Origin of the sequence: Nocardioides sp. (assembly GCF_030150155.1) — a bacterium.
In the GTDB taxonomy this organism is placed as follows: Bacteria; Actinomycetota; Actinomycetes; order Propionibacteriales; family Nocardioidaceae; genus Nocardioides.
In genome coordinates, this window is sequence record NZ_JASLGR010000044.1 from 1 (window position 1) to 56609 (window position 56609).

Annotated in this window: 51 protein-coding genes (1 of these 51 running past the window's edge); 15 read left to right on the forward strand and 36 right to left on the reverse strand. The window is 71.3% G+C overall.

Translation table 11 applies throughout. The features are described 5' to 3' along the window. Window positions 1-319 precede the first annotated feature (319 nt). The 6 genes from Q1V88_RS13655 to Q1V88_RS13680 all read right to left on the reverse strand — a co-directional run bounded on the left by Q1V88_RS13655 (window position 320) and on the right by Q1V88_RS13680 (window position 7354). Entirely contained in the window at window positions 320-1117 is a 798-nt protein-coding gene (locus Q1V88_RS13655; protein ID WP_300681830.1) for an SDR family NAD(P)-dependent oxidoreductase, read from the reverse strand. After that, entirely contained in the window at window positions 1110-2582 is a 1473-nt protein-coding gene (locus Q1V88_RS13660; protein WP_300681831.1) for an FAD-dependent oxidoreductase, read from the reverse strand. Before Q1V88_RS13660 ends, Q1V88_RS13655 begins: the two co-directional genes overlap by 8 nt. Before the next feature lie 9 nt (window positions 2583-2591). After that, window positions 2592-3527 (reverse strand): VOC family protein, encoded by a 936-nt coding sequence (locus Q1V88_RS13665; protein ID WP_300681833.1) that lies wholly within the window; start codon window positions 3525-3527, stop codon window positions 2592-2594. Window positions 3528-3535: 8 nt separating this feature from the next. Further along, complete coding sequence (locus Q1V88_RS13670) at window positions 3536-4720, reverse strand: acyl-CoA dehydrogenase family protein (protein ID WP_300681835.1); 1185 nt, start codon at window positions 4718-4720, stop codon at window positions 3536-3538. A gap of 70 nt (window positions 4721-4790) precedes the next feature. Further along, entirely contained in the window at window positions 4791-6455 is a 1665-nt protein-coding gene (locus tag Q1V88_RS13675; protein WP_300681837.1) for an FAD-binding protein, read from the reverse strand. Window positions 6456-6481: 26 nt separating this feature from the next. Beyond that, window positions 6482-7354, reverse strand: coding sequence for an alpha/beta fold hydrolase (locus Q1V88_RS13680; RefSeq protein ID WP_300681839.1), 873 nt, complete (start codon window positions 7352-7354; stop codon window positions 6482-6484). Between the two features lie 186 nt (window positions 7355-7540). Between Q1V88_RS13680 and Q1V88_RS13685 the strand changes: the two genes are divergently transcribed. Next, the gene (locus tag Q1V88_RS13685; protein WP_300681840.1) at window positions 7541-8116 is read left to right on the forward strand and encodes a flavin reductase family protein; all 576 of its coding nucleotides are present in this window, start codon (window positions 7541-7543) and stop codon (window positions 8114-8116) included. 68 nt (window positions 8117-8184) lie between these two features. Here the strand turns inward: Q1V88_RS13685 and Q1V88_RS13690 are convergent, their stop codons facing one another. Then, on the reverse strand, window positions 8185-8997 hold the full coding sequence (locus Q1V88_RS13690) for an IclR family transcriptional regulator (protein ID WP_300681841.1): 813 nt from the start codon (window positions 8995-8997) through the stop codon (window positions 8185-8187). A 241-nt stretch (window positions 8998-9238) separates the two neighbouring features. Here Q1V88_RS13690 and Q1V88_RS13695 point away from each other — a divergent pair, with 241 nt between their 5' ends. Genes Q1V88_RS13695 through Q1V88_RS13725 form a run of 7 tightly spaced genes read left to right on the forward strand, consistent with a single transcriptional unit; the run spans window position 9239 to window position 14112 of the window. Continuing rightward, window positions 9239-10414, forward strand: coding sequence for a Rieske 2Fe-2S domain-containing protein (locus tag Q1V88_RS13695; protein ID WP_300681843.1), 1176 nt, complete (start codon window positions 9239-9241; stop codon window positions 10412-10414). Then, window positions 10414-10725 carry a ferredoxin gene (locus tag Q1V88_RS13700; RefSeq protein ID WP_300681844.1) on the forward strand — a complete coding sequence of 104 codons (312 nt, stop codon included), beginning with the start codon at window positions 10414-10416 and terminating at the stop codon, window positions 10723-10725. The genes Q1V88_RS13695 and Q1V88_RS13700 overlap by 1 nt, the downstream gene beginning before the upstream one ends. Continuing rightward, window positions 10722-11519, forward strand: coding sequence for an SDR family NAD(P)-dependent oxidoreductase (locus Q1V88_RS13705; RefSeq protein ID WP_300681845.1), 798 nt, complete (start codon window positions 10722-10724; stop codon window positions 11517-11519). The genes Q1V88_RS13700 and Q1V88_RS13705 overlap by 4 nt, the downstream gene beginning before the upstream one ends. A 16-nt stretch (window positions 11520-11535) precedes the next feature. Further along, entirely contained in the window at window positions 11536-12402 is an 867-nt protein-coding gene (locus Q1V88_RS13710) for a TIGR03619 family F420-dependent LLM class oxidoreductase (protein WP_300681847.1), read from the forward strand. After that, complete coding sequence (locus Q1V88_RS13715; protein ID WP_300681848.1) at window positions 12399-12908, forward strand: nuclear transport factor 2 family protein; 510 nt, start codon at window positions 12399-12401, stop codon at window positions 12906-12908. Before Q1V88_RS13710 ends, Q1V88_RS13715 begins: the two co-directional genes overlap by 4 nt. Then, on the forward strand, window positions 12905-13687 hold the full coding sequence (locus Q1V88_RS13720; protein WP_300681850.1) for an SDR family oxidoreductase: 783 nt from the start codon (window positions 12905-12907) through the stop codon (window positions 13685-13687). Before Q1V88_RS13715 ends, Q1V88_RS13720 begins: the two co-directional genes overlap by 4 nt. Next, on the forward strand, window positions 13684-14112 hold the full coding sequence (locus tag Q1V88_RS13725; RefSeq protein ID WP_300681851.1) for a nuclear transport factor 2 family protein: 429 nt from the start codon (window positions 13684-13686) through the stop codon (window positions 14110-14112). Before Q1V88_RS13720 ends, Q1V88_RS13725 begins: the two co-directional genes overlap by 4 nt. An 85-nt stretch (window positions 14113-14197) precedes the next feature. Here Q1V88_RS13725 and Q1V88_RS13730 read toward each other — a convergent pair whose 3' ends face one another. Further along, window positions 14198-15871, reverse strand: a complete 1674-nt coding sequence (locus Q1V88_RS13730) for an AMP-binding protein (RefSeq protein ID WP_300681852.1) — start codon at window positions 15869-15871, stop codon at window positions 14198-14200. A gap of 12 nt (window positions 15872-15883) precedes the next feature. After that, window positions 15884-17017 carry a steroid 3-ketoacyl-CoA thiolase gene (locus Q1V88_RS13735; protein WP_300681853.1) on the reverse strand — a complete coding sequence of 378 codons (1134 nt, stop codon included), beginning with the start codon at window positions 17015-17017 and terminating at the stop codon, window positions 15884-15886. A gap of 127 nt (window positions 17018-17144) precedes the next feature. Here Q1V88_RS13735 and Q1V88_RS13740 point away from each other — a divergent pair, with 127 nt between their 5' ends. Then, window positions 17145-17639, forward strand: a complete 495-nt coding sequence (locus Q1V88_RS13740; RefSeq protein ID WP_300681854.1) for a nuclear transport factor 2 family protein — start codon at window positions 17145-17147, stop codon at window positions 17637-17639. Here the strand turns inward: Q1V88_RS13740 and Q1V88_RS13745 are convergent. Then, entirely contained in the window at window positions 17636-18106 is a 471-nt protein-coding gene (locus Q1V88_RS13745) for a MarR family transcriptional regulator (RefSeq protein WP_300681855.1), read from the reverse strand. The genes Q1V88_RS13740 and Q1V88_RS13745 overlap by 4 nt on opposite strands. Window positions 18107-18194: 88 nt before the next feature. Between Q1V88_RS13745 and Q1V88_RS13750 the strand changes: the two genes are divergently transcribed. Further along, entirely contained in the window at window positions 18195-19676 is a 1482-nt protein-coding gene (locus Q1V88_RS13750) for an MFS transporter (RefSeq protein ID WP_300681856.1), read from the forward strand. Between the two features lie 129 nt (window positions 19677-19805). On the opposite strand, the gene Q1V88_RS13755 is transcribed toward Q1V88_RS13750, so the two are convergent. The 11 genes from Q1V88_RS13755 to Q1V88_RS13805 form a co-directional block, all read right to left on the reverse strand. Then, window positions 19806-21464, reverse strand: a complete 1659-nt coding sequence (locus tag Q1V88_RS13755) for a class I adenylate-forming enzyme family protein (RefSeq protein ID WP_300681857.1) — start codon at window positions 21462-21464, stop codon at window positions 19806-19808. Next, window positions 21451-22107 carry a PaaI family thioesterase gene (locus tag Q1V88_RS13760; protein WP_300681858.1) on the reverse strand — a complete coding sequence of 219 codons (657 nt, stop codon included), beginning with the start codon at window positions 22105-22107 and terminating at the stop codon, window positions 21451-21453. The genes Q1V88_RS13755 and Q1V88_RS13760 overlap by 14 nt, the downstream gene beginning before the upstream one ends. Beyond that, a complete protein-coding gene (locus Q1V88_RS13765) occupies window positions 22104-22952 on the reverse strand; it encodes an enoyl-CoA hydratase-related protein (RefSeq protein WP_300681859.1) in 849 nt (282 codons plus the stop codon). The genes Q1V88_RS13760 and Q1V88_RS13765 overlap by 4 nt, the downstream gene beginning before the upstream one ends. Further along, window positions 22949-23773 carry a glucose 1-dehydrogenase gene (locus Q1V88_RS13770; RefSeq protein WP_300681860.1) on the reverse strand — a complete coding sequence of 275 codons (825 nt, stop codon included), beginning with the start codon at window positions 23771-23773 and terminating at the stop codon, window positions 22949-22951. Before Q1V88_RS13770 ends, Q1V88_RS13765 begins: the two co-directional genes overlap by 4 nt. 72 nt (window positions 23774-23845) lie before the next feature. Continuing rightward, window positions 23846-24643, reverse strand: coding sequence for a hypothetical protein (locus Q1V88_RS13775; protein WP_300681861.1), 798 nt, complete (start codon window positions 24641-24643; stop codon window positions 23846-23848). A gap of 143 nt (window positions 24644-24786) precedes the next feature. Beyond that, window positions 24787-25650 (reverse strand): SDR family NAD(P)-dependent oxidoreductase, encoded by an 864-nt coding sequence (locus Q1V88_RS13780; protein ID WP_300681862.1) that lies wholly within the window; start codon window positions 25648-25650, stop codon window positions 24787-24789. Next, a complete protein-coding gene (locus Q1V88_RS13785; RefSeq protein ID WP_300681863.1) occupies window positions 25647-27095 on the reverse strand; it encodes an MFS transporter in 1449 nt (482 codons plus the stop codon). The genes Q1V88_RS13780 and Q1V88_RS13785 overlap by 4 nt, the downstream gene beginning before the upstream one ends. Before the next feature lie 26 nt (window positions 27096-27121). Continuing rightward, window positions 27122-28669 carry an AMP-binding protein gene (locus Q1V88_RS13790; protein ID WP_300681864.1) on the reverse strand — a complete coding sequence of 516 codons (1548 nt, stop codon included), beginning with the start codon at window positions 28667-28669 and terminating at the stop codon, window positions 27122-27124. Between the two features lie 131 nt (window positions 28670-28800). Beyond that, on the reverse strand, window positions 28801-29520 hold the full coding sequence (locus Q1V88_RS13795) for an SDR family NAD(P)-dependent oxidoreductase (RefSeq protein WP_300681865.1): 720 nt from the start codon (window positions 29518-29520) through the stop codon (window positions 28801-28803). Beyond that, complete coding sequence (locus tag Q1V88_RS13800; protein ID WP_300681866.1) at window positions 29517-31145, reverse strand: NAD(P)/FAD-dependent oxidoreductase; 1629 nt, start codon at window positions 31143-31145, stop codon at window positions 29517-29519. Before Q1V88_RS13800 ends, Q1V88_RS13795 begins: the two co-directional genes overlap by 4 nt. Further along, window positions 31142-32158, reverse strand: a complete 1017-nt coding sequence (locus Q1V88_RS13805; protein WP_300681867.1) for an alpha/beta hydrolase — start codon at window positions 32156-32158, stop codon at window positions 31142-31144. The genes Q1V88_RS13800 and Q1V88_RS13805 overlap by 4 nt, the downstream gene beginning before the upstream one ends. Before the next feature lie 170 nt (window positions 32159-32328). Here Q1V88_RS13805 and Q1V88_RS13810 point away from each other — a divergent pair, with 170 nt between their 5' ends. Next, complete coding sequence (locus Q1V88_RS13810) at window positions 32329-32976, forward strand: helix-turn-helix transcriptional regulator (protein ID WP_300681868.1); 648 nt, start codon at window positions 32329-32331, stop codon at window positions 32974-32976. 248 nt (window positions 32977-33224) lie between these two features. Here Q1V88_RS13810 and Q1V88_RS13815 read toward each other — a convergent pair whose 3' ends face one another. The 5 genes from Q1V88_RS13815 to Q1V88_RS13835 are packed head-to-tail and all read right to left on the reverse strand — an operon-like array spanning window position 33225 to window position 38504. Continuing rightward, complete coding sequence (locus Q1V88_RS13815; RefSeq protein ID WP_300681869.1) at window positions 33225-34217, reverse strand: oligopeptide/dipeptide ABC transporter ATP-binding protein; 993 nt, start codon at window positions 34215-34217, stop codon at window positions 33225-33227. Then, window positions 34217-35302 (reverse strand): ABC transporter ATP-binding protein, encoded by a 1086-nt coding sequence (locus Q1V88_RS13820; RefSeq protein ID WP_300681870.1) that lies wholly within the window; start codon window positions 35300-35302, stop codon window positions 34217-34219. The genes Q1V88_RS13815 and Q1V88_RS13820 overlap by 1 nt, the downstream gene beginning before the upstream one ends. Window positions 35303-35309: 7 nt before the next feature. After that, window positions 35310-36398: an ABC transporter permease gene (locus Q1V88_RS13825; protein WP_300681871.1), complete on the reverse strand. Its 1089-nt coding sequence runs from the start codon at window positions 36396-36398 to the stop codon at window positions 35310-35312. Further along, complete coding sequence (locus tag Q1V88_RS13830) at window positions 36391-37347, reverse strand: ABC transporter permease (protein WP_300681872.1); 957 nt, start codon at window positions 37345-37347, stop codon at window positions 36391-36393. The genes Q1V88_RS13825 and Q1V88_RS13830 overlap by 8 nt, the downstream gene beginning before the upstream one ends. Further along, window positions 37347-38504: an alcohol dehydrogenase catalytic domain-containing protein gene (locus Q1V88_RS13835; protein ID WP_300681873.1), complete on the reverse strand. Its 1158-nt coding sequence runs from the start codon at window positions 38502-38504 to the stop codon at window positions 37347-37349. The genes Q1V88_RS13830 and Q1V88_RS13835 overlap by 1 nt, the downstream gene beginning before the upstream one ends. Before the next feature lie 107 nt (window positions 38505-38611). Between Q1V88_RS13835 and Q1V88_RS13840 the strand changes: the two genes are divergently transcribed. After that, the gene (locus tag Q1V88_RS13840) at window positions 38612-40036 is read left to right on the forward strand and encodes an aldehyde dehydrogenase family protein (RefSeq protein WP_300681874.1); all 1425 of its coding nucleotides are present in this window, start codon (window positions 38612-38614) and stop codon (window positions 40034-40036) included. 23 nt (window positions 40037-40059) lie between these two features. Continuing rightward, a complete protein-coding gene (locus Q1V88_RS13845) occupies window positions 40060-41664 on the forward strand; it encodes an NAD(P)/FAD-dependent oxidoreductase (RefSeq protein WP_300681875.1) in 1605 nt (534 codons plus the stop codon). A gap of 441 nt (window positions 41665-42105) precedes the next feature. On the opposite strand, the gene Q1V88_RS13850 is transcribed toward Q1V88_RS13845, so the two are convergent. From Q1V88_RS13850 to Q1V88_RS13895, 10 genes are all read right to left on the reverse strand, one after another. Continuing rightward, a complete protein-coding gene (locus Q1V88_RS13850; protein WP_300681876.1) occupies window positions 42106-43722 on the reverse strand; it encodes an ABC transporter substrate-binding protein in 1617 nt (538 codons plus the stop codon). Between the two features lie 94 nt (window positions 43723-43816). Continuing rightward, on the reverse strand, window positions 43817-45562 hold the full coding sequence (locus tag Q1V88_RS13855) for an amidohydrolase family protein (RefSeq protein ID WP_300681877.1): 1746 nt from the start codon (window positions 45560-45562) through the stop codon (window positions 43817-43819). Next, window positions 45555-46007, reverse strand: a complete 453-nt coding sequence (locus tag Q1V88_RS13860) for an OB-fold domain-containing protein (RefSeq protein ID WP_300681878.1) — start codon at window positions 46005-46007, stop codon at window positions 45555-45557. Before Q1V88_RS13860 ends, Q1V88_RS13855 begins: the two co-directional genes overlap by 8 nt. A gap of 5 nt (window positions 46008-46012) precedes the next feature. After that, entirely contained in the window at window positions 46013-47212 is a 1200-nt protein-coding gene (locus Q1V88_RS13865) for a thiolase family protein (RefSeq protein ID WP_300681879.1), read from the reverse strand. Then, window positions 47212-47661 (reverse strand): MaoC/PaaZ C-terminal domain-containing protein, encoded by a 450-nt coding sequence (locus tag Q1V88_RS13870; RefSeq protein ID WP_300681880.1) that lies wholly within the window; start codon window positions 47659-47661, stop codon window positions 47212-47214. The genes Q1V88_RS13865 and Q1V88_RS13870 overlap by 1 nt, the downstream gene beginning before the upstream one ends. Continuing rightward, window positions 47658-48182: a MaoC family dehydratase N-terminal domain-containing protein gene (locus Q1V88_RS13875; protein WP_300681881.1), complete on the reverse strand. Its 525-nt coding sequence runs from the start codon at window positions 48180-48182 to the stop codon at window positions 47658-47660. Before Q1V88_RS13875 ends, Q1V88_RS13870 begins: the two co-directional genes overlap by 4 nt. An 18-nt stretch (window positions 48183-48200) precedes the next feature. Continuing rightward, window positions 48201-49532: a CoA transferase gene (locus tag Q1V88_RS13880; protein ID WP_300681882.1), complete on the reverse strand. Its 1332-nt coding sequence runs from the start codon at window positions 49530-49532 to the stop codon at window positions 48201-48203. Beyond that, window positions 49529-50782, reverse strand: coding sequence for a CoA transferase (locus tag Q1V88_RS13885; protein ID WP_300681883.1), 1254 nt, complete (start codon window positions 50780-50782; stop codon window positions 49529-49531). Before Q1V88_RS13885 ends, Q1V88_RS13880 begins: the two co-directional genes overlap by 4 nt. Continuing rightward, window positions 50775-51911: an acyl-CoA dehydrogenase family protein gene (locus tag Q1V88_RS13890; RefSeq protein WP_300681884.1), complete on the reverse strand. Its 1137-nt coding sequence runs from the start codon at window positions 51909-51911 to the stop codon at window positions 50775-50777. Before Q1V88_RS13890 ends, Q1V88_RS13885 begins: the two co-directional genes overlap by 8 nt. 10 nt (window positions 51912-51921) lie before the next feature. Continuing rightward, a complete protein-coding gene (locus tag Q1V88_RS13895; RefSeq protein ID WP_300681885.1) occupies window positions 51922-53118 on the reverse strand; it encodes an acyl-CoA dehydrogenase family protein in 1197 nt (398 codons plus the stop codon). A 146-nt stretch (window positions 53119-53264) separates the two neighbouring features. On the opposite strand from Q1V88_RS13895, the gene Q1V88_RS13900 reads away from it, so the two are divergent. Together Q1V88_RS13900 and Q1V88_RS13905 are read left to right on the forward strand one after the other, a co-directional pair. Further along, entirely contained in the window at window positions 53265-54092 is an 828-nt protein-coding gene (locus tag Q1V88_RS13900; RefSeq protein ID WP_300681886.1) for an IclR family transcriptional regulator, read from the forward strand. A gap of 220 nt (window positions 54093-54312) precedes the next feature. Continuing rightward, window positions 54313-56609, forward strand: partial view of a sialidase family protein gene (locus tag Q1V88_RS13905; RefSeq protein WP_300681887.1) — the 5' portion only. Its footprint extends 109 nt past the window's final position; only the first 2297 of its 2406 coding nucleotides appear in the window; it begins with the start codon at window positions 54313-54315; its stop codon lies off the right edge, out of view.

Genomic DNA, 56609 nt, shown 5'->3' on the forward strand with positions numbered 1-56609 from the left:
ACCTGACTCATCAGCGGACACCTCCTCGGGGCGGCTCGCACACGTCACACACCCGACCAGGTGCGCGTCTCTTTCGTGCGCCGGCTTCGCCCCTACGGATCTCGGGGTGCCCTCACTGACGATCTACCCCGACTCTAGACAGACCCACCGACAAAAGCTGATCTGCCTCGGTGACTCGATGCCTCAGTGGCTCGGCGACTCCATACCTCAGTGACTCCGCGATTCCGCGATTCGGTGACTCCCAGCCGGAATGCCGAACGGGCGGTGGCGAACACGGTCTGCGTTCACCACCGCCCGTTGCAGCGGAATGCAAGGTCGATCAGAAGGCCGACGGCCCCCGCGTGATCGCGGTAGCGCCACCGTCCACGAACGTCACTTGAGCGGTGGTGTGGGTGGTCGAGGCGGCGAGGAAGAAGGTGACCACGCGAGCGATGTCGGCGGCCTCGGCGTAGCCGTGCAGTGGCATCGGCACGGCCCGGTCCATGATCGCCTTCATCTTCTCGTCCTTGAACAGCTCGACGGTCATCGGCGTCAGGATGACACCCGGCGCCACGACGTTGATCGCGATCCCGGCGTCGGCCCAGCCGGCCTCGACCGCCGTACGACGGGCCCACTGCGTGATCGCGAGCTTCGAGGACGGGTAGAGCGTCTCGGGGCGAGCGGCGCCATCGAGCACCGCGGCGATCTGCGCCTTCGCCTCGGCCTCGTCGCCGACCAGGAGCGCGTCGACCAGCGGCTGGTAGACGGGCTGGGTCGAGGAGATCGACCCGATCGCGACCACGCGCGGAGCCGCCGAGGCGGCCAGGGCGTCGTGCAGTCCGGTGACCAGGTCGGCGGTGCCGAAGTAGTTGACCAACGGGAGCAGCGGCGACACGCCCGACATGCCCGCGCAGGTCACGAGGCCGTCGACGACTCCCCCGGACAGCTCCAGGATCTGGGCGATCGCCGAGGCGCGCCCCTCGGCGGTGGAGAGGTCGGCGACGACCTCGGTGTCGGCGCGGTCGACGCCGATGACCCGGTCGCCCTCGGCCTCGACCATCGTGCGCAGCGCGGCGCCGAGGCCCGAAGCGGCTCCGGTGATGACGATGGTGCGCGATGCTGCAGTGCCCTCAGCCATGAACTGTCCCTTCACTCTCTGCTGCAGCCGAGCGCCCAGCGCGCCGGCCGAAGAACGTGCCGTCACCCAGGGACGTGCCACTGATGTAGCCGTCGCCGTGGATGCCGGAGGTGACGCGGCCGGCGGCGAAGAGCCCCGGGACGGGACTCCCGTCCCACCGGGTCACGGCACCGTCGGGGGTGGTCCGCAGACCGCCCAGGGTGAAGCCGGCGACACCGTCGCCGTTGCCGCCGCCCTCGCCGGTGCCGGGGAAGAACCCCTCGGCCACGTCGATCGCGGCGAACGGAGGCTCCAGCACCCGCAGCCAGGAGGGGTCCTTGTGGAACCGGTCCGCACCCGCCGCAGCGTCGCGGTTGTACGCCGCCACCGTGGCCTCCAGGGAGCCCGCGGGCATCCCCAGCTCGGCCTCGAGCTCGGCCAGGGTCTCCGCCCCGTGACGCGGCCGCACCCCCCACAGCTCGGGGCCGTCGACGTCCTCGAGGCCGGCCTCGTCGACGATCACCCAGAACGGGCCGCGACGGTGGTCGACCGCAGCGTGGGAGACGATCCCGGGGTAGGCGTCCTCGTTGACGAAGCGCTGGCCGTCGGCGTCGACGATCATGCCGCGGCACGCCAGGGCCGGCAGGTAGGTCAGGGCAGTCTCGTAGGCGCCCATCCGGCGGGTGGCGGCACCGACCTCCAGGGCCATCGTGATGCCCGAGCCGTCGTCGAGGCCGTCGGAGACCTTGCCGCGGCCGAGCAGCTGCGGGGCGTGGTCGGCCAGCATGGCGTCGTTGTCCACGAAGCCGCCGGTGGTGAGCACGACGCCACGGCGGGCGCGGTACTCCACGTCGGCACCGAAGCGCCGGGCACGCACGCCCACCACTCGCTCATCCTCGACGATCAGCGAGGACACCCGGGTGTCGGACACCGTCAGCACACCGGCGGCCTCACCGGCCGCGACCAGGGTGTCCATCAGGACCTTGCCGGCGTAGAACGGCGTCGGTCCGCGGTGGCCGCGCGGGGCCGGGCCGCCGCCGACGGTGGACTCGTTGAACGGCCAGGCGTTCTCGCCGAGCCACATCAGGCCGTCGGTGGTGTGCGGCATCCAGGTCGGGCCGTCGTAGAGCGACGGCGTGAACGGCATGCCGTGGGCGACCAGCCAGTCGAAGTGCTCGACCGACCCGTCGCAGTAGAGCCGGAGCTTCTCCTCGTCGGCGTGCGGGCCCAGGGCCGCCACCATGAAGGTGAACATCGCCTCGGGGGTGTCGGAGAAGCCGCAGGCGGCCTGGACCGAGGTCCCGCCGCCCAGGTAGAGCTCGCCGCCCGACAGGGCCGACGAGCCGCCAGGAGCGCCCGCGCGCTCCAGGACCACGACCGAGGCGCCGGCTTCGGCTGCCTCGATCGCGGCGGTGGCTCCGGCAGCGCCGTACCCGACGATCAGGACGTCACAGGTCACCGGCGCTGCCGGAGTCACCTCACTCATCGCGTGCGATCAGCCCTTCGGCGGGGTGAAGGCCGCCAGCGGCTCCGAACCGGACCAGTCGTGGCCCCAGTACGAGTCCGCGGTGATCTCCTCGGCGGTGTAGTGCGCCTCGTCGACCAGCATGCCCTCGGTGCCGTACTCGAGGTCCCAGCCGCCCGGAGCCCGGACGTAGAAGGAGACCATCTTGTCGTTGGTGTGACGACCCAGCGTGGAGGAGAGCGAGAAGCCGCGGCGGTTGACCTCGTCGAGGGCACGGCCGACGGCGTCGAGCGAGTCGACCTCCATCATCAGGTGGACCAGGCCGGGCTCGCCACCGTGCGGCGCCGGGCACACGGCCAGGCTGTGGTGACGCTGGTTGACGCCCATGAAGCGCACCCGGCGGACCGGCTGCCCCTCGACGACCGGACCCGAGACGCGGATCGCGCCACGGGGCAGGAAGCCGAGCACCTCGGTGTAGAACGCGTAGGTGTCGTCGAAGGCGATCGTCGGGAGGACGACGTGGCCCATCCCCTGGTCGCCGGTGACGAACGTCTGCGCCCACGTGGTGCGCACCGGCGAGTGGTCCAGGACCGGGCCGAAGAAGACCTCGACCGGGGTGCCGGCGGGGTCCTCGAAGGTCAGCGCGGCCTCGACGGAGCGCTCGGCGCACTCCACCGGGGTGAGCTCCTTGACGCCGAAGCCGGCGGCCTCGACGGCACGGCCGACCCGGGCCAGGGCGAACTGGTCACGGACCTCCCAGCCCACGGCCAGGACCTTGTCGGTCTCGCCGGGCAGGACGATCAGGCGGGCGGCCCGCTCGTCCATGCGCAGGTAGAGGCCATCGGCGACCGGGCCGGTGGTCTCGGCCAGGCCGAGCGCCTCGACGGTCAGCTCGCGCCAGCGCGGGACGTCGGTGGTCTGGACCCGGAGGTAGCCGAGTCCGCGGATGTCGGTGGTGGCAGTCATCAGAGTCCTCAGATCATCGAGAGCAGCGGGCCGGGAGGCGGGGTGACGCCGATCTCGGTCATCGCCGAGACGTGCAGCACCGGGCCGGGGACGTGGATCGCGTGGGCCAGGCCCATGTGACCGTCGCGCCAGAAGCGCTGGATCGGGTTGTCCATCCGCATGCCGTTGCCACCGGAGCGGGCCACGACCTCGTCCATCGCCCGGACGGCGCGCCAGGCGGCCGAGACCTGGGTCTGGCGGGACTGGGCGCGGTCGGCGAAGGTGATCTCGCGACCCTCGGCGGCGGCGTCGTAGAACCGGCTGACGTTGTCGAGCATCGCGACCCGGGCGGCCCGGATCTCGGCGGCTGCGGCACCGATCGTGGAGAGCACGTACGGGTCGTCGGTGGACTTCACACCGGTGACCTGGACGCGGCTGCGCTGGTAGTTCAGGTGAGCGGCCAGCGCACCCTCGGCGATACCGATCACGGCCGAGGTGATGCCCATCGGGAACGCGGTGGTGAACGGGATCAGGTACGTCGGGTTGGTGATCCCGGCGTTGGTGGTGTGGGTGCCGTCCATGAACCCGGAGAACGCCATCACGCGGTTCTCGGGGATGAAGGCGTCCTTGACGATGATGTCCTTGGAGCCGGTGCCGCGCAGGCCGACGACGTCCCAGGAGTCAGCGACGATCTCGTAGTCCGAGCGCGGCAGGATGACGTGGTAGTTCTGCGGCGGGTTGACCCGGTTGCCCTCGGCGTCGGCCATGAACGCGCCCAGGAAGATCCAGTCGCAGTGGTCGGTGCCCGAGGAGAACTGCCAGCGGCCGTTGAAGATGTAGCCGCCGTCGACGGGACGGAGCAGACCCATCGGCGCGTACGGCGACGCGATCCAGGTCTCGTTGTCCTTGCCCCAGATCTCCTCCTGGACGCTGGCGTCGCACATCGCCATCTCCCACGGGTGGACACCGACGATGCCGGCGACCCATCCGGTGGAGCCGTCGAGCGAGGCGACCCGCATGACGGTCTCGGCGAAGTCGCGCGGGTGGGCCTCGGCGCCGCCGTACTTGGCGGGCTGAAGCATCTTGATCACGCCGGTCTCACGCAGGAGCTTGGCGGCGGCGTCGTCGAGCCGGCCGAGCTTCTCGTTGGACTCAGCGTACGAAGCGATTTCCTCGGCACGCTCTTCGACGGCCGCGAGGGCGGGGTTGGTCATTGCGCCTCCCAGTAGAAGTGTTCTGTCACCGTGGCACCGCAGGTGCCGACGGGGTGGATCAGGTTCCCGGTCAACGGGAAGCGGCAGCGTCGTTGGCCGCGATGTAGCCGAAGACCATCGAGGGACCGATGGTCGCTCCGGGGCCGGCGTACTCGTTGGCCATCACCGACGCGCTCGCGTTGCCGGTGGCGTAGAGGCCCTCGATGATCGAGCCGTCCTCGCGCAGCACGCGGGACTTCTCGTCGCAGACCAGGCCGCCCTTGGTACCCAGGTCACCGATCTGGATGCGGATCGCGTAGTACGGACCCTTGTCGATCACGTCCAGGTTCGGGTTCTTCAGGGTCGGGTCGCCGTAGTAGCGGTCGTACGCCGACGCGCCACGGTTGAACTCCGGGTCGATCCCGTTGCGGGCGTAGCCGTTGAAGGTCGCAATGGTCTGCGCCAGAGCGGCACCGTCGATGCCGGCCGAGGCGGCCAGCTCCTCCAGGGTGTCGGCCTTGTGTACCATCCCGGCCTCGTAGAACGACTTCGGGAACGGGGCGCCGGGGAGGATCTGGGCGTACGGGTACCGCGAGCGGGCCCGGGCGTCCATGATGCACCAGGCGACGAGGTGCTTGCCCTCGAGCTGGTCGTGCACGAAGTTGACGTACGGCGAGGCCTCGTTGGTGAACCGCTTGCCGTCGGCCGAGACGATCACCTGGCTCGGGATGGCGCGCTCGGACACCAGCGGGATGGTGGCACCGCTGGGGTGCTCCACGCTCGGCATCCACCAGGCGTCGTCCATGAAGTCGACGGCCGCACCGAGGGTAAGACCGGCCTTGATCCCGTCGCCGGTGTTCTCCCGGGCACCGAGGCTGTGGTCGTCCTGACCACCGTCAGCGAGGTACTGCGAGCGCATCGCGGGGTCGTGGTCGAAGCCACCGCAGGCCAGCAGCACTCCAAGGCGACCGCGGATCCGCTGGGTGGCGCCGTCACGGGTGACCTCGATGCCGACGACGCGACCGTCCTCGACGACCAGAGCGGTCATCGGGGTCTGCAGCCACAGCGGGATGCCGGCATCCTTGAGCGCCATCCGCAGACGGGCCACCAGCGCCCGGCCACCGGTCGCCATGTGGCGCCGGATGACGGCGTTGGAGGAGACCCGCCAGGCGGCGACGAGCGACTTGTACCGTCCGCGCCAGGTCCGCTTGACCATGGCGAGGTCGTGGTAGTCCGCCGAGGTGATCCACAGACCCAGCGGGCCCTTCATGGAGTTGGGACGCTGGAACTTCTCGTCCTCCTTGAGCGCCTTGGTGTTGAACGGCTTGGGCTCCACCGAGCGGCCCAGCGGACGGCCACCGTCGTACTCGGGGTGGTAGTCGGCGTAGCCCTTGGTCCAGAAGGTCTTCCACCAGCGGCTCTTCTCCAGCAGCGCCATCGCGGCCGGGCCCTGGTCGACGTAGGCGTCGAGGCGCTCGGGGGTGACCTTGCCCTCGGTGAGGACGTCCATGTAGCGGCGGATCGACTCGCGGGTGTCGTTGTGCCCGCGGCGCTTGAGCTCGGGGTTGTTCGGCACCCAGATGCCGCCGCCGGAGATGCCGGTCGAGCCGCCGTACATCTTGGCCTTCTCGACGATCAGGGTGGACAGGCCGGCGTCGTGGGCGGCCAGCGCCGCGGTCATGCCGCCGCCGCCGGAGCCGACGATCAGGAAGTCGACCTCGTGGTCCCAGCCGGACTGGGGGGTGTTCTGTGTCATGTTGTCGCTCTCGCTCTGGACGGGGTTCAGTCTTCGCGGGTGAGGAAGGCGAGCACGGCGGCCTCCCAGGCCGCCTTCTGCTCGATCATCACCCAGTGACCGCAGTTGGGGAACACGTGCAGCTCGGCGTGCTCGACGGTGCGCATCGGGACCAGTGCCATGTCCATCGGGCTGACCCGGTCGTCACGACCCCAGGTGATCAGCATCCGGGCCTTGATCTGGTGGAGCATGGCCCAGTACGGCGGCTCGGGGGACGATGCGGCGGCCTTGCCCATCGCCTCCAGCGCGGCCCGGCTGTACATCCGGCGCGCGGCGGCCAGGGTGCTCGGCTCGGTGGCCTGCTCCCAGCGGGCCTGGATCAGCTCCTCGGTCACCATCGACTTGTCGTAGACCATCGAGTTGAGCCACTCGATCAGGCGCTCACGGCTGGGCGCCTCGGTGAACTCCATCAGCAGGTTGATGCCCTCGCCCGGCGACGGGCTGAAGAGCGCCTTGCCCATGCCACCGATGGTGACCAGGCGGCGGACCCGGTCGGGGTGGGACAGGGCGAAGCGGGTGCCGACGACGCCACCCATCGAGTTGCCGATGATGTCGACCTGGTCGAGGCCGAGGCCGTCGAGGAACGCCGGCACCGACGGCAGCGCGGCCATCATCGGGTGCTGGTCGGTCGGGTCGGAGACACCGAAGCCAGGGAACTCGAGCACCAGCACCCGGAAGTGCTGGGCGAACAGCGGCAGGTTGCCGGCGAAGTTGCGCCAGCCGGTGACGCCGGGGCCCGAGCCGTGCAGCAGCAGCAGCGGCGGCGCGTCGGGGTCGCCTGCCTCGTGGTAGCGCAGCACGCCCTTGTCGGTGGAGAGCTCCCGCAGGGTGCCCTCGTAGGTCAGATCGCCGGTCACCACGCGCTGCCAGCCGATCGGCGCACGCTCACTGTTGTCTTCCTCACCCCTGCACCGTAAGAACGTGTTCCCCTTCACCCGGTCGCACATCCCGATCACTGGGAGTCTGTGCCGACCACTCACGCCACCAGGTCCATTCACCGGGATCGTCCTCGCGTGTCGACGCCACCGGCGTCCTACCGTCGCGCCATGACCAGCCTCTCCTCGTCCGGCCCGGAGCCCGACGCCGACCTCGTGCCCGCACCGCCCAGCCCGGCCGACATGCGCCAGGCGATGGGCAGCTTCGCGAGCGGCGTCACCGTCGTGACCGGTCTGGGCGAGGAGCCGATGGGCTTCGCCTGCCAGTCGTTCGCGTCGGTCTCCCTGGAGCCGCCGCTGATCCTGTTCTGTGCCGACCACCGGGGTCGGGCGTGGCCGGGGATCCGCGAGACGGGGCGGTTCACGGTCAACGTGCTGGCCGAGGAGCAGACCGAGCTGTGCCAGCGCTTCGGCTCCAGCAAGGGCCGCAAGTTCGAGGGCCTGGACTGGCACCGCTCGCGGTGGGGTACGCCGTCGCTGCCCCAGGCGCTGGTGCGGGTGCACTGCGACGTGGAGACGGTCCACGTGGCCGGGGACCACGACGTGGTGATCGGTCGCGTGCTGGAGCTCGAGCTGGACCCGACGTACCACCGGCCGATGATCTTCTACCGGGGCCGCTTCGGTCTCGACGAGTCGGCCAGCACCGTGGCGCCCTACCTGTGGGGCTGGGGAGACCACTGGGGATGAGCCCGACCCTGGGAACGCCGCAGCCCCTCCTCCTCGTGATCGAGGAGAAGGGGCTGGCGGCGTTGGACTCAGACGGAGTGCAGGTCGCTCTTGCGACCGCGACGTCCACCCAGAGCCGGGTAGAGCTCCAGGGAGACCTGGCGGGCGGCGTCGAGGACCAGCGGGGCGACGCGCTCCAGCGGGGTGGCGGAGTCGCTGACCAGGGAGATCGCACCGATCGGGCCCTCGGGGGCGTGGATCGCGGCGGCGACGCAGGCGATCTCCTCGAAGCACTCGCCGCGCTCGACGGCGAGGCCGTGGCGACCACGGACCCGGTTGAGCTCGGCGTGCAGGCTGGCCAGGGAGCCGATCGTCTTGCCGGTGCGGGCGCGCACCGAGTCACCGACGCGCTCGTCGACCTCCTCGGCGGGCAGCCAGGCAAGCATCGCGCGGCCCAGGGCGGTGCAGTGCGCCGGGGCGAAGCCGCCGACCCGCGAGGGCACCGAGGTGGCGAACCGGGCGCCGATCTTGTCGAGGTAGCGGATCCGACCCTCGTCGAGCACGGCGAGGTGCACGGTCAGGCCGGTGCGCAGCATCAGGGTGTGCAGGTGCTGGGAGGCGGCGGCCCGCAGCTCGTTGGTGTCGTCGGCCACTCCCCCGAGGTACAGCGCCCGGCGACCGAGGCTGTAGCCGTAGTTGGAGTGCTCCAGCCAGTTGAGCTTGACCAGCTGATCGAGGATCCGGTGGGCGGTCGAGCGCGGCAGATGCGTGATCCGGGCGACGTCCTCCAGGGTCAGGCGCGACGAGCGACCCGGGAACGCATCGAGGATGAGCGTCATCCGCTCGACCATCGACGGCGGAAGCTCGCGGCGCTGCGGCGCTTCGACGTGGGCGACAGACATGGACCCCTCCAGGCAAAACTGAAATGAATTCTAGGTGGTGACAGAGACCACAGTAGCGAGCCGAGGGCGTTCACGGAAGGACCCAAAACTGAAATTCATTCTGCCGAGCGTGATGCACGCTCAGCGAGGCCTCTGGAGGCACTCGGCCCGCTTCCATTGAGCGGGACCTCGGCCGACCCCGAATCGCTCCGCGACCCAGACTCGCCGCATCGGCTACCAGCCACGACGAATGGAGCAAGAGATGAGCATCGCAGGGGACAACGACACCGAGGTCCGCCAGATCGAGGCCGAAGCTGCGCCGACCCGGTTCGCCCGCGGCTGGCACTGCCTGGGTCTGGTCAAGGACTTCGCCGACGGCAAGCCGCACCGGATCGACGCCTTCGGCGAGAAGCTCGTCGTCTTCGCCGGCGAGGACGGCAAGGTCAACGTGCTCGACGGCTACTGCCGCCACATGGGCGCCGACCTGTCCGAGGGCACGGTCAAGGGCAACGAGCTCGCCTGCCCGTTCCACGACTGGCGCTGGGGCGGCGACGGCCGCTGCAAGTCCATCCCCTACGCTCGCCGCGTCCCGCTGCGTGCCCGCACCGCCGCCTGGGAGACCCTGGTCCAGGACGGCATGCTGTTCATCTGGAACGACCCCGAGGGCAACCCGCCGCCGGCCGACGTCACGATCCCCCGGATCGAGGCGTACGGCGACCCGGAGTGGACCGACTGGATCTGGTACACCACCAAGATCGAGGGCGCCAACTGCCGCGAGATCGTCGACAACGTCGTGGACATGGCGCACTTCTTCTACGTGCACTACTCCTTCCCGACGCACTTCTCGAACATCTTCGAGGGCCACACCGCCACCCAGTTCATGAAGGGCGAGGGCCGCGAGGACATCCGCCCGAAGTCCAAGGGTGGCGAGCGCCGCAACCTCGGCTCCAGCTCCGTGGCCGCCTACCACGGCCCGTCGTTCATGATCGACGACCTGATCTACCACTACGACGACGAGGACGTCCCCAGCGTCCTGATCAACTGCCACTACCCGATCGACAACAACTCCTTCATGCTCCAGTACGGCGTGATCGTCAAGAAGCAGCCCGGCACCGACGACGCCACCGCCGAGGCGATGGCCCGCAAGCAGGGCGACTTCATCCGCCTGGGCTTCGAGCAGGACGTCGCGATCTGGAAGACCAAGGCCCGGATCGACAACCCGCTGCTGTGCGAGGAGGACGGCCCGGTCTACCAGCTGCGTCGCTGGTACGAGCAGTTCTACGTCGACGTCGCCGACGTCAAGCCGGAGATGGTCGAGCGCTTCGAGTTCGAGATCGACACCTCGCGGCCCAACGAGGCCTGGCGTCGCGAGGTCGAGGAGAACATCGCCCGCCGTGAGGCGGCCGCTGCGGCCGAGTCCACGAGCCAGCCGGTCTGATGTCGGTCCGTCCTGACAACCGGCTGGCCGACGGGCCGATGACGCCGCTCACGTGCTCCGCGTGTGGTGCGTGCGTCGAGGTCCGCAAGAGCAGCTGGGAGCAGTCTTCAGTGCAGTGGCACGACGACGCCGTCGAGCGGTGTCTGGAGCGGCGTGCCTCGACGCCCCGCCCCGGGCCCAACGGCGCCGCGTTCGCCGGGTGCCAGACGTTGAAGCAGGACATCCGGGAGGCCGCCGTACGCGGCACCCTGCCGATCCAGATCGACGAGGCACTGCCCACCAACCCCGAGAACGAGGAATCACACGCATGATCGACATCGACCGCCACGGACCCTGGGCCGTCATCGCCGGTGGCTCCGAGGGAGTCGGCGCCGCCTTCGCGACGCAGCTCGCCGAGGCGGGCCTCAACCTCGTCCTGCTGGCCCGCAAGCCGGGCCCGCTGGAGGAGACCGCCGAGGCCGCCCGTGCCCTCGGCGCCGAGGTCCGCACCCTGGCCGTCGACCTCACCGAGTCCGACGCGACCGCCAAGATCGCCGAGCTGACCTCCGACCTGGAGGTGGGGCTGCTGGTCTTCAACGCCGGCGCCAACACCTACGGCCACGAGTTCGTCACCGGTGACCTGGAGAAGTTCAACAAGGTGATCGCCCTCAACATCACCGCCCAGATGGAGCTGATCCAGCTCTTCGGCGGCCCGATGAAGGAGCGTCGCCGCGGCGGCCTGCTACTGATCGGCTCCCTGGCCGGCTTCATGGGCCAGGCGCAGATCTCGATCTACTCCGCCGTGAAGTCCTTCTGCCGCACCTTCGCCGAGGGCCTGTGGCTGGAGATGCGCGAGTACGACGTCGACGTGCTGGAGTTCGTCCTCGGCGTCACCCGCACGCCCGCGATGGCGCGTGCCGGTCTCGACATGGACATCCCCGGCCTCAACGTCTCCGAGCCCGCCGACGTCGCCCGCCAGGCACTCGCCGAGCTCGGCAACGGCCCGGTCCAGGTGGCCGCCGGCAACGAGAAGACCGTCGAGGTCCGCTCCGGGACCGACCGCTCCAAGCTCGTCCTCGGTGCCCACGAGGCGATGAAGCGGATGCTTCCGCCGGCCTCGGCCTGAGCAGGCTGACCCCGCGGTGAGGCAGCTGAAGCTGGGCCTGGTCAGTCCGATCGTGACCGCGAACCCGGGAGCGCACAGCCCCTGGGAGTCGCAGGCCGGGATCGAGGACCTGGCGCGGGTCGCCGAGGTCGCCGACCGGCTCGGCTTCGACCACCTCACCTGCAGCGAGCATGTCGCGGTCCCCGTGGACGTCGCCGCCGAGCGCGGCGGCGTCTACTGGGACCCGCTCGCCACCTTCGGCTACCTCGCCGCCCGGACCAACCGGATCCGACTGGCCACCCAGGTGCTGGTGCTGGGCTACCACCACCCGCTGGAGATCGCCAAGCGCTACGGCACCCTCGACCTGATCAGCGGCGGCCGCCTCGTCCTCGGCCTCGGTGTCGGCACCCTGGAGCGCGAGTTCGAGCTCCTCGGTGCCGAGTTCGCCGGCCGCGGGGCGATCGCCGACGACGCCCTGGCCGCGCTCCGTGCCGCCCTGGGCACCCCCACCCCGACGTACGCGGGGACGCACTTCCACTTCGACGACCTGGTCGTCGAGCCCCACGCCGTGCAGAGCCGGGTGCCGTTGTGGATCGGCGGCCGCACCGCCCGCTCGCTGCGCCGCGCCGTCACCCACGGTGACGGCTGGGTGCCGTTCGGCCTCCCCCTGGAGGCGCTGAGCTCGATGCTCGCCGGCGTCGAGATCCCCGCCGACTTCGAGGTACTGCTCTCCCCCGGCCGCTCGCTGGATCCCCTCGGCGAGCGCGACCGGACGCTTCGCCGACTGTCCCGGGTGCTCGAGGCGGGAGCGACGATGGTCAGCACCTCCGTCGCTGCCCAGAGCGCCGACCACTACTGCGAGCAGCTCGACGCGCTCGCCTCCCTCTCCCAGGAGATCGCATGAGTGAGACCACCAGCATCGACGCGCGCCTGGAGGCGCTCGAGGCCCTCGCGGCCCGGGTCGCCTTCCTCGAGGACGAGCGCGAGATCAGCCAGCTGATCGCCTCCTACGGACCGTTCGTCGACTCCGGCTCGGCCGACGAGGTGACGGCGATCTGGACCGCCGGCGGCGTGTACGACGTCGACGAGGGCCGCTTCGCCGGGGCTGCGGCCATCCACGCGATGGTCGAGTCCCGCGGCCACCAGGGCTGGATCAAGGGCGGCTGCGCCCACTTCCTCGGCCCGGTGAAGGTCACCGTCGACGGCGACGAGGCGGTCGCGATCTGCCACTCGCTGATGGTGGTCAACACCGAGAACGGCTTCGTGGTGCGCCGCGCCACCGCCAACCACTGGCAGCTGACCCGCACCCCGGAGGGCTGGCGGGCCACGATCCGCACCAGCCGGGTGCTCGACGGTCGGCCCGAGTCGCCGGCCCTGCTCGCCGCCGGTGCCCGCGGAGAGAAGCCGTGAGCGCCACCACCGGCCGGCTGGCCGGCCGCGTCGCGGTGATCACCGGTGCCGGCGACGGCATCGGCGCCGGGGTCGCGCGGGCGTACGCCGCCGAGGGCGCGCGCGTGGTCGTGGCCGAGTTCAACCCGCAGACCGGTCAGGCCGTGGCCGACGAGGTCGGCGGGGTCTTCGTGCACACCGACGTCTCGGACAAGGCCCAGGTCGAGGCGATGGTGGCGGCGGCCGTGTCGACGTACGGCAGCATCGACATCCTGGTCAACAACGCCTGGAGCGCCGCCACGATCTGCCGGGTCGAGGACAAGACCGACGCGATGATCGACGGCGCCCTGGAGATCGGGTTCAAGGGCCCGCTGTGGGCGATGCAGGCCGCTTTTCCGCACATGAAGGCGGCCGGCTGGGGGCGCGTGATCAACATGTGCTCCCTCAACGGCGTCAACGCCCACATGGGCTCCCTGGAGTACAACGCCACCAAGGAGGCGTTGCGCACCCTGACCCGGACGGCGGCCCGTGAGTGGGCGCCGACCGGGGTCGTGGTCAACGCGCTGTGCCCCGGCGCCAAGAGCGCCGCGTTCCGTCGGGTGATGGGCACCCACCCCGAGCTGGAGGCGGCCGCCGACGCGGCCAACCCGATGGGCCGGATCGGCGATCCTCAGGCCGACATCGGCCCGGTGGCGGTCTTCCTCGGCAGCGAGGATTGCCGCTACCTGACCGGCAACACGCTCTTCGTCGACGGTGGCGCGCACATCAACGGCGTCGCCTGGCAGCCGGAGCTCCCGTGAGCGCCTCGATCCCGGCCCTCGACGACCGCACCGCGATCGTCGAGGCCCTGGCCGTCTTCGCCGCCGCCACCGACGCCCGCGACTGGGAGACCGTCACCGGCCTCCTCTCCCCCGAGTGCCGGGGCTACAGCACCACCGGCCGCGAGGCGGTGGTGACCCAGATGCAGGCCCACCTCGGCGGCGTCGGCCCCACCCAGCACCTGCTCGGCAACCACCGGGTCACGGTCACTGGCGACACCGCCGTCTCGCTCACCTACGGCCGCGTCTACCACGTCGGCGCCGGTGAGATGGAGGGCTCGTTCTTCGAGTGCCTGGGCGACTACACCGACCACTGGGTCCGCACCGCGGACGGCTGGCAGATCAGCTACCGGAAGTTCGAGATCAGGATCGCGCTGGGCGACTGGAAGGTGCTGCGCCCCGCCTGATCTGTGCGCCACACAGACGACTGGCCACCAACGCCCGACTGGATCTCTCCAGCCGGCCGTGGTGGCCAGTCGTCGTCTCAGTGGGTCACACGGCGGCCGGGGCCACCGGCAGCAGCGCGGCGCGGTCGTGGGCGAGGAACTCGGCCTCGATCTCGGCCGTGGCCTCAGGGGTGAGCAGGGTGTACTCGGCCGTGCGGCCGACGCGGGCGTAGACCGGCTCGTCGGTGAGCCAGCCCGCAGCGCGCAGCGGCGCCTTGTTGACCTTGTTGCTGGCCGTGAGCGGGATCGCGGCGGTGATCCGGACGAACCGGGGCCACCACTTCGCGCCCATCTCCGGGGCCGTCGCCAGGAACTCACCGAACGCGGCCGGGTCGAATGACGCCCCCGGCTTGAGCTCGATCGCGGTCATCACCTGGTCGCCGGTGGCGGGGTCGGGCACCGCGAAGACGACGGCCGACAGGACACCGTCCATCCGCTGGATCAGGCGCTCGACCGGGGCGGCGGCGAAGTTCTCGCTGTCGACCCGCAGCCAGTCCGAGGACCGGCCGGCGAAGTAGAAGTAGCCGTCGGCGTCGCGGTAGCCCAGGTCACCGGACCAGAAGTCCTCGCCCCGGACCCGGTCGGCCATCGCGCCCGGGTTCTTCCAGTAGCCCTCGAAGGTATGCGCCAGCCCGACGCCGACGAACTGCCCGACGGCCTCGGGGTTGAGCAGCCGCCCGGCCTCGTCGAACCGGGCACGGGGGCACTCCTCCCCCGTCGCCTCGTCCAGGATCCGTACGTCGGCACCGTTGGCGGCCACGCCGAGGGAGCCGCTCGGGGCCTCGGGCACGGGCACCACCCGGAAGACGCCCTCGGACATGCCGTAGCCCTCCATCACCTCACACCCGTAGCGGGCGGTGAAGCGGGCCACGTCGGCCTCGGAGGCCTCGGTGCCGAAGGCGAGCTCCAGGGTGGAGTCGGCGTCACGCGGGTCCACCGGACGGCTGAGCACGTAGGACAGCGCCCGGCCGACGTAGTTCACGAAGGTGACGCCGTAGCGGTGGATGTCCTCGCCGAACCGGCTCGCGGAGAACTTCCGAGTCATCGCCACCGTCGAGCCGGCCGCCATCGCGGTGGCCAGGTTGAGCATCACGGCGTTGCCGTGGAAGAGCGGCATGCACAGGTAGGTGACCGAGTCGCGGCGCAGTCGGACCCGGCCGATCAGGGCCTCGGTGAGGCGGCCCAGACGGCCCTGGCCCACGATCACGGCCTTGGGCGCGCCGGTGGAACCGGAGCTGAACAACAGCAGCGCCAGGTCGTCCTCGCTGGGTGCGGTGGTGGGCAGCTCCGCGCCGGCGTACTGCGCCAGCGCCTCGGCGTACGCCGGGGTGTCGATGTTGAAGACCAGCTCGGGCGGGACGCCGTGGTCGCCGCCCTCGAGCAGGTGGGCGAGCTTGTCCTCGGTGATCAGGATGTCGACGTCGGCGTGCCGGATGTCGACGGCGAGCTCGGCGCCGCTGCGGCTGGAGTTGATCCCCACCATCACCGCACCGGCCAGCGCGCCGCCGGCGATCCAGAAGACGAAGTCGGGCACGTTCTCCAGCAGGACGCCGATGTGGCGCTGGCGGCCCTCGGGGGCAGGAACCCGAGCGTCGAGCAGCGCAGCGCGCACGCAGCCCTCGGAGACCACCTGGTCCCAGGTCCAGTCCTGGTCCTCGAACCGCAGGCCGATCGAGTGGTCCCCGGCGCGGGAACGGACGATGTCAGCGAAGGTCGTCATGGTCGGCCGTCCTCAGAGTCGCTCGATGATGGCAGCGGTCGCCTGGGCGCCACCGGCGCAGATGGCGACGACGCCGAAGGTCTGGTCGCGGCGCTCGAGCTCGTCGATCACCGAGGCGATCAGCCGGATCCCGGTCGAGCCGACCGGGTGGCCCAGGGCGATCGCGCCGCCGTTGACGTTGAGCTTGTCGTGGTCCACGCCGTGCACCCGGGCGAACGACATCGGCACCGACGCGAACGCCTCGTTGACCTCGAACAGGTCGATGTCGGCGATCGTCATGCCGGCCCGGTCCAGCACCCGCTGGGTGGCGCGGATCGGACCGTCGAGCAGGTACTGCGGCTCGGCACCGACCAGGGCCTGGGCGACGATCCGGGCGCGCGGGCGCAGGCCGTGCGCGGCGGCGTACTCGTCGGAGACCAGCAGGGCGGCGGTGGCGCCGTCGGAGATCTGGGAGGAGGTGCCGGCGGTGTGCAGGCCACCCTCGCGGATCGGGTTGAGTGCGGCGAGCTTCTCCAGGCTGGTCTCACGCAGGCCCTCGTCGCGGCTGACGACCTCGCCGTCGGCGCGGGTGACGGGGACGATCTGGCGGTCGAAGCGACCCTCGTCCCAGGCCAGACGCGCACGCTGCTGGGAGGCCAGGCCGAACGCGTCGAGCTCGGCGCGGGTGATCCCACGGCGGTCGGCGATCCGGTCGGCGGCCTCGTACTGGGCGGGCAGGTCCACGGTCCAGTTGTCGGGGCGCGGGCGGCCGACGTCACCGGCCAGGTTGGAGCCCAGCGGAACCCGCGACATCACCTCGATGCCGCACGCCATCCCGACGTCGAAGAGCCCGGCGGCGATCTGGGCACCGATCAGGTGCACCGACTGCTGGGCCGAGCCGCACTGGGCGTCCAGGGTCGTGGAGCCGGTCTCCTCGGCCAGGCCGGCGTGCAGCCAGGCGAAGCGGACGGTGTTGCCGGACTGCTCGCCGGCCTGCGTGACGCAGCCGCCGATGGTCTCGGTGACCTCGGCCGAGTCGACGCCGGTGCGGTCCAGGACGGCCCGCTGGATGCCGCTGAGCAGCTCGACGGCGTGGATCCCGCTGAGGGCGCCTCCGCGCTTTCCTGACGGGGTACGGGCGGCGTCGATGATGACGGGCGTAGGCATGGGTCCTCCTGGACAGCGGTGAAGTGCCTCGCCACGCTAAGAGCCGCGAGGCTCCGATCGTGACGGGATTCCCGTTGACCGGAACCGTCGCGGTCGAACGATCCGCACAGCGCCGTACGTTCCGGTCATGACAACCGACCAGGGCACCTCGTCCACCGCCCCCGCCCTGCTGAGCACCGCCGACCGGGCCGAGATCGCCGAGCTGGCACACCGCTACGCAGCCGCCGTCGACGAGCGCCGGATCCAGGACGTGGTCGCACTCTTCACCGAGGACTGCGCACTGATCTCGCCGGCGCCGCCGCAGCACATGGGTCCGACCACCGAGGTCCGCGGCCACGCCGGCGTGGCCGAGGCGATGGCGCAGCTGGGCGCCCTGCAGGCGACCGTGCACGCGATCACCGGCTCGGTGATCGACCCCGGCGCCGACGCCGACACCGCCGTCGGTCGGGTGAGCTGCTTCGCCCACCACGTGATGGAGGTGCGCGAGGAGCCGCTCGACGTGGTCTGGGCGGTGACCTACCGCGATCAGTACCGGCGCACCGAGGCGGGCTGGCGGTTCGTGCAGCGCTCGATGAGCGTGACGTTCCTGGAGCACCGCGCACTCAAGGCGGTGGCCGGTTAGCCGCGTTCGTCGTAACGCGGCCAGGGCTGGCCGACCCGGTCCTCGATCTCGGTGTTGAACCGGCGCATCAGGGTCACGAACCGCTCGACGTCGTCGGGGTCCCACTGGTCCATCAGGATCCGCAGGCCCCGGACGTTGAGCTGACGGTCGCACTCGAGGCGGTCGGCGCCGGCCTCGGTGATCTCGAACTTCCGGGCGATCCCGCCGTCGGGGTCGGGCACGCGCACCAGGTAGCCGGGCTTGACCAGGGCGGCGGTCTGCCGGTTGAGGGTGGAGACGTCGAGGCCGAGCATCTCGCTGAGCTCGCCGATCGTCATCGCGCCCTGGGTCTGGATCCGGGCGAGCAGGGTGTAGCCGCTGCGCTCGAGCTGGCGCTGGTCGTCCTTGCTCTGCCGTAGCGGGGTCAGGTGCCGTCCGAGCAGCATCGTCTCCAGCTCGAGCTCGTCGAAGCGATCAGTGTCGGCCACAGTGCCATCCTCCCCCACGGGCGCATCGTGCGCAGGATCACTCCCGGCACCTTTTGTGCATCATACATATTACATGTACGGTGCATACGTGAACGCCTCTCCTGTCTCCTCCCCTGAGGCGCCGATCTCCGGACGCAGCACGCGTCCCGACGCGATCGTCCTGGTCCTCGCTGTCGCCGGCATCACCGCCGCGCTGATGCAGACCCTGGTCGTGCCGATCATCGGCGAACTCCCCACGCTCCTGAACACGTCGAAGTCGAACGCCTCCTGGGTGATCACTGCGACCCTCCTCGCCGCCGCCGTCGCCACTCCCGTGAGCGGCCGCCTCGGCGACCTCTATGGCAAGCGCCAGGTCATGCTGGTCTGTGCCGTCCTCCTCGTCGTCGGTTCCGTGGTCTGCGCCACTGCCGGTGGCGTGGTCGCGATGATCGTCGGCCGCGCCCTGCAGGGCTCCGCGATGGGTCTGGTGCCGCTCGGCATCAGTGCCATGCGCGACCTGCTCCCGCCGGAGAAGCTCGGCAAGTCCGTCGCCCTGATGAGCGCCTCGATGGGCATCGGCGGCGCGCTCGGTCTGCCGATCTCGGCCGCGATCGCGGAGCACACCAACTGGCACGTGCTGTTCTGGTTCGCCACCGCGATGGCCGTCCTCGTGCTGGTCATGATCGCCACCCTGGTGCCGCCCACCAGAATCAGCGCCTCAGGCTCCTTCGACGTGCTCGGCGCCGTCGGCCTAGGTGCCGGCCTGATCTGCTTCCTGCTGGCGGTCTCGAAGGGTGCTGACTGGGGCTGGAGCAGCGCCGCGACCATCAGTCTCTTCGTCGCCGCGGTCGTCATCCTGCTCGCCTGGGGCGCCTTCGAGCTGCGCAGCGACAACCCGTTGGTCGACCTGCGCGTCACCGCACGCCCGGTCGTGCTGCTGACCAACGTCGCCTCGGTCGTGATCGGCTTCGCGATGTACTCCAACTCGCTGATCCTGCCCCAGCTGCTCCAGCTGCCGAGCGCCACCGGCTACGGCTTGGGCCAGTCGATGATGCAGATGGGTCTGTGGATGCTGCCCGGCGGCATCATGATGATGCTGATCTCCCCCGTCGGCGCGAAGGTCTCCGCCGCCCGCGGCCCGAAGATCACCCTCGCGCTCGGCTCCACCATCGTCGCCGTCGGCTACGCCGCCGCCGTGCTCGGGATGGGCTCGACCTGGACCCTGCTGATCGGCATCTGCGTGATCAACGCCGGTGTCGGTATGGCCTACGGCGCGATGCCGGCCCTGATCATGGGCTCGGTCCCGATCTCGGAGACCGCCTCGGCCAACAGCTTCAACACTCTGATGCGCTCGGTCGGTACGTCGGTCTCGGCCGCCGTGATCGGCGTCGTGCTCGCCCAGATGACGACCTCGTTCGGTGGGTACGAGCTGCCCAGCAAGTCCGGCTTCCAGGTCGGCCTGTGGATCGGTGCCATCGTCGCCCTGGTCGCCGCCGCGATCGCGATGACGATCCCGACCTCGGCCAGCAAGGCCGCCGAGTCGCACCTGGAGCACCCGGAGACCGCCGAGGGTGAACCCGCCGCTCTCTGAGGCACCCCTGCTCCACCAGGAGACACCCCGCGACTGCGGGAAACGGATCAGCCCCCGACCCTCGTACGAGGGTCGGGGGCTGATCCGTTTGTCAAAGAGTCAGGAGGACCCGGGAGGGCCCACGAGGGCTCAGGAGAAGGCGGGCAGCTCCATCCGGTTCACCTTGCCGGTCGCGTTGCGCGGCAGCGGGTCCGAGCTCAGGATCCAGCGGGTGGGCAGCTTGTAGCGCGCCAGCCGCGGGCGCAGGTAGTCGGTCAGCTCCTCCTCGCCCGCTGTCGCGCCCTCGCGCAGCACCACGATCGCCGCCACTGCCTGCCCGAAGTCGGCGTCGGGGACCCCGATCACGATGCACTCGTCCACGTCGGCGTGACCGGTGAGCTGGTGCTCAACCTCGGCCGGGTAGATGTTCTCCGCACCGCGCAGGATCAGGTCTGAGCGACGGCTCGCGATCCGCAGGTGACCCTCGGCGGTGAGCGAGCCGAGGTCGCCGGTGGCGAACCAGCCGTGGTCGTCGATCGACCCAGCCGTGGCCTCGGGGTTGTTCCAGTAGCCGCTCATCACCAGCGGTCCGCGCAGGCAGATCTCGCCCTCGACCCCGGCCGCGACGGCGTTGCCCTGCGGGTCACGGACCTCGATCTGCATCGTCGGCACGGCGCGGCCGACGGTCTCGGGGTCCTCGACCAGCTCGGCGGCCGAGGCCAGCGTGGCGGCGCTGGAGGACTCCGTCAGTCCGTACGTCGTCCCCAGCGAACGCCCCACGTGGGGCAGCACCACCCGGAGCCGCTCCTTGAGGGCTGCCGAGGACGGGGCGGAGTTGATCGAGAGGGTGCGCAGCGAGGAGATGTCGACGTCGTCCATCCCCTTGGTCTCGGCGCGCTCGACCAGGCGGGAGATCATCGTCGGGACAGCGCCCCAGTTCGTCACCCGCTCGCGCTCGACCAGGCGGAGCACCTCCTCGATGTCGAACTTGCCCAGGTGCACGACCGCGGTGTCCCCGATCGCGAGCCGGGTGACGCAGAGGTTGTGCAGGCCGGCGATGTGGAACAGCGGCGTCACCAGCAGGAAGCGGCGACCCGACTGCGGCATCCCCATCTCGGCGGCGACGGCGTCGTTGAGCAGGTGGAACCAGACCGCCGCGATCACGTTGCGATGGGTGTGGGTGGCGCCCTTGGGCCGCCCCGAGGTGCCGGAGGTGAAGAGCACGACCGCCGGGTCGTCCTCGTCGACGGGGACGTCGGGCAGGACGGCGCCGCGGTGGCGCTCGACCAGGGCGGGCAGGTCGGTGTCGATGTCGATCACCGGGGTGCCGGCCAGGGCGGCGGCCGAGCCCTCGAACGACTCCGCCAACGTACGCCGGGCAGCGTCGGCGACCACGACGGTCGGGCGGGTCAGCTCCAGGCCGTGCGCGATCTCGGCCGGCGCCCACATCGAGTTCATCCCGACCACGACGGCGCCGAGGCTGACCGTGGCCCAGAACGTGACCACCCAGTCCGGGCAGTTGGCGGCACAGATCGCCACCCGGTCGCCGGGGCCGACGCCGTACTCCTCCCGCAGGCCGGCTGCCAGGGCGGCGACCCGCTCCAGGTGCTCGGTGTAGGTGAAGCGCTGCGCGGCCGAGACCAGGTACTCGCCGTCGCCGAAGCGGGCCGAGGCCTGGAGCAGCTCGACCAGCCGGTGCTGGCGGTGCGCGAAGACGTCGACCTCGTGGCCGCTGACCAGCTCGGGATGGATCTCGAACGGCTGCCCCGGGGCGGTCAGTGCGGCGATGATCTCGTCACGCGTGGCCATCTGGTTCTCCTTCTGCGGTGGGTGCAACTGTTGCGGGGCTCGTGCCCGCGATGTCGATGAAGAGTCCGCGGGCCTCGACGCAGCGCTCGCCGTCGTACTCGATCCAGCCCTCGGCGGTGATCTTGCGGCCCGAGACCGTGACCAGGCGTGCGTGCAGGTCGACGGTGGTGCCGACCGGGACGCTACGCCGGAAGCGAGTGTCGAGGGAGCCGGTCAGGGCACGGTGCCCCTTCGCGGCGACCAGGGCGCTGAGCAGCGCGTCCATCACGGCCGCGCTGAAGCCGCCGTGCAGCCGGCCGGCCGGCCCCTCGTGGTGCGGCTCGACCCGCATCCGGCCGTGCAGGTCGCCCTCGACCCACCACAGCTCCAGCGGGATGCCGGCCGGGTTGAAACCGAACGACTCCCACGGTGCGTCGGCGGTCGCGGTGAGGAAGGTGCGGCGGTCGACGTCGGTGCGCAGCGGTCCCGGCCGGACGCTGCTCTCCAGCTCCGCGGTGAGCTCGCTCAGGGTGCGCTCGGCGTGCGCCAGCCGGTCGGGGGTGACGTCGGTGGTGGCCACGGCGCGCATCAGCCGGCGGGTGGCCGCGACCAGGCTGCGGGTGGCGGCGAGCCGGGTGAGCAGGGCCTCGGGCAGGGTCGTCATCGTCCCTCCACCCGACGGGCGGCGACCGCGTCGTCGGTGCGTCCGTCGCCGAAGCGGGTGTCGCGCTCGTCCAGGGCGGCACGCACCCGGCCGCCCGCGGCGGCCTCCATGAAGGCCCGGAACGCCGGGGTCTGGCCGGCCAGGGCGCTGACCTCGGTGCCGGCGCGGACCGCGGCGGGCATCCCGGCCGCGGCCATCGCCCGGTGCACGGTGCGCTTGTTCAGGGCGGTGATCTCGTCGGGGACCGCCGCGATCCGGGTGGCGATCCGCAGGGTCTGCGCAGCCAGGTCGGCGGCGGCGAAGGCCCGGTTGGCGAACCCGGCCTCGACCGCCTCGGCACCGACCATGACGTCGCCGGTGAGGACCTGCTCCATCGCGCGCCGCATCCCGAGCAGCCAGGCATGGTACTGCAGGTCCGGGACCCCGAAGCGCACCGCCGGGTAGCCGATCCGGGCGTCGTCGGCGACGTAGACCAGGTCGCAGGAGGCGGCCAGCTCCGACCCACCGGCCAGGCAGTGGCCGTGCACCTGGGCGATCACCGGGATCGCCAGGTCGCTGATCGAGAGCCAGCCCTCGACCACCTCCCGCTGGAACCGGCCCAGGCCGCTGCCCGGACTGGTGTACTTGAGGTCGTCGGTCCCGGGGTCGAGGTCGTAGCCGCCGCAGAAGTCGGGGCCGGCGCCGGCGATGATCACCACGCCGACCGCAGGGTCGGCGTCGGCCTCGGCCAGGGCGTCGAGCAGCGCCGTGCGCAGCGGTCCGCCGAGCGCGTTGCGCTTCTCGGGACGGTGCAGCGTGATCCGACGGACCCGCTCGGCGGGGTCCTCGATCAGGACGAGGCTCATCGGATGGTCAGCTGTCCACCGTCGACGTTCCAGCACTGACCGCTGACGTAGGAGGCCTGGTCGCTGGCCAGGAAGACCGCGACGTTGGCGATCTCGGTCGGGTCGCCGACCCGCTGCAGCGGGACCTGCGCCTGCACGTAGGCCTCCCACTGCTCGGGGGTGAGGTCGTCCAGGCGCGAGGTGGCGATCACGCCGGGGCAGATCGCGTTGACCCGGATCCCGGCCGGGCCGAGCTCCTTGGCCATCGAGGAGGTCAGGGACTGGATGCCGGCCTTGGAGGCGGAGTACGCCGCGGTGCCCGCCCCACTCAGCTTGCCCCCGATCGAGGAGACGTTGAGGATCGAGCCCGGCTTGGACTCGGCCAGGCAGTGCCGGGCGAAGGTGGTGCTCATCAGGAACGCGCCGCGCAGGTTGACGTCGATCACCCGGTCCCAGGCGGCGATGTCGAGGTCGACGGCCGGGACCCGGTCGCCGCCACGGCTGGCAGCGGCGTTGTTGACCAGGACGTCGACCCGGCCGAACTCGGCCAGGGTCGCGGCGAAGAGCGCCTCGACGCCCTCCTCGGTGCCGACGTCGGCGACCAGCGGCAGGGCCCGGCGGCCCAGCGCCCGGATCTCCTCGGCCACCGAGGCGATGTCACCCCAGCCGGCCTCCCGCTCGTCGGCGGGGAACGTCTCGGGGTCGCGCCCGGTCCCGGTGATCACGACGTCGCATCCGGCCCGAGCCAGACCGACGGCGATCGCCCTGCCGATCGAGCGCATCCGTCCCGCGCCGGTGACGATCGCGACGGTGGACTCCAGGCCGGTCAGGGCGAAGGTCATCGGGCACCTCTGTGGTCGGACGTGGTGGGGTGGACGCCGCGACCGTAGCCGGGTGCCGGTGTGACCGAGCCCTCACTCCCGCTGACCGGCACCGGCCTGCGGGCTCTCGGCGTCGAACCAGTCCCACTCCCACGGCTGGATCGGGAGCAGCGGTGTGCGCAGCAGGGTGGTGGTGCCCGGGCTCGCGGGCGCCGAGACCCCGAGTACGTCGAACGGGTCCCCGTCGCAGTACTGCACCCGGATCCGCAGCCGGCCCTCGCCGGGATCGACGGCGAGCCCGGTGCCGTCGCCGACCGGCGTCGGGGTGACGGTGGTGCTGGTGAAGAGCCACTCCCCCGCGACTCCCGGCCCCAGGTCCTCGGCGCGGGTCTCGGGCATCGGGGCCTCGGGGTCCTCGGCCAGTGCGACGTCGAGGACGATGCCCCGGTGCGGGCGCAGCGGCAGTGCCCCGACCGAGACCAGGGCACGTGGTGCCACCACCCCGTGCTCCGGGCAGAACATGCCGGTCAGCCGTCGTACGGTCCAGTCCAGCTCGGGCCGACGACCGGCGAGCCGGGTGCTCTCGCCGAGCTCCTTCCATTCCTTCACGCCGGGCTCCACGCGGCCGCCGACGCCCTCGGCGAACCAGTACATCGCCACGTAGTGCGCCGCATCCAGGGTCGAGTCGGCCGGCAGGCCGAGTGCCGCGCTGGCCTCCCGGCAGGCCGGCGTGCGCACCCACCGCTCGCCGTGCAGGACGCTGCCCAGCGCACGGTTCTCCGGCAGGTGGTCGAGCTGGTGCCAGGCGTTGTAGTCCTGGTGCCGCCCCGGATCGGTCACCTCCGGGAAGGAGAAGAACGCCAACGGGGCTGTCGAGACGCCGGTGTGCACCTGCCGGACGCTAGTGCTGGGGCAGGAGCACACCGGCAGCGTTCCCAGCCATCGGGAGTTGGTGGGAAACCCGGATCTGGGCGGTGGCGAACCCGGATCTGGGCGGTGGCGAACCCGGATCTGGGCGGTGGGAAACCCGGATCTCAGCAGGTCGGGGGCGTGCTGGCCCACTCCATCGCCCGCACCGTGTGGCCCAGGTGCTCGGCCTGGCGCGGGCAGGAGACCAGGTGCAGCACCGCCTGCGCGGCGGCGTCGACCGGCGCGGTCGCGAACCCCTTGTCGGCGATCGCCTGGGTGCCGCCGCGGGCGGCGGCGGCCTCGGTGACGACGAAGCCCGGGTCGAGGTTGAAGGCCCGCACCCCGGCGTCGCGGTACTCGCCGTTGATCGCCCCGGCCACGCGCCCGAAGGCGGCCTTGGACGAGGAGTACGCCAGCCCCCAGCCGCCCTCACCCGGGGCGGCCAGCGGCTCGTTGACCACCGAGCCGGAGACCAGGTCGATCACGGTCGCCCCGCCGGTGGCGAGCATCGTGGGCAGCAGCCGCTGCAGGAGGACCACCTGGGAGACGTGGTTGGCCTCCAGGCTGCGCCGCAGCGTCTCGGGCTCCAGGTCGAGGAAGCGGGCGTGGGGCAGGTGCGCGATCGCGTTGCTCACCACCACGTCGACCCTGCCCCACTGCTCCAGGACGGTGTCGGCCGCGGCCCGCACCGAGTCGGTGTCGAGCAGGTCCATCACCACCGGCAGCGAGCGCACGCCGAGCGCACGGACCTCGGCGTCGGTGGTCGCCAGGCTGCCCGGTACGGCGATGGCGCGCTGCTCCTCGTGCTGGGTGCGCGGCGGCACCGCGCCCTCCCCCTCGGTCTGGGTGCGACCGGTGAAGGCGACGTCGTAGCCCGCCCCGGCCAGGGCCAGGGCGATCTGTCGGCCGATCCCACGGCTGGCGCCGGTGACGACGGCGACCGGGCGCTGCTCCGCGTCGCCCTGCGGGTGGGACTTCTGGGTGCTCATGCCATTCCTCCTGACTCGACCGCCACCTCCAGCGGCGGTTCACTCTCCTCGACGATCACGGGGTGCCGCGCGGCGTGCTTGCCCAGCAGCGTGCAGCAGACCACCGCGACCACGGCGATCCCGACGCCCAGCGCCCCGCCGACCTCGTAACCCAGCCGGGTCGAGTGGCCGGCCGCGTCGGCGAAGCCCTGCTGGACCGCCAACGCCAGCGCACTGCCCAAGGAGAAGCCGAGGAAGCGCATCACCATGTTGAGGCTCATCGAGCTGCCCGTCTCGGCGGCGGGCACGAAGCGCAGCATCAGCCACGGGATCGAGTTGAACGTCAGACCGCTGCCCAGCCCGGCGAGCACCATCATCACGATCACCATCGGGACCGAGGCCGGTGCCAGCCACAGCAGCAGGTTGGCCGAGCCGAAGAGTGCGCAGCCCAGCGGCAGCAGCCGGTCGGGGCCGATCACGGAGGCGAGGCGGAGCGCGGTGCGATTGCCGATCACTCCGGCGACGGCGTACGGCAGCATCATCGATCCGGCCAGGGCGACCGAGTGGTCGAGGCCGTAGCCGTGGCCCTCGGGGGTCTGGACCAGGACCATCACCAGGGCGAAGTCGAGGTACATGCTGGCACCGGCGAGCAGCGCCGCCATGTGCGCCGCGGCGACGCCCGGGTGGGTCGCCAGGGTGAGGTCGACCAGCGGGAAGGCGGCCCGACGCAGCCAGGCGATGCAGGCCACGACCAGCAGGATCGCCGCAGCCAGGACGGTGATCGTCGGCGCGGCGAGGTAGCCCCAGTGGTCGGCCTGGCTGATCGCGAGCAGCAACGCGAAGGTGCCACACCCCAGCAGCAGCGCCCCGAGCCAGTCCACCTGGCTGGGCGCCGGCTCGTCGCTCGGCGGCACCGTCACGATGGCGACCACCAGCGCCACCAGGGTCAGCCCCAGACCGAGCCAGAAGGCGCCCTTGACCCCGGCGACCTCCGCGGTGAAGGCGGTGACCGGGAAGCCGAGACCGGCAGCGATCACGCCCGCCACCGAGATCGCCGCGATCGCACCACGCCGACGCTCGGGCGGCAGCGCGTCGCGCGCGACAGCGAAGACCAGCGGGCTCAGCCCCAGGCCGATGCCCTGCAGCGCACGGCCGGCGATCAGCAGCGCGATGCCCAGCGGCAGCGCCGCGAGCAGACCACCGAAGGAGACCAGTGCCAGCACCCCGATGATCACCGGCTTGCGCCGCGCCCCGGCTCCGAGGCGACCCACGATCGGGGTGGCGACGGCACTGGTCAGCATCCCCGAGGTCAGCGCCCACTGCGCAGTGCGCAGCCCGACGTGCTCGGTGCTCGCGATCGACGGGATGATCGGTGCTCCCAGGGAGCCGATCACACCGGTCACCATCGCCAGGATGATGAGGCCCGGGACGACGAGCTTCTCGCGCTGCGCGGTGGTGCCTGGCACAGGGTCTCCGTTCTTCAGGGGGCTGGTCACTGCGGCGCGGCCCAGGTCACCGCGAGCTCGCGGAGCCTGCTGCGAGCCAGCTTGCCGGTGTTGGTTAGGGGCAGCTCGTCGACCAGGTGGTAGGCCTGGGGAGCCTTGAACGCCGAGAGGTGCTCGCGCGCGAACCGGTCCAGCTCGTCCACGTCGAGTCCGGTGCCGCGCCCGACCACGAACGCCACCAGGCACTGGCCGCGACGCCGGTCGGGGATGCCGGTGACGGCTACCTGGATCACGTCGGGGTGGGAGGCGAGCACCGTCTCCACGTCGCCGGGGTGCACGTTGAACCCCGAGACGATCAGCATGTCGCTGCTGCGACCCACGACGGTGATCCGGCCCTGGTCGTCGAGGAAGCCGAGGTCGCCGGTCTCGAACCAGCCCTCGTCGGCCTCGCGCAGCCGGGTGCCCTGGGGCAGGGCGATGTTGTAGCCGCGCACCGCCAGCCGACCGACCTCGCCGACCGGGATCGGGGCGGTCGGGGCGAGCGGGTCGTCGGCGCTGATCCGCATCTCGACGCCGGGCATCGGGCTCATCGGGGCACGCTCGGGGGCCGGCGTGGGGTGGCCCTGCACGGGGATCCGGCAGATCGCCACCGTGCCCGACGTCTCGGTCATCCCGTAGCCGATCACCAGTTCGGCGATCTGGAGTGCCTCGGCCACGCCGAGCAGCTCGCGTACGGCGACCAGCTGGCCGCCGGCGATCGCGATCCGCACGTGTGGCAGCGGCCCGGCGTCCTGGAGGTCGTGGTAGATCGTCGGCGGCCCCGCCAGCACGGTGACCTCCTCGGCCCCCACCACGGCGGCGAGCTGGTCGCGCTCGTACGCCGGCAGCAGCCGCAGCGACGCACCGGCGATCATCGCCACCAGCAGCAGGCCGTTGAACCCGAAGGAGTGCGCCAGCGGCACCGCGCCCAGGAACCTGTCGGTCTCGACGATCCCCATCACCTCGGTGACGTCGCCGTAGAGCCGGAGCAGCTGGCGGTGCGTCATCGGCACCGACTTCACCGCCCCGGTGGTGCCCGAGCTGGACAGCACCAGGGCCGGGGCGTCGGGGTCGATCAGCGGGAGCGTGGACGGCGTCGTGCACGTCGAAGGGGTCGAGGTCGCCGTTCCGGTCGAGGGGGTCGGGGCGGCCGAGGGCGTCGGGGCGGCCACGTCGGAGAGGCTCACCGCCGGGATCACGTCGGTGTCGGGCAGGTCGTCGTCGTGGATCAGCAGGATCGGATCGATCGCCTCCAGCACGTGCGCCCGCTCCAGGCGGGAGGCACCGTGGCCGATCGGGACCAGCGCAGCGCCGCTGAGCAGCACGCCGAAGGCCGCCACCACCCAGCGGGTGGAGTTGCGGCCCTGCAGCGCGACCCGGTCCCCCGGGCCGATCCCACGCTCGCCCAGCAGGGCCGCGACGGCCGTGGCACGGGTGCCGAGATCGGCGTACGTCACCGTCGCCTCGCCGTCGACCACGACCGGTCGCCCGGCGTGGCTGCGTGCCCGCTCCAGGCACAGGTCGGCCAGCGTGGTGGGCGTGCCGAGCTCTCGCATAGGCGGAGTCAAGCAGCCTCCTCAGATCGGTGAGCGTGATGTTCCCACTGGGCTGCACCACACCCGGAGGTGACGGGATCGGGGCCTGGGACGGCCCCGATCCCGCCCTCTGACCGAACAGGCGGGCCAGGTCAGGCGGTGGCGCCGCCGTCGACGACGAAGTCCGAGCCGGTGCAGTAGCTGGCCGCGTCACTGGCCAGGAACGCCACCAGGGCCGCGACCTCGTCGGAGGTCCCCCGACGCGGGATCGGCAGGTGGCTCAGGTCCATCGTGCTGCCCGAGATCATCGGGGTGTCGACCGAGCCCGGGCAGACGCAGTTGACCCGGATCCCGGCCGGTGCCAGCTCGCGTGCAGCCGACCGGGAGGCACCGCGCAGGCCCCACTTCGAAGCCGAGTACGGCAGCGCGCCGCCGTGGCCGCGTACCCCCGAGATCGAGGCGACGTTGACGATCGAGCCGCCCGCCGGCATCACCGGGGCGACGGCCTGCATCCCGAGGATCGGGCCGACCAGGTTGATGTCGAGCAGCCGGCGCAGGTCGTCGGCGGGCCAGGTCAGCAGGTCACCCGTGCGGTAGACCCCGGCGTTGTTGACCAGGATGTCGATCCGGCCGTGCTCGGCCACGGTCGCCGCCACCACCCGCTCCCAGTCCTGGGCCGAGGAGATGTCGTGCTGGTGCACGCTCGTGCCCGGCACCCGGGCGGCCAGCTCCTCGAGCTCGTCGATCAGCAGGTCGGTGGCGACCACCCGGGCACCGAGCCGGGTGAGCAGCTCGACCTCGACGGCGCCCTGGCCGCGGGCCGCGCCGGTGACCAGCGCGACCTTCCCGCTCAGATCCATCAGCGCGCTCATGAGGCCATCACGAACCCGGCGTAGCCCAGGCTCTTCGTCTCCGCGCAGCGTTCGATGTAGGTGTGGAAGCCGGCGATGAACGGCATGAAGACCCGGGGCTTGCCCTCGATGTTGGCCCCGCGATACCAGGAGTCGGCCTTGACGAAGAGGGTCTTGTGCGCCGCCTCGTCGACGTACGCCGTCCACTGCCGTGCCGCGTCGGCACGGGCCTCCACCTGGGTGTGGCCCTCGGCCACCGCGTGGTCGATCAGATCGAGGATCCAGTCCACCTGCTGCTCGGCGGCGAGCACCATGTTGACCAGCACCGACGGGCTGCCGGGGCCGGTCACGATGAAGAGGTTCGGCAGGTCGGGCACCGCGACCCCCAGCAGGGTCTGCGGTCCTTGCGCCCAGGCCTCGGCGATGGACGTGCCGCGCGGGCCGCGCAGGTTCATCCGGGTCATCGCACCGGTCATCGCGTCGAAGCCGGTGGCCAGCACCAGGACGTCGAGCTCGACGGAGCGGGCCTCGGTCTTGATCCCCCACGGCATGATCCGCTCGATCGGCTCGCGGCGCAGGTTGACCAGGTCGACGTGGTCGTTGTTGAACGTCTCGAAGTAGCCCGAGTCGGTGCAGATCCGCTTGGTCCCGATCGGGTGGTCGGTGGGCAGCAGGTCGTCGGCGACGGTCGGGTCGACGACGATCGCGCGGACCTTCTCCTCGACGAACTCACGGGCCAGGTCGTTGACCCGCTGGTCGATGGTCTGGCCGGTGAAGGTCTTGCCGAACAGCACGCCACCCTCCTTCCAGCGTGCCTCGAAGGCGCTCCGGCGCTCGTCCTCGTCGATGTCCCAGATCGACCTCGGGTAGGCCTCGTGTGGGGTCCCGGCGGCGCCGGCGAAGGACTTCGCCCGACGCTCGCGGTAGGTCCGGCGCGCCTCGGTCTGCTCGTCCTCGGTGAGCGGCCGGTTGAACGCCGGCACCGAGTAGTTGGGCGTGCGCTGGAAGACCGTCAGGGCCGCAGCGTCGGCGGCCAGCAGCGGGACAGACTGGATCGCCGAGGAGCCGGTGCCGATCACACCGACACGCTTGCCGGTGACGTCGTACCCCTCCTCGGGCCACGACGAGGTCATCACGATGTCGCCCTCGAAGTCGTCCATCCCGGGGATCGGCGGCCGGTTCGGCGCCGAGAGGCTGCCGGTGGCGCAGATCAGCCAGCGGCCACGCAGCACGGTGCCGTTCTCGGTGGTGACGGTCCACAGTGCCGTCTCCTCGTCGAAGCTGCCGCCGTCGACGCGCTCGTTGAACCGGATGTGGCGGCGCAGGTCGTAGCGGTCGGCGACGTGCTCGACGTAGCGCAGGATCTCGGGCTGGGTGGCGTAGCGCTCGCTCCAGACCCACTCCTGCTCCAGCTCGGGGTCGAAGGAGTAGCTGTAGTCGATGCTCTCCACGTCACAGCGCGCGCCCGGGTAACGGTTCCAGTACCAGGTGCCGCCCGGTCCGGGGGCCGCCTCCAGGCCGACCGTCACGTAGCCGCGCTGGCGGGCGCGGTGGACGGCGTACAGCCCGGCGAATCCGGCGCCGATCACGATGACGTCGACCGGATCGCGGCTCACGTCCGGCTCGACGGGGGTGGGGTCACTCATGCATTGCTCCTCGGAGGTACGTCGGTCGGGGCGCCGATCAGGGCGCCGATGTCGCTCCACAACAGGTCACGGGCGGCGGCCGCGGGGCCGAGTGCTCCGATCGTGATGAAGCCGTGGAAGAGCTCGGGGTAGTGCCGGTGCCGGGTGCTGACACCGGCCTCGCGCAGGGCGGTGACGTAGGTGCGGGCCTCGTCGCACAGCGGGTCGCGGCCGGCGGTGACCACGATCGCGGGCGGCAGGCCACTCAGGTCCTCGGCCAGCGGCGGGGCGACCAGCTGGACCGGATAGGCCAGCCCCTGGGGGAAGGTCGCGCTGGCCTGCGCACCGAGGTAGGAGCGCCAGTACCACTCCATCGCCGCCTGGGTGTTGAAGTGCTCGACGCCGTAGTCGCGGTAGCTCGCGGTGGTGAAGTCCGGGGCCAGGCACGGGTAGAGCAGCACCTGGGCGGCCAGGGCCGGACCGCGGCGGTCACGGGCCATCAGGGCCACCACGGCGGCCAGGTTGCCGCCCGCGGAGTCACCGGCGGTGAGCAGTCGTGCGGGGTCGATGCCGAGCTCGCCCGTGTGCTCAGCGAGCCAGGTGAGGGCGGCGTAGGAGTCCTCCGCCGCGGCCGGGGCCTCGTGCTCGGGGGCGAGCCGGTAGTCGACGGAGACCACCACCGCGTCGAGGTGGCGGGCGACCCGGCGGCAGAAGCCGTCGTGGCTGTCGATGCTGCACAGCACGAAGCCGCCGCCGTGGAGGAAGAGGACGCCGGGGCGGGTGGTGCCTGCGGTTGTCTCGGAGTTGTTGGAGGTCGCTGCGGAGCGCGGGCGGTAGATCCGGACCCGGATCGGGCCGGCGGGGCCGGGGATCTCGCGGTCCTCCGCGTCGGCGTCGTCGAGGTTGTCGATCGGCTGGGCCCGGGCGGCGACCAGCGCTCGCGCCTCGGCTCCGCTGAGCTCCTGCACCGGCGGGAATCCCCCGTCGAGCAGGGCCAGCCAGGTCTCCACCTCGCCGGCCACGGACTCGTGCACCACTCGCCTCATCGCGCCTCCCATTCGTTCCTTTTGAACTATTCCTAACCGAAATAGTCCGAGGGGGCAAGAGGGTGTGTGCGAGAGGTCACATAGGTTCTAGAAGATTTCGAGTCGATATGCTTCGAATCGAAACCCTGTTCGTGGTTACGGACGAGTAGGATTCCGTCATGGCCAGCGAACCCAGCCCCCTGCCGAAGCTCCGACCGACCAGTTGGGCCGTGCTGGGCCTGCTCTCCTTCGGGGAGGAGCTGTCGGGCTACGACCTCAAGAAGTGGGCCGACTGGAGCCTGCGGTTCTTCTACTGGGCGCCGTCCTACAGCCAGATCTACGGCGAGCTGCGCAAGCTCGAGGAGCTGGGCTTCGCCACCTCGCGGGTGGTCAGCGAGGACGACGTACGCGGGAAGCGGCTGTACACGATCACCGACGCCGGCCAGGAGGCCGTGGCCCGCTGGGCCGCCGAGGCGCCGGTCGAGCAGCCGGTGCTCAAGCACGGCGTCATGCTGCGGATGTGGCTGGGCCACGCCAGCGACCCCGACCAGCTCCGCGCGATGCTGACCGAGCACCGCGACATGTCGGAGAAGATGCGCATCCGCGCCGCCGCCGACGCCGCCGGCTCCTCGCACGAGCCCGGCTGGGCCTACCCGGAGATGGTGCTCAACTGGTCGGAGCGCTACTACGCCGACGAGCGCGACCGCGCCGACGCGATGCTGGCCGACCTGGACGCCGTCCAGGCCAAGCAGAAGAAGTCCACGGCCGCCAAGCGCAGCACCACCGCGAAGCGGTCCTCCACGGACCTGCGCCAGCACCGCGCCTGACTTCCGGGTTCACCCCCGCCGAGATCCGGGTTCGCAACGCGCGAGATCCGGGTTACCCACGCGCGAGATCCGGGTTCACCACCGCCGAAATCCGGGTTACTCACCGCCGAGATTCGGGTTACTCACCGCCGAGATCCGGGTTCGCCACCGCGCCAGAACTGGTGCGGTGGCGAACCCGGATCTGAGCCGTGGCGAACCCGGAAGTCGAGCGTGGTGAACCCGGAAGTCGAGCGTGGTGAACCCGGAAGTCAGGCGTGGTGGCAGGCCACGAAGTGACCCGACCCGACGCCGTCCTCGCGGACCACCTCACGCAGCTGTGGCTCGGTGGTGGCGCACTTCTCGGTGGCGAGCGGGCAGCGAGTGCGGAACCGGCAGCCCGAGGGCGGGTTGAGCGGCGAGGGCAGCTCGGCCGTGGTGGCGGTGACCTTGTCGGCGCCACCGGCCAGGTGGGCCTCGGGCACCGAGGCGAGCAGCAGCTGGCTGTACGGGTGCCGGGCCTGGGTGGCCAGGTCACCCGAGGGCACGATCTCGCAGACCTTGCCCAGGTACATCACCATGATCCGGTCGCTGATGTTCTTCACCACCGCCAGGTCGTGGGCGATGAAGACCATCGAGAGCCGGTAGCGCTTCTTCGTCTCCTCCAGCAGGTTGAGGATCTGTGCCTGCACCGAGACGTCGAGGCTGGAAACCGGCTCGTCGCAGATCAGCAGCTCGGGGTCGAGCATCAGCGCCCGCGCGATGCACAGCCGCTGGCACTGACCGCCCGAGAGCTCGTGCGGACGCCGGTCCCAAACCGACTCCGGGTCCAGGCCGACGGCCGAGAGCACCTCACGGATCTGGTCGTCGGTGACCTGCTCGCCCCGGATCCGCGGCCCCTCGGCGACCAGGTCCTTGACCCGACGGCGCGGGTTCAGGGACGAGACCGGGTCCTGGAAGATCATCTGCATCCCGGCCCGCTTGGTGCGCAGCTCCCGCTTGGAGATGCCGGTCAGCTCGACCCCGCGCAGCTGCACCGACCCGCCGGTCGGCGGCGGCAGCTGCATCAGGGCGCGGCCAGCACTGGATTTGCCGCAGCCCGACTCCCCCAGGATCCCCAGGGTCTCCCCGTCGATCACGTCGAAGCTGATCCCCGACACCGCGTGCACGGTGCCGCCGCCCTTGGCGGGGAACTCCACCGTGAGCCCCTCGACGCTGAGCACCTGGTCCTCGCCGCGCAGGTGCAGCGTCCCCGTTCCTGCCATCAGAGCACTCCCGTCCGGTGAGTCGTTGAAGCCGGTACGCCGGCCGAGCTGAGGTTCACCGGGTGGTGGCAGGCGAACCGGTGTGCGGGGTCCCCCGGCACAGGGTCGAGCGCGGGCATCACGTCGAGGCAGTCGGCGGCGGCGTACCGGCACCGGGCAGCGAAGCGACACCCTGCGGGTGGGCGCAGCATGTTCGGCGGGGCGCCGTCGATGGCGTCGAGCCGCAGGTGCGGCGCCAGCTCCAGCCGCGGGATCGCGGCCAGCAGCGCCTCGGCGTAGGGGTGGTGCGGAGCCGCGAAGAGCGAGGCCGCCGGAGAGGTCTCGACCACCCGGCCGGCGTACATCACGGCGACACGATCGGCCCGGCCCGCGACCACGCCCAGGTTGTGGCTGATCAGGATGATCGCCATCCCGAGCTCGGCCTGGAGCCGGTCGAGGAGGTCGAGGATCTGGCGCTGGACGGTGACGTCGAGCGCCGTGGTCGGCTCGTCGGCGATCAGGAGGTCGGGCTCGTTGGCCAGCGCCATCGCGATCACGACGCGCTGGCGCATGCCGCCCGACATCTCGTGCGGGTACTGGTCGATGCGTCGCTTCGGGTCGGGGATGCCGACCTGAGCGAGCAGCTCCAGCGCCCGCTCGCGGGCCTCGGCACGCCCCAGACCGCGGTGCTTGCGGACCGTCTCGGTGAGGTGCGTGCCGATCTTCTTGACCGGGTTGAGGGCCGTCATCGGGTCCTGGAAGACCATCCCGATCCGGCTCCCCCACAGCTCCCGCATCTGGGCGGGCTTGAGGCTGTGCAGGTCGATCCCGTCGAACTCGACGGTGCCTCCGATGGTGGTCACCGGGCCGTTGGTGTGCAGCCCCATGATGGTGCGGCCCAGCACCGACTTGCCCGAGCCGGACTCGCCGACGATGCCGAGCATCTCGCCCTTGGCCAGGGTCAGGGAGACCCCGTCGACGGCGTGCAGGTCACCGCGGCCGGTGTGGATGGTGGTGCGCAGGTCGTTGACGACGAGCAGCGGGCGGGAGCCGCCGGCCGCGGACGCCGGGTTCTTCCCGGTCGAGGGGGTGAGTGGTGTGGTCATCAGAGCCTCACAGCTTCGCGGCACGGGAGTCGAAGCGCTTGCGCGCCTTCTCGCCGAGCAGGTTGAAGGAGAACACCGTGGCGAAGAGCACCGCTCCGGGCACCAGCACGATGTGGGGGTAGTTCTTGAACGCGTCACCCTCGCCCTCGGAGATCATGTTGCCCCACGACGGGCTGGGCGCCTGGATGCCCAGACCGAGGAAGCTCAGCGACGCCTCGGCGACGATCAGCACCGAGACCATGACCATCGCGTACGACGCCAGCGGAAGCACCACGTTGGGCACGATCTCGCGCAGCATCACCCGGCCGCTGGAGGCCCCCATCGACTTGGCGGCGAGGACGAACTCGCGCTGGGCGAAGGTCAGGGTGCTGGCCCGTGCCATCCGGATCATGCTCGGCAGGGCGAGCAGGGACAGTGCCATCGCGATGTTCGGCAGGGTCGGCTTGAGCACGGTGGCCAGCGCGATCATCAGGATCAGCGGCGGGACCGCGAGCAGCGAGTTGGTGAAGATGCCGGTGATGGTGTCCACGGCGCGGCGGAAGTAGCCGGCCAGGACGCCGATCACGCCGCCGACGACGAGGCCGATCAGCACCGCGCCGATCGAGACGACCAGCGAGGCGCGGGCACCGTAGATCACCCGGGCGAGCAGGTCGAGGCCGAAGTTGTTGGTCCCCAGCGGGTGGGAGCTGAACAGGTCCGGCGGGGCGTTGGGCGGCGACGTCATCGCCTTGGTGAGGTCTTGGGACTCCCCCAACGGCAGCAGCGGCGCGAAGATCGCGGCGAGCACGAGGACGACGAGCCAGGTGCCGCAGATCCACGACATCAGGTCGAAGTCGCGGCCGAACCGGACCCGGCCCAGCTCGGCGCCACCGGTGTAGGCCACGCCGAGGCCGATCAGGACGATCAGCAGCTGCAGCCAGCCGCTCCCGGGGTGGATGCTGACGCCGACGATCGCGACGACCAGGCCCACGACGAGCAGGATCAGGCCACGGCCGCGTGAGGCGGGCTTGCGGGCGAGGTTGCCCCCGGCCGCGGCGGCCGGGACCTCGATCTCGGATGCGGCGGCCGCCATCGGCCGCTCGACGGTGTCAGACATGTGCCCTCCGGGTGCGCGGGTCGAGGTAGCCGTAGGAGAGGTCGATGACGGTGTTGACCGCCACGTAGATGACCGCGATGACGAGCACCGCGCCCTGGACCATGACGAAGTTGCCGGTGCTGGCAGCACCGATGACGAGCGAGCCCATGCCCGGCAGCGCGAACAGGTACTCGACGATGATGGTGGAGCCGATCAGGCGGCCCAGGCTGATCCCCATCAGGGTGACCAGCGAGAACGACGAGGGTCGCAGGGCGTCGCTGAACAGGATGTGGACGGTGCCCATCCCCTTCGCCTTCGCGGCCAGGATGTAGTCCTCGTTGAGGGTGGTGATCAGGTCGTTGCGCAGCACCCGGGTGAACATCGCGGTCTCGGCCAGCGCGATCGTGAGCGCCGGCAGGAACGCGTGATAGAGGTTCTGCCCGATCCCGTCGGAGAGTCGACCCCACTGGGCCCGCGGGAACCAGCCGAGCTGGTTGGCGAAGACCATGATGATCAGCAGGCCGGCCAGGAAGCTGGGCACCGACAGGATGCCGAAGGTGCCGGCGCTGATCGCCCGGTCGAGGCGGCCACCGGCGCGGTACGCCGAGATCATCGCCAGCGGGATCGAGATCAGCAGCGCCATCGCCATGCCGAGCACGGCGAGCTCGACGCTGACCGGCAGCGCCCCCTTGATCCGGTCCGCCACATCGACGTACGGCGGCGTGATCGAGGTGCCGAGGTTGCCGGTGACGGCGTTGCCCAGCCAGTGCAGGTAGCGGGTGAAGAGCGGGTCGTTGAGCCCGAGGTCGGCGCGCACAGCGGCGTACTCGGCGGGGCTGCGGCCCTCGCCGAGCACCGAGACCGCGGGGTCGCCGGGCATCAGCGAGACCAGCATGAAGGTGCCGAAGCTGACGATCAGGAGCACCGCGATGAGCTCGCCGACCCGCTTGCCGATCGTGCGCCAGGCCATCACGCCGCCCCGCCGTTCTCGTCGGTGGCGGCGGTGGTGGCGGCGTCGAAGACGACGACGGCACGGGCCAGCGCCCCGGCCCGCATCGCCTCGAACCCGGCGGCGGTCTCCTCCAGCGTCAGCCGGTCCGAGATCAGCGCGTCCAGCTCGAGGCGGCCCTGGGTGTAGAGGTCGGCCAGCATCGGGATGTCCTCGGTGAACCGGTTGGCTCCCATCAGGAGGCCCTGGACGCCCTTGGCCTGGGTGACCAGCGGCAGCCCGGGCAGGGCCAGCTCCTCGCCCACCGGCGGGATGCCGACCACCCAGGCGGTACGCCCGGGAGCGATCATCGCGACGGCCTGGGCGACGGTGGTCGAGCGGCCGACGACGTCGAAGGCGTGGTCGACCGGGCCGACCAGGGCGGTGACGGCGGCGACCGGGTCACCGGCGCTCGCGTCGACCACGTCGGTGGCGCCAAAGGTACGGGCCAGGTCGAGCTTGGCCGGGGCAACGTCGACCGCGACGATCCGGGCGGCACCGGCCAGGCGCGCTCCCTGGACCACGTTGAGGCCGACTCCCCCGACCCCGATCACGGCGACCGTCTCGCCGGGACGGACCTGGGCACCGTTGATCGCGGAGCCGACCCCGGTGATCACGGCGCAGCCGAGCAGGCCGGCCCGGTCGGCGGGTACGTCGGCGGCGACCTCGACCACCGAGGTGCGGTGCAGCACGGTGGCCTCGGCGAGTCCGCCGAGCCCGGCGACCTGGCCGACGGGGGTGCCGTCGGCGCGGCGCAGGCGTGGACGCGGGCGCTCGGCCCGACCCAGGTCGTGACGGCGTACGCAGATCCACGGACGCCCCGCCCGGCAGGCGGCGCAGGTGCCGCAGAACATCGACAGACAGGCCACCACCCGGGCGCCGACGGCGAGGTCGGTGACGGCCGAGCCGACCGCCTCGACGACGCCGGCGATCTCGTGGCCGAGGACTGTCGGCATCGTGGTCGGCAGGGTGCCGTCCAGCATGTGCAGGTCGCTGTGGCACAGCCCGCAGGCGAGCACCCGCACCCGGACCTCATCGGGCTCGAGCCGGGTATCGAGCTCGAGCTCCTCGATCGCCAGTCCCCCAGGTGCGTCGGTCAGAACGGCCGCCCGCACCACGATCGTCTCTTCGGTCGTCATTCGCTCTCCTCATTCACGGATGATGCTTGCCGAGCATATAGCGTTTAGGCATACTCCGAACAAACATATTTCACGATGCGGCACTCGATCCGCAGCAGAAGCGAGGCATGAGCATGGAATCGAAGGACCTGATCGACGTCGGCGGCACCTGGACCACCCCGCACGGGACCGAGCGGCTGACGCTGGTCGACCCGCGCTCGGGTGAGGAGTTCGCCGAGGTGGTCCTGGCCGACGAGACCGACATCGACACCGCCGTCGCCGCCGCCCGCCGGGCCTTCGACTCCGGCCCGGCCTGGCCGCTCGCCGACCGGCTGGCCACCCTGCGCCGGCTCGCCGACCTGATCGAGGAGCGCACCGAGCTCTTCGCCGAGACCATGTCGGCCGAGATGGGCGCCCCGGCCGCCTTCGCCCGGATGGTCCACGTCGGCGGCTCCCTGGGCACGCTGCGCACCACCATCGCCCTGGCCGAGGCGTACCCGTTCCGCGAGCCGCTCGGCCCCTCCACCATCGTCTCCGAGCCGGTCGGCGTGGTCGGGGCGATCACGCCGTGGAACTTCCCGCTGCACCAGGCCCTGACCAAGATCGGGTCGGCGGTCGCGGCCGGGTGCCCGGTCGTACTCAAGCCCGCCGAGAACACCCCGTTGACGGCGTACCTGCTCGCCGAGGCCGCCATCGACGCCGGGTTCCCGACGGGCTGGCTCAGCGTGCTGGCCGGTCGTGGTCCCGTCGCCGGCGCCGCGCTGGCGGCCCACCCCGACATCGACATGGTCTCCTTCACCGGCTCCACCGGCGTCGGCAAGGCGATCGCCGGGGCCGCCGCAGCGAACCTGACCCGCTACTCCCTCGAGCTCGGCGGCAAGTCGCCCGCGGTGATCCTCGACGACCTCGACGACGCCGGCTTCGCCAACGCGGTGCGCTCGGGGCTCGGGTTCTGCCTGTTCAACTCCGGCCAGACCTGCGCCGCCTGGACCCGCCTGGTCGTGCCCGAGGCGCGCTACGACGACACGGTGGCGCTGGTGCGCGAGATCGCCGCCGACTACGTGCCCGGGGAGAACCTCGGGCCGCTGGTCTCGGCGTTGCAGTGGGACCGCGTCAGCGCCCACCTCCAGCGGGCCGTCGAGGACGGCGCCGAGGTGGTCTACGGCGACCCGCACGTGGCGCGTCCCGAGCGCGGCTTCCACCTCGCCCCGGTGATCTTCGGCCGGGTCACCCCGCAGATGCGGCTGGGCCAGGACGAGGTCTTCGGGCCGGTGCTGGCCATCCAGACCCACACCGGCGACGACGACGCCGTGGCGATCGCGAACAGCACGGCGTACGGCCTGTCCGGAGCGGTCTTCGCCGCCGACGAGGAGCGCGCGATCGCCGTCGCCGACCGGATCCGCTCCGGGGTGGTCCACATCAACGGCCTCAACACCAACCAGTCGGCGCCCTTCGGCGGCTTCAAGTCCTCGGGCATCGGACGCGAGTACGGCCGCTGGGGCATCGAGGAGTTCCTCGAGGTCAAGTCGATCCAGCCGCCGGCGCGCGGCTGACCGCGGCGCCGGGAGGAGCGCTCATGCGTGAGGTGGATGCCATCGTCGTCGGCGCCGGGTTCTCCGGGCTCTACGCCGTCCATCGGCTGCACGGCCGCGGGCTCAGCGTGGCCGGGTTCGAGGCCGCCGAGGGTCCGGGCGGCACCTGGTACTGGAACCGCTATCCCGGCGCCCGCTGCGACATCGAGTCGCTCTACTACTCCTACTCGTGGGACGTGGACCTGCTCCACGAGTGGGAGTGGTCCGAGCGCTACGCCGCCCAGCCCGAGATCCTCGCCTACCTGGAGCACGTCGCCGACCGGCACGACCTGCGCCGCCACTTCCGGTTCGGCACCCGGGTGACCAGTGCCGTCTTCGACGAGGACGCCGAGCGCTGGGAGGTGGTCACCGACGCCGGCGAACGCGTCCGCGGCCGCCACCTGGTGCTCGGCGTCGGGCTGCTCTCGCAACGGGCCACGCCCGCGATCGAGGGACTCGACGACTTCGCCGGCGAGGTGCTGCACACCGGCGCCTGGCCGCACCACCCGGTCGACCTGACCGGACGCCGGGTCGGCGTGATCGGCACCGGCTCCTCGGGGATCCAGGCGATCCCCCACCTGGCCGAGCAGGCCGCCCACCTGACCGTCTTCCAGCGCACGCCGAGCTTCTCCATCCCCGCGCGCAACGGCGCTCCCGATCCCGAGGCGGTACGCCGTCGCCGCGAGCATGCCGCCGAGGTGACCGCCCAGGTGCGGAGCTCGTCGTACGGCATCCTGCTCGACGTGCCGACCCAGTCGGCCCTCGACGTCAGCGAGGCCGAGCGGACGGCGACCTACCACCGCCGCTGGGAGTCGGGCACGCTCACCGGGATCCTGCAGGCCTACACCGACCTGGTCCGCAACGCCGAGGCCAACGCGACCGCGTCGGACTTCATCCGCGACCGGATCGCCGAGATCGTCGAGGACCCCGACACCGCCGAGGACCTCAGCCCGCGGACCTACGCCTACGGCACGAAACGGCCGTGCCTGGACACCGGCTACTACGCGACGTACAACCGCGACGACGTCACCCTGGTCAACCTGCGCCGTACGCCGATCACCCGGATCACCCCGACCGGGGTGCGCACCGCCGGGCCCGACGGCGAGGTCACGCACGAGCTGGACACGCTGGTGCTGGCGACCGGGTTCGACGCCCAGACCGGCCCGCTGCTCGCACTCGACCCGGTCGGCCGCGACGGGCTGCGGCTCTCCGAGCACTGGGCGCACGGGCCGCGCAGCTTCCTCGGCCTGATGGTCGCGGGCTTCCCGAACCTCTACACGGTGTGCGGACCCGGTAGCCCCTCGGCGCTGTCCAACGCGGTCGTCTCGATCGAGCAGCACGTCGAGTGGGTCGACGACCTGATCGCCCACCTCGACGGCACCGCCATGAGCACCGCCGAGCCGACCAGCGAGGCCGAGGAGACCTGGAGCGCGCACGTCGCCGAGGTCGCCGGCCACACGCTCTACCCGCAGACCGACTCCTGGCTGATGGGCGCCAACGTGCCCGGCAAGCCGCGCGTCTTCCTGCCCTACATCGGGGGTGTGGGTGCCTACCGGGCCCGCTGCGACGCGATCGCGGCCGACGGGTATCCGGGTCTGCGCCTCACCTAGCCGAGATCCGGGTTCGCCACCGGCGAGATCCGGGTTCACCACCGGTGAGATCCGGGTTCACCACCGGCGAGATCCGGGTTCACCACCGGCGAGATCCGGGTTCACCACCGGGAGTCCGTTCGTGCGCCCTCGGGCCGCAACACGCCGATCCCGTCGGCGTGGCCCCCGGATCGGGCGCTGGAACGGGACGCGCGCACCACGACGTACGACCGCGTGTGAGCAATCCGGAACTCGCGCGTGGTGAACCCGGAACTCGCGCGCGGTGAACCCGGATCTCACCGGTGGTGAACCCGGATCTCGCGCGTGGTGAACCCGGAAGTCGGGGCATGACAGAGGGCCTCCCCGCCGAAGCGGGGAGGCCCTCCGTGATCACCGTTGTGTCACCACCGGTTCACTGTCAGCCCTTCCGGGCCTAGCCGACAGCCCTTGCGGGCCGGACTGTCAGCCCTTCCAGGCCTTGCCGAGCAGAACGATGGAGTTCATCCCGCCGACGACGCCGTGGACCTTGCTGTTCCAGGCGTTGTACTCGGCCACCGCACCCCAGTTGAGGTAGGAGACCTGCTCGTTGCTGAGCTGCTGGATCTGGTCCATGATCTTCTTCTGCTCAGCCGGGTCCGCGGCCGCCTTGAACTGCTCGAGGAGCTTGTCCATCTCCGGGCTCGTGGCCATGCCGAGGTTGGCCGGGCTCTTGGAGTCGGTGGTGGAGTACATCTTCGAGAACGGGTCGCCCTCGCGGAAGCTCAGACCCCAGCCGGAGAAGTCGTAGTCGTGGTTGACCGCGACCTTGGCGATGGTGTCGGCCACCGTACGGTCCAGGCTGAGCTCGACCTTGAAGCCGACGGCCTCCAGGTTCGCCTTGACCACGAGCGCGATCGCCCGCGAGACGGGGTCGGACTGGTCGCTGTAGGTGATCTTGCCGTCGTACCCGTCGGCCTTGGCCTCGTCGAGGAGCTTCTTGGCGGCGGTCGGGTCGTAGGCCAGACCCTCGGTCGCGCCGTGCCACTGCGAGTACGACGGGAAGATGGTCGATCCAGCCAGACCGTGCCCCTCGGTGGAGCGCTCGCGGATCAGGTCGGTGTTGATCGCCAGCGCCATCGCCTTGCGGACCCGGACGTCGTGACCGGGGTGGCCGTCCTCGGCGTTGATCACCGCGACGTTGCTGGCCGCGACCAGGTTCATGTACCCGCTGGTCTTGGCGTCGAGCAGCTTGTCGACCTTGTCGGGGTCACGCATGAACGCGATGTCGACGGCGCCGCTGGTGAGCGAGTCGGCCGAGGTCTGCTGGTCGGAGAGGAAGACCGAGCGGACCGAGGCCAGGTGCGGCTTGCCGTCCCAGTACGTCGGGTTGGCGTTGAGGATCATCTCCTCCTGCGGCTTCCACGACCCGAACGTGAACGGACCCGCGCCGACCGGCTTGAACGTACTGCCGGCGTCGGAGGCCTTGCCCACGATCATGCCCGGGCCGGTGCTGAGGATGCTCGGGAAGAGCACCCACGGGCCGTTGAGCTTGTAGACCACGGTGGAGTCGTCAGGGGTGGAGATCGAGGCGACGTTGGCCGCCCACAGTGCCTTCTCCGGGCCGGAGTTGGTGACGTAGCGCTCCTGGCTCCACTTCACCGCGGCGGCGTCGAGGGTGCTGCCGTCGCTGAACTTCACGCCCTTGCGCAGCTTCAGGGTCCACTCGGAGTGGTCGCCGTTGGGGGTGAGGGACTCGGCCATCTCGGGGACGAAGCCCTTGGTGGCGGCGTCGTAGCGCATCAGGGTGTCGTAGACCGCGGCCATCTCGGTGCCACCGGTGGAGCCGGCGGCGATCGTCTTGGTCGGGTCGAGCGAGGCGGGCTCGGAGAACCCGGAGAAGGTGATGGTGCCACCGTCGACGGCGGTGCCGCCGGCGTCGGTGCCGATCATCCCCTCCACATAGGAGCGGGCCCCGGTGCTGGACGTGGAGGCCTTCGCCCCCGCGCCGCTGTCACTGGAGGACCCACAACCTGCGGCCAGCGACATGGTCGCCATCACTGCCATCACGGCCACGGAGGCGCGCACGTTACGTCGTTTCATCCCTACTCCTCGGGTAGTACCGGGCAGACCCGGAGAACTTCCCGAAACATATCTAATCGGAATAGTCCTGTCGAGCATATGACGATTGCAACTGTCAGTGAGTGGGACCTGACGCCATCGGATCGGGCTGACCACCGCGCACCAGACGCCCGGGCAGCTCCCCGGTCGCCTGCCCGTCGACGTACGTCACGACCCCGCTCACCACCGTGAAGCGGTAGCCGTCGGCCCGTTGCAGCAGCCGTCGACCGCCGGCCGGCAGGTCGTGGTGCATCTCGGGCTTGTGCAGCCGCAGCCCGTCGAGGTCGATCACGTTAAGGTCGCCCTTGTACCCCGGCTTGAGCAGACCGCGGTCGAAGAGACCGACCGCCTCGGCCGTGGCCCGCGACTGGCGCGACACGATGAACTCCAGGCCGATCCGGCCCTCGGCACGGTCCCGCACCCAGTGCTGGAGCAGCGTGGTCGGGAACGAGCCGTCGCAGATCGTGCCGACATGCGCGCCACCGTCGGAGAGGCCGGGGATGGTGTACTCGTGCACCAGCATCTCCCGGGCACCGTCGAGGCGTCCGTTGACGTAGTTGGAGAACGGGATGTACAGCATCCCGCGCCCACCGTCGGCGATCAGCAGGTCGTAGACGAACTCCTCCGGCGTCACCCCGGCACGCGCTGCCCGCCGCTCGATGGTCTGCTCCGGGTCGGGCTCGTAGTCCGGCGGGTCGCCGAGCTCGAACATCCGGACGAAGTCGTCGAGCATGTTCCCGCCGATGATGTTCGGCGGCTTGACCACACCCAGCTCCAGGATCCGGCGACGCCGCTCGGGGTCGCGCATCGCCTCGGCCTGCTCGGCCAGCGGCAGGTCGGCGATCTCCAGCCACGCCGGGTTCCCGGCGAACGGGTTGAGGGTGCAGTCCAGGCCGAGCAGGATCCCGATCCCCCGCGCCGCTACCTGGGCCCGCATCCGCAGCCCCTCGGCGTTGGCCCGGTCCAGGAACGCCAGCGCCTTGCGGAACCGGTCGGGGGCCGACGGGCTCTGCCCCAGCGAGAACGACATCGGCCGCCCGGCCGCGCGCGCCATCGTGGCGATCAGCTCGAAGTCGGTGTCGATCGTGTCGTCGTCCCAATCGGTGACCAGCTGGAGCACCCCGGCTCCGGTCTCACCGATCGCCCGGGAGATCTCGGCGAGCTCAGCGATCCCGGCGGCGTACGACGGCGTCAGATCGCCCGCCCTGGTCTTGTGGTTCAGCGTGCGCGAGGTGGAGAACCCCAGCGCACCGGCCCGCACCGCCTCGGCGGCGAGCTTCGCCATCAGGGCGACCTCCTCGTCGGTGGCCTGGGCGTGGGCCGCCGCCCGCTCCCCCATCGCCCGCACCCGCAGCGCCGCGTGCGGCACCTGGGCGGCGAAGTCGAGGTCGTGGGCACGCCGCTCGAGGGCGTCGAGGTACTCCGGGAAGCTCTGCCAGTCCCAGGCCAGCCCCTCGGTGAGCGCGACACCGGGGATGTCCTCGACACCCTCCATCAGCGCGACCAGACGCTCGTGGTCACGCGGCACCGCCGGGGCGAAGCCGACCCCGCAGTTGCCCATCACCACGGTGGTGATGCCGTGCCACGAGGACGGCTGCAGGTACGAGTCCCAGGTCGCCTGCCCGTCGTAGTGCGTGTGCACATCGACGAAGCCGGGGGCGACGACGGCGCCGTCGGCCTCGATCTCACGGTGCCCGCGGCCGGTGACCCGGCCCACCTCGGTGACGACACCGTCGGTGATCGCCACGTCGGCGCTACGGCGGTCCTCGCCGGTGCCGTCGACCAGGACTCCTCCGCGGACGACAAGGTCATGCTCAGCCATCAGACTTCTCCACTCGGTAGCGCAACAGGGTGATCTCGGACTCGGGGACGTCGCAGAAGACAGGCACCACCCGGGCACCCACCCGCAGGTCGGCGACGTCAGTGTCGACCAGCTCGGTGCTGAACCGCGGGCCCTCGTCCCACTCGACGACGGCCAGCAGCTGCGGCACGGCGTCGGCCCACGGCGGCGCTGTCGGACGCTCGGCGACGGTGAAGGTGTAGAGCGTCCCGGCGCCGCTGATCTCGCGCCACTCCAGGTCGTCGGCGAGGGTGCCCGGCGCCAGGGTGCGGGGGTAGAAGACCCACTGCGAGGCCGAGGGCGAGAACTGGATCAGGATCCGATGCTCGGCCAGCGCGTCCCAGAACGGCCGCGAGACCGGGGTCGGCTCGGGCAGCGGCTTGGGCTCGATCGGCGCCGTGGTGCCGTCGTTGCTCGGCGTACCCATCGCACTCACTCCCCTGCCAGGAGCAGGGCGACCTGCTCGCTCATGATGCCGCCGTTGCCGGTGACGAAGGCCGTGTCGCACGCGGCCACCTGGGCCTGGCCGGCCCTGCCCATCACCTGCCGGGCGGCGTCGACGACATGGTGCATCCCGCCGGCCATCCCGGCCTGACCGAAGGAGAGCTGCCCACCGGCGGTGTTGACCGGGAAGTCGCCGCGGAAGGTGAGGTCGTGCTCGTGCAGCCAGCTCATCACCTCGCCCTTGGGACAGAAGCCGGCGTCCTCCAGGGTCATCGCGACGGTGACCGTGTAGCAGTCGTAGATCGAGGCCATGTCGACGTCTGCGCGGGTCAGCCCCGCCATCGAGAACGCGGTCTCGGCCGCCCGCGCGATCGGCGTGCGGACCAGGTCGTCGGCATACGTCGGGGTCTTGAACGCGACGTGCTCGCCGAACCCCTTCACCCACACAGGCCGATGCCGGGTACGCCGAGCCAGCTCGGGCCCCACGATCAGCACGCCCGCACCGCCCTGGACCCGCATCACCACCTCCAGCATGTGCAACGGGTCGGCGATCATCGGGCTGTCCAGGACGTCGGCGACCGTGATCGGCTTGCCGTGGAAGACGGCGCCGGGGTGGGCGCACGCGTTGGTGCGCTGGTCCACGGCGATCTTGGCCGTCGCGGTCGGGTCGTAGCCGAACTCGGCGGCGTAGCGCTGCGCGATCTGGGCGTAGGGGCCGTTCTGTCCGACGTTGCCGTACGGGATCTCGAACTCGGCCTGCGGCGAGCCGAAGGTGTTGCTCGAGGCACCGAACCAGCCCGGATCGGGCTGGGGGCGCCGGGTCGAGCGCGGCACCATCAGCGAGCCGGGCACCACGCAGAGCACCGCCTCGCAGATGCCGAGCTCGATCGCGGCGGCGGCGCGCCAGATCATCCCGGCAGCGGTGGCGCCGCCGAGGTCGACGCGCTCCCCGAAGTCGAGCGGCAGACCGAGGTACTCCGACAGGGTCGCCGGGGCGAACATCGCCGACTCCCCGATCCCGTGGGTGACCAGGCCGGTGACGGTCGAGGCGGGCAGCCCGGCGTCGTCCAGGGCCATCTTCGCCAGTAGCGCGTACTGGTCCAGGGTGAACAGCTCGGGCCGGGTCTGGCGACGCTCGGCCGGCAGCTCGGCGATCCCGACGATCGCGGCCTCGCCGCGCAGCCCCATCAGAGCGCTCCGGCCGGGCCACGGCGCGGCAGCACCACCACGGCGGTGCCCGGCATCAGCACGTCCCCACCGCGGGTGGCGGCCAGGTCCAGCTCGACGCGGGTCTCGGCCGGGTCGGTGGCGTCGATCGCGGTGACGGTGCCGGAGAAGGTCAGCTCCTGACCGGGGAAGGCCACCGCGCGGTTCTGCGCGGAGAAGGTGACCAGCCGGCCACCGGGGCCGATCCAGTCGGTGACGGCCCGGGCCAGCAGCGCGGCCTGGAGCGGCCCTTGGACCAGCACGTCGTCGTAACCCTCCTTCTCCCGTGCCCAGGTCTTGTCGTAGTGGATCCGGTGGGCGTTGTACGTCGCCGCGCTGAACAGGAACATCTGGGTCTCGTCCACGCTCACCCGCAGCGGGGTGACGACGTCGCCGACCTGCACGTCCTCGAGGTGCACCTGGCCGCTCATGGGCGCGCGATCATCGACGTCGAGGCGGTCGCGACGAGCTCGTCGCGCTGATTGGTGTACGTCGTGCGCCAGGTGACGAGCACGAACGGACCCGAGCGGCCCTGCTTGTCGACGATCGACTCGATCGTGCGGACCATCGTGATCGTGTCACCGTGGTAGCACGGCGCCAGGAACGTGGTGGACTCCCCGCCGGCCATCCGGCGCGGGGCGTCGGGGAAGGCGAGGTTGCCCGAGGCCGCACCCGAGGACCCATCGGCCCGCAGGTCGCCCATCGGGGTGACCCCGAGGATCGCGTACTGCACGTAGAGGGGCGGTGCGACCACATCGTCGTACCCGGCGGCGCGGGCGGCGTCGGTGTCGAACCAGAGCGGGTTGAGGTCGCCGACGGCTGCGGCCCAGCGCTGCCAGTCGCGGCGGTAGACGTCACCGGTCGCCGTCGCGGCGACGGTGCCGACCCGGGCGGCGACCTCGGGCGGGATCAGTGAGGGGGCCGCAGTCGTCGCACTGCTGGTGAGATTCATGGCACTCCTGGTTCAGGGTCAGGCGATCTGGTGGTCGGTGACCAGGCCGCGGGCAACCAGGTCGTCGTAGGTGGCCTCGTCGTAGCCGAGCACCTCGCGGTAGACGTAGGCGTTGTCCTGGCCGAAGCCGGGCACCGGACGCCCGAAGGCCAGCTCGAAGTCGTCGCTGCGCCAGGGCTGGCCCGGGTAGAGATGCGTGCCGATCGCGGGGTGGTGGCGCTCGCGGAACCAGCCGCGCTCGACCAGGTGCGGGTCGGTGAGCAGTCGCGGCTCCGACATCACCTCACCGGCCGGCACGCCGGCCCCCTGGAGCAGGTCGACGGCGTCGGCCGGCTCCCGGTCGGCACACCAGGCGGTGAGTGCCTCCCGGATCCCTGCCGCGTTCGTACGCCGCTGCCCGGCGCCGGCCCCGAGGGCGGGGTCGAGGGCGTCACCGAGCACGGTACACAGGCCGCGCCAGTCACGGTCGTCGCGGATCGAGACGGCTACCCAGCGGTCCTGGCCCGCGGCCGGGACGACGCTCTGGACGACATGCGGGTCGGCGTTGCCGAGCACCTCGGGGTCACGGTCGTTGACCTGGCGGTCGAGCACGTACTCGCCGATCTCGGCGATCACGTTCTCCGCCTGGGCGAACTCGATCAGGCCGCCGCGACCGGTGCTCTCGCGGTCCCACAGCGCTGCCATCACGGCGAAGGCCAGCCCGGCCGGTGCCGCCTCGTCCATGTGGTAGTTCTCCCCCGCAGAGTCGGGCTCCTCGCCCTCGTAGCCGTCCATCGCGGCGATCCCGACCAGGGAGTTGAAGTTCGGCCCGTAGCCCAGGTAGTCCGAGATCGGTCCGGTGGTGCCCAGCGGGGGCATCCGGGCCACGATCAGGCGCGGGTTGACCTCCAGCAGCGTGTCGGGGTGCAGGTCGAGCTTCTCCAGCACGCCGTTGGAGTTGTTCTCCACCAGCACGTCGCTGACCGCGACCAGGTCGAGCAGCGCCTGGTGGCCCTCGGGTGTGTCCAGGTTCATGCAGGCCGAGAGCTTGTTGCGGGCGTGCCAGTTGAACACCGCGGAGCGGTCGTAGGGCCGCTCGCCCGGGTCCTTCTCGGGGTAAGTGCCGCCGTGGTAACCGGTGGCCGCGATCGACTCCTTGGTCACCTTCGCCGAGACCTGGCGACTGAGCCGGTCGTTGCCCTCGACCCGGATCACCTCGGCGCCGAGGTCGCCGAGCAGGGCGGTCGAGCCGGGGCCGGACCAGACCACGGTGAGGTCGATGACCCGGATGCCGTCCAGGGGCAGGTCGCCGGTCGCGGTGGTGCTGGCGGTGCTGGCACTGCTGCCGCCGGTGGTGAGGTCGGGGTTCATGCGGGTACCTCCGTCGTCTGGTCGGTGGCGAACCCGGAACTCGACGGTGGCGAACCCGGATCTCGGCGGTGGGAAACCCGGATCTCGGCACGGATGGCGGCACCGTCCTGGTCGAGCGTCGGGGCGGTGCTGTGCAGGGCGAAGCCGCCCTCCATCCGCCAGGGCGCGCCGACGTACTCCAGGCGACCGGCGACCGGGTGGTCGGCCTCGACGAAGAGGCCACGCTCGCGGAAGTGCGGGTGGGCCAGCACCTCCGAGACCGCCAGGTAGGCGGTGATCGGGATCCGGGCGGCCTCGGCGGCCTCCATCACCTCGACCTTGGGCCGGGCGGCGAACCAGGCCGCGACGTAGGCGAGGAACTCCTCACGATCGGCGCCCTTGACCGTCTGCCGGTCGCAGAACCGCTCCCGGAAGTCGGCGTCGTCGGCGGCGATCAGGTGCACCAGCCGGTTCCAGAAGGCCTGGTTGGTGACGTACACCATCACGAACCCGTCGGCGGCCCGGAACGGACCGGTGAAGGTCGCGCCGTGGCGGTGCGGACTGCGCGCACCCCGGGGCGCGGTCATCCCCGAGTAGGCGGCACTGAGCAGGTACGACGCCCGCCGGTCGGCCCCCGAGAGCAGCACCTCCTGCCCCGAGACGTCCAGGGTCGCGCCTCGGCCCGTGCGCCGCGCCCGCAGCAGCGCCGCCATCGTGGCCGCACCGGCACTGCGACCGACGGTGTAGTGCTCCAGCAGACCGGGCTTGCGCAGCGGCTCCCGGTCGGCCTGGCCGGTGGCGTTCATCGGGCCGCCGGCGGCCTGCAGAGTGAGGCCGGTGGCCTCCCGGTCACGGTAGGGACCGGTCTGGCCGAAGGCACTGATCCGGGTCACCACCAGGGCCGGGTTGAGCTCGCGCAGCACGTCGGGGCCCAGCCCCAGACGCTCCAGGTGCCCGGGCCTGAAGGACTCCACCACCGCGTCGGCGGTGCGGACCAGGTCACGCAGCACCTCACGGTCGCCCTCGTCGGTGAGGTCGAGGGCGATGGAGCGCTTGTTGGTGTTCAGGTGCAGGAAGAGGGCGCTGCGCTCGGCGTCGGCGACGTCGTCGGGGAACGGCCCCCAGGCCCGGGTGAGGCTGCCGGTGCCGGGCCGCTCGACCTTGATCACCTCGGCCCCGAAGTCGGCGAAGAGCTTGGTGGCGAACTCGCCGGCTACCCAGCGGGAGAGGTCGAGGACCCGCAGTCCCGACAGCACCTGACGCTCAGCCATGACGCACCTCCTCCGTGACCGGCGCGACCAGGGCGTCGGCCAGCCAGCCCGCCGCGACCAGGCCACCGCCGCCGAGCACGCCCAGCTCCCGGGCCCGCTCGGACCACAGGTGCAGGTCGGTCTCCAGCACGTAGCCCATCCCGCCGTGCAGCTGGTGGGCGTCCAGACTGGCCCGGCGCGCTGCGGCTGCGGCCTGCATCACCGCGATCGCCGTACGCCGCTCCTCGACTCCCCCACGGCCCAGCCAGGCGGCCGCGCTGTGGCTGGTCAGGCGTGCTGCGGCCAGCGCGATCCGCATGTTCGCGACCAGGTGCTGGGCGGCCTGGAACGACGCGATCGGGCGGCCGAACTGCTCGCGGGTGAGGGTGTACTCCACGGTCCGGTCCACGATCGCCTCGGTGACGCCGACGAGCTCGAGGCAGCCGATCACCTGGAGCGCCTGGGCCACCCGGGCGAGGTCGTCGGGGTCCAGACCGGCGCCGGCGCCGAGGACCTCGTCGGCACCGAGCACCGCCTCGACCGCGACCGCCGCGTGGCGGTCACCGGCCGTGGTCGGACGCTCCTCGCAGACGGTGGCGGCGGGAGGGAGCAGGACACCGAGCACGGTGCCGTCCTCGGTGAGCGCGGTCGCCAGGATCAGGTCGGCCAGGTCGGCGTCGACCACGTCGGGCAGGCTGCCGGCCACCCGCCAGCCCTCGCCCTCGCGGGTGGCCCGCAGCCGCGGGGTGAGGTCACGGGTGTCGCTCGGCGACGCCAGCACGGCGACACCGCGCAGGTCGCCGGCGGCCAGCGCCGGCAGCAGCCGGCCCCGCTGGTCGGGTCCGGCGAGCTCGCCGAGGGCGTAGGCCAGCCCGATCGTGCCGAGCACGACCGAGGGGCACAGCGCCCGGCCCGCCTCGACGGCGACCACGCCGACGTCGCTCAGGGTGCCGCCGGCACCGCCGTGCTCCTCGGGCACGGCGATCCCGCAGATCCCGGCGCCGGCCAGACGCTCCCACAGGCCGCGGGGGAACCGGTCGGCCCCGGGCTCGCGCAGGGCCCTGACGTCGGTGGTGGACCAGTGCGTGCCGAACAGGGCGCGCAGCATCGCGGCCAGGTCACGCTCTTCGGTGGTCGGAACGAGTCTCATCGCACTTCCTTCAGCGTCCGTAGGAGGGCATCGCGTCGCCGCGCTGTGCGATCACGTCGCGCAGCACCTCATTGGCTCCGGCGCCGAAGCGGAGCAGCGGGGCGGCCCGGTAGAGCCGCTCGAAGCGCCCCCGGTCCGGGGCGCCCGGGCTGCGGTAGGCCAGCAGCCCGTCGGGGCCGAGCAGGTCGAGGGCGACGGTGGCGATCCGCTGGCGCAGCTCGCTGGTGAAGACCTTCTCGATGCTCACGTCGACGCTCGGGATGACCCCGTCGTCGAGCTTGGAGGAGGCCTCGTACCCCATCAGGGTCGCCGCCTCGACGTCCGCGTCCAGATCGGCCAGGAGACGACGTACGGCATCGGCGTCGGCGGGCCGGTGACCATCGCTGCGCGGCTGCTGGGCCAGCGCGATCAGGTCGTCGACGGCCCGGCGCAGGTCGCCGGCGTTGGTCAGCGCACCACGCTCCAGGTCCAGAGCGCCGGTGATGTAGCGCCAGCCCTGGTTGACCTCGCCGATCAGGTTGGTCGCGGGCACCCGGACGTCGTCGAAGAAGACCTCGTTGGTGCGGTAGCCCGACCAGGCGATCAGCGGGCGGATGGTCACGCCGGGGCTGTCGATCGGCACGATGATGACCGAGATCCCGCGGTGCCGGGGCGCGTCGGGATCGGTCCTGACGCAGAGCCACTCGTGGGTGGAGCGCTGGGCCCCGCTGTTCCAGATCTTCGAGCCGTTGATCACCCACTCCCCGGTCGCCTCGTCCAGCACCGCGCGGGTGCACAGGCTGGCCAGGTCGGTGCCGGCACCGGGCTCGGAGTAGCCCACGGCGCAGATCAGCTCACCGCGCGCGATCGGGGGCAGGAACTCCTGCTTGTTGGCCTCGGTGCCGTGCCGCATGATCATCGGCGCCACCGAGGTGACGGTGAGATCGGGGCCGGGCACGCCGGCGTACTCGAACTCGCTCATCAGGAGGTGCTGGTGGATCGGGCCGAGGCCGAGACCGCCGTACTCGACGGGCCAGTTGAGGCCGAACCAGCCCTGAGCGCCGATCGCGCGGCGGAAGGCGGCGACCTCGCCGCCGGGGTGCTCCAGGTCGTGCTCGGCCAGCTCGGCCCGCAGCTCCGGGGTGACATGGGCGGCGAGGAAGCCGCGCACCTCCTCACACCAGGCGCGCTGTTCCTCGTCGAGCTCGAACTCCACTAGTTCCTCCATTTTGAACTATTTCTATTCGGCATACGCATGCCACCAGAGAACCCCCTCGGCGTCAAGAGTCCTTTGCCCCCCTCCCCAGAAAACCAAGCGAATGCTAGGTTGGCTCCACACAGGGATTCCAGCCCAGCGGGAGAAGAGGGTCACCGATGACTGAACAGGCGTATATGGGGCCACACCTGGTGCCGGACGAGCCGGCCAGTCGGCCCTCCGTGCTGGCGCGCACCACCTGGATCCTCGAGCTCTTCCTGAGCAGCACCGAGACCTGGCTGCTGGAGGACATCGCCAGCGAGACCGGGCTCCCCCGCTCGACCGCGTTCCGCCTGGTCACCCAGCTGGTCGAGCTGGGCTGGCTGGTGCACGACCGTCGCGGCGGCTACCGGCTCGGCATCCGCGCCCACGCGCTGGGCGCGCGCACGATGGCCACCCAGGGCACCCACGAGTACGCCCAGCTGCGCTCGATCGCCGCGCCCCTGCTGACCCAGCTCCACCGCCGTGCCAACGCCGCGGTGCACCTCGGCGTGCTCGAGGGCGGCTACCTGTACTACCTCGACAAGATCGGCGGGATCGAGGCCGACCAGCTCCCCTCCCGGGTCGGCAACCGCGTGCTGGCCTACCACACCGCGATGGGCCGGGCGATGCTCGCGACACTGCCGCCCGAGGACGTCGACACGCTCTACCAGGCGGACCCTCCGCGCGGCCCGGTGCGCGACCTCAACCGCCTCCACCAGGAGCTCGCCAAGGCCCGCAGCCGCAACAACCTGGTCTTCGCCCGCGCCGAGGGCAACCAGTTCGCCGTGGCCGCCGTCGCCGCACCGATCCTCGGCCTGACCGACACCCGCGCCGTGATCGGCCTCTCTGCTCCGCCGCCGTTCCGGCCCGAGATCTTCGCGCCACTGCTGCTCTCGGCGACCCACCGGATCAGCGACGAGCTGCGCGCCCGGATCGCCCCGGCCGCCCTCGTCGGCGCCGGCTGAGCCCACGCCTGCCCTCCGATCGCAACCCCGTCGCAACCCGCTTCGCGACCCCCGTGCCGACCGGCGCGGGGGTCGCGGCGATTTACGGCAACGTCACACCAGGGGGTTGTGGATGTAACGCAGGTCACACTAGGTTCAACATCGGACATCTGATGTCTGGTCTCGGATCTGTTGCGTAGAGCCGAGCCCTTCCAACCCGTGCGTGTTGAAAGGAAGAGCCTTGTCCCAGTCCCCAGCGTTCCCGTCCCCCACCCGGCAGCGACGGCGCACCGCCGTCACCGCCGCCGGCATCGGCGCCCTGGCCCTGGCAGCGATCACCTCCACCGTCGCTGCCCCGGCCCACGCCGACGTCACCCCGTTCCCGACCACCACCACGCCGACCTCGGCCCCGGGCAGCTACACCAGCACGCTGCTGGCCAGCAACGGCGACAACGCCCTGGATGCCACCCTGGGCAAGTACTACCGGATCGTCGCCCTGGCCAACGTCGGCAACGGCGTGGTGCTCGCGGCGTACGACGGCAGGCCCAACGGCGGCGACTCCCCGGCCCCGAACTCGATCATCCAGCGCCGCTCCACCGACAACGGAGCGACCTGGGGCCCGCCGACGTACATCGCCCGCGGCCAGGTCGCCGGCACCTCGGGCACCGACGGACTCGCCTACGGCTTCTCCGACCCGAGCTACGTTGTGGACCACCAGACCGGCACCGTCTTCAACTTCCACGTCTACTCCAAGGACCAGGGGTTCAACGGCTCGGCGCTGGGCAACGACGACACCAACCGCCAGGTGATCAGCACCGAGGTCTCGGTCTCCACCGACGGCGGCCTGACCTGGTCCACCGATCCGACCCGCCAGCCCGCACTGCCCACGCCGACGTCGTACGCCGCCGGCAGCACCTACGCCGGGTTCGCCGGCCCGCTGATCACCAGCACGGTCAAGCCGGTCGGCTCGACCGTCAACGGGGTCGCCAACGTCGGCGGCGTCTACGGCGAGTTCGCCACCTCCGGGGAAGGCATCCAGCTGCAGTACGGCGCCCACGCGGGCCGTCTCATCCAGCAGTTCGCCGGCACCATCGTCCAGCCCAGCGGCTCGACCGCGATCCAGGCCTACAGCGTCTACTCCGACGACCACGGCGCGTCGTGGCAGATGGGCACCCCGGTCGGCACCGGGATGGACGAGAACAAGGTCGTCGAGCTCTCCGACGGCACCGTGATGCTCAACGTCCGCGACCACGCCGGCAGCGGCTACCGCAAGGTGGCCCGCTCCACCGACGGCGGCCAGACCTGGGGCGCGGTCACGTCGGACACCACCCTGATCGACCCGACCAACAACGCCGGCATCACCCGGATGTACCCCGACGCCGCGCAGGGGTCGGTCGACGCGAAGAAGCTGCTCTTCTCCAACGCCGCCTCCACGTCGAGCCGGGTCAACGGCACGGTGCGCTACTCCTGCGACGACGGCACCACCTGGAGCACGTCGCGCCAGTTCAAGTCGGGCGCGATGTCGTACTCGACCCTGACCGCCCTGGACGACGGCACCTTCGGCCTGCTCTACGAGGGCGACAGCAACGCGATCACGTTCGCGAAGTTCGACGCCGCCTGGCTGAGCCCGGTCTGCGCCACCGCCACCGCCTCGGCGGTCTCGCTGGCCAACGGCGGCACCGGCACGGTCTCGGTGACGGTGACCAACAAGGACTCCGTCACCCTGGCCGCGGGCACCGTGGCGCTGGGCGAGAAGCTCGACTGGAGCGCTCCGTCGGTCGCCGTACCGGCGCTGGCTCCGGGTGCCTCCACGACGGTGTCGCTGAGCCTCACCTCGCCGTCGTACCTCAAGGCCGGCACCGTCTCGGTGCCGTTCACCTACACCACCGGCACCTCGACGATCGCGATGACGTCGACGGCGACGGTCACGGGCGGGGCGACCAGCTCCATCGTCGGGGCGCGGATCTTCGGTCAGCGCTACGACTCCGGGGTCAACCTCGCCACCAGCCCGTACGCCGCCGGCAGCACCGTGCCGTACGCCTTCCGGGTCTACTCCGCGGGCAACATCGCCGAGGCGGTCGTGCCGGTCTCGGGGAACCTCTCCCCGTTCGTGCCCTCGGGCACGGGCAACTGCCGCTACCTGTCGCTGGCGGTCGGGGCCGACTACCTGTGCGCGACGCCGAAGCACACCGTGACCGCGGACGAGGTGGCCCAGGGCTTCTTCGTGCCGAGCACGGTGTGGCAGGTGACCGGCACCGGGGCGACCACGCAGAACTACACGATCACCGGTGACGAGGTCGACCTGCTGGTCCGCAAGCCCGCCCTCACCCTCGCCATCCCCGCCGGCACCGTGACCGACGTGGACGGGGACGGCTACGCCAGCGTCGGCGACACCGTGACCTACACGGTGACGGTGAAGAACACCGGCAACGTCACGGTCACCGGCCTCGCCGGCGTCGCGGGGCTCTCGACCACCACCCTGGCGGCCGGTGCCTCGACGACGGCGACGGTGGTGCACACCCTCACCGCCAGCGAGAT

Coding starts and splice junctions, on each gene's coding strand:
- Q1V88_RS13655 (WP_300681830.1), bottom strand. CDS start 1,117: ATGGCTGAGGGCACTGCAGCATCGCGCACCATCGTCATCACCGGAGCC.
- Q1V88_RS13660 (WP_300681831.1), bottom strand. CDS start 2,582: ATGAGTGAGGTGACTCCGGCAGCGCCGGTGACCTGTGACGTCCTGATC.
- Q1V88_RS13665 (WP_300681833.1), bottom strand. CDS start 3,527: ATGACTGCCACCACCGACATCCGCGGACTCGGCTACCTCCGGGTCCAG.
- Q1V88_RS13670 (WP_300681835.1), bottom strand. CDS start 4,720: ATGACCAACCCCGCCCTCGCGGCCGTCGAAGAGCGTGCCGAGGAAATC.
- Q1V88_RS13675 (WP_300681837.1), bottom strand. CDS start 6,455: ATGACACAGAACACCCCCCAGTCCGGCTGGGACCACGAGGTCGACTTC.
- Q1V88_RS13685 (WP_300681840.1), top strand. CDS start 7,541: ATGACCAGCCTCTCCTCGTCCGGCCCGGAGCCCGACGCCGACCTCGTG.
- Q1V88_RS13690 (WP_300681841.1), bottom strand. CDS start 8,997: ATGTCTGTCGCCCACGTCGAAGCGCCGCAGCGCCGCGAGCTTCCGCCG.
- Q1V88_RS13695 (WP_300681843.1), top strand. CDS start 9,239: ATGAGCATCGCAGGGGACAACGACACCGAGGTCCGCCAGATCGAGGCC.
- Q1V88_RS13700 (WP_300681844.1), top strand. CDS start 10,414: ATGTCGGTCCGTCCTGACAACCGGCTGGCCGACGGGCCGATGACGCCG.
- Q1V88_RS13705 (WP_300681845.1), top strand. CDS start 10,722: ATGATCGACATCGACCGCCACGGACCCTGGGCCGTCATCGCCGGTGGC.
- Q1V88_RS13715 (WP_300681848.1), top strand. CDS start 12,399: ATGAGTGAGACCACCAGCATCGACGCGCGCCTGGAGGCGCTCGAGGCC.
- Q1V88_RS13730 (WP_300681852.1), bottom strand. CDS start 15,871: ATGACGACCTTCGCTGACATCGTCCGTTCCCGCGCCGGGGACCACTCG.
- Q1V88_RS13735 (WP_300681853.1), bottom strand. CDS start 17,017: ATGCCTACGCCCGTCATCATCGACGCCGCCCGTACCCCGTCAGGAAAG.
- Q1V88_RS13740 (WP_300681854.1), top strand. CDS start 17,145: ATGACAACCGACCAGGGCACCTCGTCCACCGCCCCCGCCCTGCTGAGC.
- Q1V88_RS13755 (WP_300681857.1), bottom strand. CDS start 21,464: ATGGCCACGCGTGACGAGATCATCGCCGCACTGACCGCCCCGGGGCAG.
- Q1V88_RS13760 (WP_300681858.1), bottom strand. CDS start 22,107: ATGACGACCCTGCCCGAGGCCCTGCTCACCCGGCTCGCCGCCACCCGC.
- Q1V88_RS13765 (WP_300681859.1), bottom strand. CDS start 22,952: ATGAGCCTCGTCCTGATCGAGGACCCCGCCGAGCGGGTCCGTCGGATC.
- Q1V88_RS13770 (WP_300681860.1), bottom strand. CDS start 23,773: ATGACCTTCGCCCTGACCGGCCTGGAGTCCACCGTCGCGATCGTCACC.
- Q1V88_RS13780 (WP_300681862.1), bottom strand. CDS start 25,650: ATGAGCACCCAGAAGTCCCACCCGCAGGGCGACGCGGAGCAGCGCCCG.
- Q1V88_RS13790 (WP_300681864.1), bottom strand. CDS start 28,669: ATGCGAGAGCTCGGCACGCCCACCACGCTGGCCGACCTGTGCCTGGAG.
- Q1V88_RS13795 (WP_300681865.1), bottom strand. CDS start 29,520: ATGAGCGCGCTGATGGATCTGAGCGGGAAGGTCGCGCTGGTCACCGGC.
- Q1V88_RS13800 (WP_300681866.1), bottom strand. CDS start 31,145: ATGAGTGACCCCACCCCCGTCGAGCCGGACGTGAGCCGCGATCCGGTC.
- Q1V88_RS13810 (WP_300681868.1), top strand. CDS start 32,329: ATGGCCAGCGAACCCAGCCCCCTGCCGAAGCTCCGACCGACCAGTTGG.
- Q1V88_RS13815 (WP_300681869.1), bottom strand. CDS start 34,217: ATGGCAGGAACGGGGACGCTGCACCTGCGCGGCGAGGACCAGGTGCTC.
- Q1V88_RS13820 (WP_300681870.1), bottom strand. CDS start 35,302: ATGACCACACCACTCACCCCCTCGACCGGGAAGAACCCGGCGTCCGCG.
- Q1V88_RS13825 (WP_300681871.1), bottom strand. CDS start 36,398: ATGTCTGACACCGTCGAGCGGCCGATGGCGGCCGCCGCATCCGAGATC.
- Q1V88_RS13830 (WP_300681872.1), bottom strand. CDS start 37,347: ATGGCCTGGCGCACGATCGGCAAGCGGGTCGGCGAGCTCATCGCGGTG.
- Q1V88_RS13835 (WP_300681873.1), bottom strand. CDS start 38,504: ATGACGACCGAAGAGACGATCGTGGTGCGGGCGGCCGTTCTGACCGAC.
- Q1V88_RS13840 (WP_300681874.1), top strand. CDS start 38,612: ATGAGCATGGAATCGAAGGACCTGATCGACGTCGGCGGCACCTGGACC.
- Q1V88_RS13845 (WP_300681875.1), top strand. CDS start 40,060: ATGCGTGAGGTGGATGCCATCGTCGTCGGCGCCGGGTTCTCCGGGCTC.
- Q1V88_RS13850 (WP_300681876.1), bottom strand. CDS start 43,722: ATGAAACGACGTAACGTGCGCGCCTCCGTGGCCGTGATGGCAGTGATG.
- Q1V88_RS13855 (WP_300681877.1), bottom strand. CDS start 45,562: ATGGCTGAGCATGACCTTGTCGTCCGCGGAGGAGTCCTGGTCGACGGC.
- Q1V88_RS13860 (WP_300681878.1), bottom strand. CDS start 46,007: ATGGGTACGCCGAGCAACGACGGCACCACGGCGCCGATCGAGCCCAAG.
- Q1V88_RS13865 (WP_300681879.1), bottom strand. CDS start 47,212: ATGGGGCTGCGCGGCGAGGCCGCGATCGTCGGGATCGCCGAGCTGCCG.
- Q1V88_RS13870 (WP_300681880.1), bottom strand. CDS start 47,661: ATGAGCGGCCAGGTGCACCTCGAGGACGTGCAGGTCGGCGACGTCGTC.
- Q1V88_RS13875 (WP_300681881.1), bottom strand. CDS start 48,182: ATGAATCTCACCAGCAGTGCGACGACTGCGGCCCCCTCACTGATCCCG.
- Q1V88_RS13880 (WP_300681882.1), bottom strand. CDS start 49,532: ATGAACCCCGACCTCACCACCGGCGGCAGCAGTGCCAGCACCGCCAGC.
- Q1V88_RS13885 (WP_300681883.1), bottom strand. CDS start 50,782: ATGGCTGAGCGTCAGGTGCTGTCGGGACTGCGGGTCCTCGACCTCTCC.
- Q1V88_RS13890 (WP_300681884.1), bottom strand. CDS start 51,911: ATGAGACTCGTTCCGACCACCGAAGAGCGTGACCTGGCCGCGATGCTG.
- Q1V88_RS13895 (WP_300681885.1), bottom strand. CDS start 53,118: ATGGAGGAACTAGTGGAGTTCGAGCTCGACGAGGAACAGCGCGCCTGG.
- Q1V88_RS13900 (WP_300681886.1), top strand. CDS start 53,265: ATGACTGAACAGGCGTATATGGGGCCACACCTGGTGCCGGACGAGCCG.